Origin of the sequence: Adhaeretor mobilis (genome assembly GCF_007741515.1) — a bacterium.
Classification (GTDB): domain Bacteria; phylum Planctomycetota; class Planctomycetia; order Pirellulales; family Lacipirellulaceae; genus Adhaeretor; species Adhaeretor mobilis.
In genome coordinates, this window is record NZ_CP036263.1 from 2,105,172 (window position 1) to 2,162,842 (window position 57,671).

Genomic DNA, 57,671 nt, shown 5'->3' on the forward strand with positions numbered 1-57,671 from the left:
CATGATTGGTCCCAAAGCGTCGTTGGTTCGGACAGCTCGGTACAGGCCGACACCGCGGAGAATGGGACCACAAATAATAATGTCACTGCTTCCGAGCAAGAGCCTCAGTCGCAACAAACGGTTCGCGATGAGTTCGACCCGGCGATCTTCAATCGCCGGCATGCCGCCGATAGCCGCTAGAAACTGCCAGCGCCACTCTCCTCCTTCACATGCTGCTGCAACTCCGTCAGGAACGCAGCGATTTCTTCGTGGACTGCTTGCGTCTGAGAAATGGCCAGCAAGTTGCTGTTGAGTTGCGAGATCACCCCTTCGCCGGTGCCGTTTTTTTGCCAAGCATCGGAACGTACGGTTTCTTGCAGGGTTGTGCTGAGGGCCTCCACATCTATCTTGAACTCACCCGTATTGTAGATGCGTGTTTCGAGATGTGCATTGGCTTCATCCTTACTAGTAATCACCAGTACATCGTCCCTGACGATGTAGGTGAGGTCTTCCACTTCTCTTAGCAACAACTTAAGCGCCGACTTCAATGGCAGACTACTCAGCCTAATGGTGATCTCTGTTTCTGGATTTATGGCGAGTGCTTCGAGTGCCTGCATATCGAAGACGATCTGAATGTCGTACTCCTCGCCAATCGCTTGAATGACTTGGTCGAGTGGAGCATCCCGGTACTCCAACGGCGAATGTTGTTCACGCGTCAGAGCTTGGTAGATTCTTGCTTCGTAAGGGCTTTTCGTCTTCGGTAAGTAGTCTGAAGAGGCAGCTGAGGCCTGCCCTTTGTGTGCTGTGAAGATCGTTGTTTCGCTGGGCGACGCGACCGCGAGCTGCACGGCAAAGTCACGCAGCGTCTTGCTCTTGGGTGACTGGTCGTTTGAAACCTCTTCAGTCAAAGGTAGTGCATCGGCATGCTGCTTGCCAGTGCCGGCTTCGTTCTTGGTAATACCGTACGCAGCACCAGCGACAAGAATCACAGTGGCTAGAACGGCAGCGGGTGCGAGCGAGAGATTCATAGCAATGACCTCGGGGCGTGAGAGTGTGAGCGCTTTTTGCGAGAGGGTACCCTGAGAAAGGGCCGCAGCTTCCTTGCCGCTAGCCAGTGAAATACTGGCCTGAACTGTGGTATCAATGAGTGCTTTCAACGGGGCTGCTTCGATCACTTTGCTTGCCGCGGACTTTGTCGCCACCGCCAACGGCAGGCTCACTTTTCGTAGTGCGAGCCGACGGCGCAGGCGTTCTTTACCCCGCCGCTGACGTCCTTCGACAGTGCGAATCGTGAGCCCCAGCTCGAAGGCGATCTCGGGGTTCTTCTTGCCCAGCAAGTACTGCAAAACCAAGGGCTCGCGATATTTCTTGGGCAGCCGGTTGAGTTCTTCGTCGAGCACCGCTCGCCAATGCTTGTCGGCCAGATGGTCGAGCATGTCGTCGCCAACGGTGAGGCTCCTCGCCATGACATCCCCCGGGAGTGAACTTTCTCTGCGACGAGTCCGCCGCTGCGCCGCACGAACTGCCACGCGATACGCAACGCCGTACAACCACGGGCCAATGGTACCGGCGACTTCCAATTGATCCGCTTTTTGAGTGAGTACCAAGAACGTTGCCTGAAAAGCCTCTTCGGCATCTTGCCGATGGCCGAGCACCCGCGTGCAAACCCCAAACACCAACCGGCTATGTCGCTCGACCAACTCTCGAAATGCCTGCTCGTCGCACGTTTGCACGAAACGCGCCAGCAAAAGCGCATCGGTTACAGCGGTAGTGTCTGAGGGCGGCAACGGGTAGTTCCCCGGGATGAGTGCGTTGGTCGTTCTACTATGATAATCCCGCGAGAAGAGAAACTCCGCCGGAAATTCTTGAGGGAATTAGCTCTTCGCAAAATAGTAGCTCGGCCATGTTGGCTGAGTAGGGGGAATCCCCTGCCATAGAGTCATTCCAGACCTTTCAGCGGCATGAAATGTAGCCCTGTTTCACTCAGGCTGAAGGCAGTGATCTGCATCGCTTTGCCCAAAAAGGGGAGCCAAAACGGGCGAACTTCATGTCGGTACTCGCCTGCTAGGTGTGTAAATTCCCGTGCCGGGTACCCTACTACTGGGCATGTTCGCCAGCAGTGCCGTGATGCTGCAGCGCAGGCGTGTACTGCGGCCCTTCGGGCAACTTAAGAGGGAGTGGCCCCTCCGACGAAACTCTCACGATCTGTTGGAATTGTGAGTGTGCCGCGGTTCTACTCAGGCCCGATGCACCGAGCTACCTAGCCACCGAGCTACTTGCTGAAAAGCGGCGGCAGCTTGGTAACGGTTGGTTCGTTAGGAATGGCCGGCTCAGCAGGAGTCACTGGCAACGGTTCAGCAGCCACTTGTGGCTTAGCCGAAATCTCTGACCGCATGGCTGCTGCATTTTTTGCGAACGTCTGGAATGTGACCGGCTCAATTTGCAAATCGTAATTGAGCGGAGTGCCTGTGACCTCAGGAACTGTTTTTTCGTGAGAAACTTCCAGTTCTTCATGAGAAGCTTCCAGCACGTGAACTTCCCCTGCATTCTGCTGAGAACCGCCAGCAAACGCCGAGCCGGCTCTGCCACGTGTTGAAGAGTAAGGCCCCGGTGCGACGGGCGAACCGTAGTCGTAGCAGTCGCTACACGCGCGGCATCCGCCACTAGCGGCCAGGATTAGCAGCAAGCAAGAAATCCGATGCGTCACGGTGTGAGCCATCCTAGAACCTTTTGACCACGGCATTCGTTGTGAAAACCAACGCCCATCATTAAAAGTAGTGATGAAAAGTAGCGACGAACCGCGAGCCAGATGCGGGTAGTCCCTACAATTATCGGCAATCTTGAGGCCCACAATTCACTGAAACCGGCTCTCAAGACGCAAGCAGTCATGCCGCCTGCTAGCATTCTCAGGTGAGCGATAGCGCCGCGAATATCCGATCGTCTGCTAGCGACTCGGCCATGAACTTCACGCCGTCGAAGGTATGCGTGCTACTATGCTCGCTCGGTACGGCAACGCAGAAAGCGTGAGCGGCAATGGCGGCTCGACAACCGATCTCGCTGTCCTCGAGAACCAGCATCTCTGTGGGTTTCACGCCGTGTCGCTCTGCTGCTAGCAAGTAAACGTCGGGTGCCGGCTTGCCGTGGGTGATGTCTTCGGCAGTCAGGATGAATTCGAACCGTTCTCGCAGGTCAGTGAGCCGGAGGATGTGCTCCACAAACACGCGGCCGCTACTAGTGGCAATGCCCTTGGGGATCTGCGCCTTCTCTAGCGAGGAAAGCAAATCGAGCAGGCCGGGCATCGGCTGGAGCTTTTCTTCGAGAAGCGAGCCGAAGACCTCTGCGGATTCTTCGGCCAGCTGGTCGGTGGTGTCTGGCAATTCGTGGTAGTCGATCATTCGCTGCAAGGCATCGGGCGCTTTGCGACCCATCATTTGGTTGCGTAATTCCTCAGTGAATTCTTTCCCCCGTCGCGCGAGGACCGTCACGCCTACCTCTTGGTAGACGTCTTCGGTGTTGAACATTAGGCCGTCGAGATCGAAGGTGACGGCTTTGATCGCTGGTTGGTTTGGTTCTTCAGACATCGCTTTGTATTCATTTCTTGCTGATGCTAACGGTCTAGTTTGTAGACCGCATAGGTTGCGTTTTCGTAGACCACGGGCAATCGAAGATTAGGCGAATTGCGTGTGATGGCGTGAGTTGCACGGTGGTCCCTCGCCAATGTCGGGATGCGGTGGCGCGCTTGGTTGGCCAGCGTGCCGACAGCGCGCTCGCTGCCGCCCGGATTGTAAACATTGCGACAGCGTGCGTACCAGTCAATAATTCCCACGGCATCTTGCGGGATGTCCTTCCAGTTTGCCACATCTCCGCGCGCTGCGTACCACTTGAAAGATTGAGCCTGGCGATCAACCAGGAAAATTGCATCGGGAGGCGTCTCTTCGCGAATCCAATCGCAGGCGTCTTGCCAATCTTCTAAGGTTGCCATCTGCCTAGCGCCAGGCGGTTTCGGGTTCTTCCAACGGTCACCAACCGAACCCACCAGATGCCACCCCGCGGTGAACATTGCCGCCAGCACAACGCAACTCGATAACCAACTCGGGGAGCTACGGGCCGGCGACTCGTCGGCGATCCTCCTCGACAATTGTCCTGCGAGCAATGCAACTCCCATGGCAGTTGCCAGCGGCACGGCAACATCTGCTTGTCGGAACCAGTAGTAACGCAAGAGGCTGGCACCTTGGTCGGGCTGATTACGCAGCAGGAGTTCCAGCCCCGCTCCTACAAGACTCATCCCGACCGAGAATGCCGCGAACACGACTAAGCATCGCAGCCCTTCTCTCTGAGTTACGCCTTCCTTTCCGTTGACTATGTCACCCTTCGTTTCGTCCTTGCCGCGATTCACAGCCAGCCACACTCCGAGCATTGCTGCGAGCAACCAAGAAAAACGCATGGCTTTCCACGAGAGTTCTTTCGGATCGAGTTCCAGCATCGCCAAGTGGTGGGGCAGTCGTTCAAACACATAGATCCGCGCCGCTTCGTGCTGCTCCGCAGTTGGCGTGCCGGAGTTGAGGAGCAGGGTCGGCACCAAACCGGGCAAGGCCAACAGTCCGCCCAAGCAGAGCCCAATGCTTGCCTCGCGGAAGCTAGGTCGCGCTGCTCGCTCAACGGTGAGCAGAACAAACAAGCTTCCCAATACGGCCCAACCGCCAACCAGCGGGTGAAAGGCCGAGGCAACTCCCAGCCAAATCCACGTGGCAGTCCAGCGGCTCTGGACCATTGCCGTCATGCCGAGCAGGAAGAATCCGTAGGCGAAGCACTTCCCTTCGATACCGCCGATGACCCACTCACCGGCGAAGTTCCCCCAGTAAATCAGTGCCGGGAACAGGGCAGCAGCAAGCGGCGCTGCCCAACGCGATGGCGCAATCTGCCAAGCCAGCCGCTGCCACCCGAAAGCAAGTAGCAGCCAGGCAGCGATACGGCCGACCCAGGCGGTGGTTTCGAGTGAGAATATCCGCGTGAGCCAGCCCACGGTCCAGTAGAAAACCAGATGGGCGTCAGCCGTATCGAGAAACGAATCGCCCGGACAATAGCTGGCGTCCCAGTAGTGTTTCGCCTTGGCCAGATACTGGGTTTCGTTCACATGAGGCGCAGGGGCACCGCCAAGGGTAAAGAAAAGGAGAAAAATCAGCGCTAGCTCGAAGTACCGTGCCCCGCGGTGAGGTTTCAAGTGATGGTGCTGCAAGTTTTGTTGCTCAATTTGCCTCATCCCTTTACATTAAGCCAACCAGCGGGGGTATGACAGCCCCGCGAACAGTTGCTTCCGGACAAAATAAATCTAACCAACGGATTGATTTCGCTATGGAACTTTTCACTCTCGACGGTGTCTTCACGATCGAAAGTCTCTTCACCCTCTTCATGCTCATCCTGCTGCAGGCGGTACTGGGTTTTGACAACTTGCTCTACATTTCGATAGAGTCCAAGCGTGCCCCAGTTGAGAGCCAGGCGAGCGTGCGTAAGTGGGGCATCCTGTTAGCAGTGGCTCTACGGCTAGTACTGCTATTCGTGGTGATGAAGGTGCTGAAACTTGTCGCGGAGCCACTTTTTGGCTTGCATTGGGAGGGCATCCTTGAATTCGAGGCTACTCTCCATGCAATCATCGAACTCATCGGGGGCATTTTTATCCTCTACACCGCCTTGCGAGAGATCATGCACATGCTGGCGGTCGAGCACTTGGAAGGGCATGGGAAGCAGAAACCCAAGTCGGTAGTCAGCGTGGTGACTACGATCGTGATCATGAACCTGATCTTCTCCTTCGACTCAATCCTCAGCGCCCTTGCTCTGACCGAAGTGTTCGTCATCATGGCAGTGGCGATCGTCATCAGCGGTATCATGATGGTATGGCTGGCCGACCATGTTTCCGACTTCCTCCGGAAGAACCGCATGTACGAAGTGCTCGGCCTGTTCATTCTATTCATCGTTGGGGTGATGCTGATCTCCGAGGGAGGGCATCTCGCGCATCTGAAGTTGTTCGGCTACGAGGTGGAAGCGATGGCCAAAACGACGTTCTACTTCGTGATCGCCATCCTCGTGGTCATCGACGTGGTGCAGGGCCGTTACCAAAAGAAGTTGCTGGCACAGCGTGAGCACGAATTGGCGCACTCGACCGATACGGCACCGGTGGCTTAATCGCGTCCTCTATGTGGAAGTTGCAATATCGGATGCTATAATGCAATCTAGCTCCCAATCTTGCGTATTGCCTGTTTGTAAGAAGGTGAAGTCATGAGCATCGTCCCCTCCAACCTCCAACATGCCCCCGACTATGCTTGGGAGGTAGCGACACTCTTTCCCCAGCAAGGTTACTGGAGTGAGGAAGAGTATCTTTCGCTTACCGATTCTACAAACGCACGTGTTGAATTTGTTGATGGCCGGTTGGAGTTCCTGGAAATGCCTACTGAGATTCACGAAGAACTCCTTGAGCTTCTTTACGAGGCACTCAAAGCCTTCGTAACCGATAGGCAACTAGGAAAAGTGCGATTTTCAGGCATTCGTGTGCGAACACTTCCCGGGAAGACTAGGCGACCCGATGTGGTGTTCCTCAGTAAAGATAACTTCAACTTACGGCATAACCGCGACTGGGACGGCATCGACTTAGCAGTGGAAATAGTGAGCGACGATCCCAAAGATCGCAAACGCGACTACGAGGAGAAGCTTGCAGAGTATGCGGCTGCAGGAATTGCTGAGTACTGGATCGTTGATTACCAAGACCGAGTTGTCACCGTCAATAAGTTAGTCGGCGACCAATACGCAGAGCAATGCCGCTTTACGTCTGGCGATCAAGCGACTTCGGTGCTGCTTGATGGATTCTCGATTGATGTTAAAGAGCTCTTTGAAGCTGCCGATAAATTGGCCGATTAGGTCTCGCACATTCACTCGAACCGATGCTTGAGATCCCCGTACAGACTTTGAAACTCGGGGAACAACTGGTCGTACTGCTTGCGGGCTTTCGCGTTCGTCTTCGTTTTCTCTGCCGTTTTGACGGTCGCCTTGCACGCCTCTTCAATCGACTTGTACTCGCCCGCACCAACGGCTGCGAGTAAGGCGACTCCGTAAGCGGGGCCTTCGTCGGCGGTCATAGTGCTCACCGGCTTGCCAAACACGTCGGCCTGCATTTGTCGCCAGAAGGGGTTCTTGCTGCCGCCACCTGAGCCGCGGATTTCCTTCACGGGTACATTCAAGTCCTGCATGATCGCCAGACTGTCCCGCAGGGCAAAGGTCACGCCTTCGAGGATAGAACGCACGATATGCCCGCGCCCATGAGCAAGGGTTAGCCCCACGAGTGCACCGCGAGCGTTCGCATCCAAGTGCGGTGTGCGTTCGCCCGCCAAGTACGGCAAGAACTGAAGCCCTTCCGCCCCGAGGGACGTCTTCTCAGCCTCACTTACGAGTTGATCGAACGACACGTTCTTACCCTTGGCCCCTAACCCCTGACATAAGGCGTCCTGAAACCAACTCAGCGCGCCGCCCGCGGTAAGCGTGACGCCCATCATGTGCCACTTGCCACGCACCGCGTGGCAAAAAGTGTGCAAGCGCCCGGCCGGATCGTACTCCGGCTGATCGCTGTGCACAAACATTACACCGCTCGTGCCTATCGAAGTACTCAGCAGGCCTGGCTTCACAATGCCGTTGCCCACGGCTCCCGCTGCGCAGTCGCCTGCGCCGCCAACCACTTTGCATGCGGTCGTCAGGCCCAGTTTCTTGGCGGCTTCTTCCGTGAGCGTGCCAGTAATTTCTTCACTCTCCACGCAAGTCGGCAGCAAGTCCGCATCGAGATCGAGCTTCCCGAGGAGCGGTTTAGACCATTTTCGCTTGACCACGTCCAACAGTAATGTGCCGCTAGCGTCGCTCACCTCGGTAGCAAATTCGCCGGTGAGTCTCAGCCGGACATAGTCTTTGGGGAGCAACACCTTGGTCACCTTCGAAAAGTTCTTCGGCTCGTTATTGCGAAGCCAGAGGATTTTTGGAGCGGTGAACCCCGTCAGTGCCGGATTGGCAACCATCTTGATGAGCTTCTTGCGCCCTCCAGCTCGTTCTTCGATTTCATCGCACTCCGCAGCAGTACGTTGATCGTTCCACAGCAGGGCAGGGCGGATGACTTGGTTCTTCTTGTCCAGAAATACCGAGCCATGCATCTGTCCCGAGAGGCCAATCGCGCCGACATCAGCCGGCTTGAGTTTGGCTTGCTTGACGACTGCTTTCACGACTTTCTGCGTCGCTTTCCACCAATGTTCAGGGTCCTGCTCGCTCCACAACGGCTTGGGGTGCTCGCATGGGTACGCGGTGCTCGCTTCGGCTAGAATCTTCCCGCTAGGGGAAACCGCCAGAGCCTTGGTGCCCGAAGTGCCGATGTCAATTCCGAGGAGGTTGCTCATATCGCTATTGCTTTTTTGCTAGATGGAGTTGTGGAAAAGTCGCAGGACAAGAATCAGCCACGCATCGCGAAGTATAATCCATACGCCCGCTGATTTCAGCTGGGACCTCCTAGGTTGAATGCTTGGACCTCCCGCGACCCCAGAGTCGTAGTCTCGTCAATCGGTATAATAAGACCTGCTATTCGAGTGCGAATGCCCACCAGTTATGCACTCAGCGGGTTGCCTAAAGGGCCCTTAATCACTACTGTTAAGCGTTCGCCCAACCTTGGCAAATCGCCCTAATAGGTCGTCGACGGCAGGCCTCCTTTGACCGCGTCTGGCAAGTTATTTAGCAATCCGTCTCTATCTATCCGTCTTCCACTTTCCGCCCTCCACTATGATTCGTAGCCTCCAGGATGATCAGCGCATCGTCATTACCGGTATTGGTTTGACGAGTCCCAACGGTAATTCGTTGGCCGATTATCGTGAAGCGCTACTGGCTGGCCGTAGCGGCGTAGACAACTATCACATTCGCTACGTGGGTGACACACTGGCCGGGGAGTGCGACTACGACGAGCTTCGCTACCAGAAACGCCGCGAAGTGCGTCGCGGCACGCGAGCCGGGAGCGTGGGCATCTACTGCGCGAACGAGACGATCGTCGACTCTGGGCTTGAGTGGGACAAGCTCGATCGCAGTCGCGTCGGTGTGTACGTCGGTGTCACGGAACACGGCAACGTCGAGACCGAGAACGAGATCAACGAGATCAAGGCGTTCGACTACGACACGAAGGTTTGGTCGCACCATCACAACCCACGCACCGTTGCCAACAATCCGGCGGGCGAGATCACGCTCAACATGGGCATCACAGGCCCGCACTACACGATCGGTGCCGCGTGTGCCGCGGGCAATGCGGGGCTCATTCAAGGTGCCCAAATGTTGTTGCTCGACGAGTGCGACGTGGCAATCGCCGGGGGAGTTTCGGAAAGCATTCGCACGTTCGGCATCTTCGCAGGATTCGCCAGCCAAGGGGCTCTCGCTGCGAATGAAGACCCAACGCGCGCTTCGCGACCATTCGATATGGATCGAAACGGAATCGTGGTGTCCGAAGGGGGATGTCTTTACACCTTGGAGCGTTTCAGCGACGCATCAAAACGCGGCGCGAAAATCTATGGCGAGCTCGTCGGCCACGCCATGAATAGCGATGCCAGCGACTTTGTCATGCCCAACCCCGTGCAGCAATCCAAGTGCATCAATCTTGCGCTCGAGCGTGCGGGGCTGAATGCGGAGGACATCGACATCGTCAGCACGCATGCCACAGCAACCACCAGTGGTGACATTCAAGAGTGTACCGCCCTGCGGAGTGTGTTCGGCAACGCAAAGAAAACGCGGATCAACAACACCAAGAGTTTCATCGGCCACGCCATGGGCGCGGCCGGTTCGCTGGAGCTTGCCGGCAACCTGCCCGCCTTCAACGACGGCGTGTGCCATGCGACAATCAACGTCGAACACCTCGACGAGCAGTGCCACCTTGATGGACTGGTCCTCAATCAGCCCCAAGAAGTTGGCGATGTCCAGTACATTCTCAACAACTCTTTTGGTATGCTGGGGATCAACTCGGTCGCTATCATCAAAAAAATATAATTTTCAAATCAACCCCAACCGCTTGCGGCTTAGCCTTCAGCGGCATCGAACGTAATTTTGGAGAACCCCCCCGGCCATGGACCGTAGTGAAATCAGAGAAGAAGTCCTCGACATCCTCAAGGACATCGCACCGGACGAAGATCTAAGCGATCTGAAGGACGAGCAAAGCTTTCGCGAGCAAATGGAGCTCGACAGCATGGACTTTCTCGACATCGTGATGGAATTGCGGAAGCGCCATCGCATTCAGATTCCTGAGGACGACTACGTGAACCTCGCGAGCATGAACTCGACGGTCGAATACCTCGAGCCGCATATGAGCGATATCGAAAGGGTCTAGTGTAGGGTCCGCTGTGCGGACCAAAACATTGTCATTGCCCATTCAATGCTAATAGTTGGGCATCGAGTGCTCTTGTTCTACACGATCGAGCTGAGCTTCACGTCCGCACAGCGGACCCTACACCATGTACGACACGATCATCATCGGTGCGGGAATGAGCGGCTTGGCGGCGGGGATTCGCCTGGCTCACTATGAGCAGAAGGTTTGCATCCTCGAGCGCCACTACACCATCGGCGGGCTGAACTCTTTCTATCGCCTGCGCGGTCGCGACTACGATGTGGGCCTGCATGCACTCACAAACGTCACGCCCAAGGGCACACGCAAGGGACCGCTCGCCCGGCTGCTGCGCCAGCTGCGCATGTCCTGGGACGATCTTGAGATCTCTCCCCAGGTCGGTTCTGAAATTGTCTTCCCAGGCAATCGTCTGAGATTTGATAACAATCTCGATCTGCTGCGTAGCGAAGTGGCTCGCGAGTTTCCCAAGCGGGTCGATCAGTTCGAACAATTGATCAGCGAAATCGTCGATTACGATGACCTGGATGATACGCATGCCGCCATGAGTGCCCGCGAGCGGCTCACCGAACTGCTCGACGAACCACTACTCATCGAAATGCTCTTCTGCCCGTTGATGTTCTACGGTTCGGCACGCGAGCACGACATGGACTGGGGGCAATTCTCGATCATGTTTCGTAGCATATTCATGGAGGGCCTTGGCCGACCACAGGCGGGTGTGCGTTTGATCCTCAAGCATTTGGTGCGCAAGTTCCGCGGCCTCGGTGGCGAATTGAAGCTTCGCTGCGGCGTGAAGCAAATGAAGGTGGCTGATGACGAAGTGAAGACCGTGGTGCTGGAAAACGGTGAGGAAATCACCGGACGGCGCATCCTTTCCTCTGCCGGTTGGTGCGAGACGATGCGACTCTGCGACGATGGACAGCCCGTGGTCAGCCGCGCCCCAGGGCGGCTCAGCTTTTGTGAAACCATCGCTGCGATTGATCTCGAACCAAAAACGCTCGGGCACGATCGCACGATCACTTTCTATAATGATAACGAACAGTTTGCCTGGACCCCGCCCGATACGCCGTGTGATCTGCGCAGCGGCGTGATTTGTAGCCCCAATAACTTTGAGTACGGCGAGCCACTCGAAGGACCCGACGGGGGCGGAACGGTGCGGATCACGGCACTGGCGAATTTCGATTATTGGAACGGCCTGGACGAAGAACAGTACAAGCTCGAGAAGCTACGCTGGTACGACGCGATCACCGACTCCGCCGTGCGATTCATTCCCGACTATCGAAATCGCGTTGTCGATACGGACATGTTCACGCCCACCACTATCGTAAGATTCACCGGCCACGACAACGGCGCCGTCTACGGTGCGCCCGACAAACAGGCTGATGGGCGAACGCATTTGAAGAACCTGTTCATCTGCGGCACCGACCAAGGGTTCGTCGGCATCATCGGCAGCATTGTAAGCGGCATCGGCATGGCGAACATGCATTGTTTGCGGGATTGATGTGTGCTCTTTGTGGTTCAAGTTTATTCCCCCGCCAACTCTTTCGCTCGACGTACCAGCGTTAGGAACTCCGCCCGATAGCCGTGCTTGTCTTCCGCGGCACCATTCTCAGCAATCTCTAGCACAGCGGCGTAGCTCGTATCGCCGCGATGCTCGGAGTTTCTTAGTACCATGCCAAAACTGGCAACTGACGCGGCAAACTTGAAGTCGTCTGAAGCTTCCGCAAACGAACCGCCCGCGTCAGTGATTGGGAATTCCAGCTTCGTGCTCGTGTCGCCATCAGGTTGTTTGTAGCGAAGCTTCAGTGTGAGCAGTTCCTCGCTTGGAACTAGGTCCTCCTTATTTTCCTCTAGTCTCTGGTCTCTAGACTCTGGGCTCTCTTGATACTTCAGGTCATCGACATCAGTCGAGGTAATGCTTTGTCCGGCAGGCACAATCTCATACAGCGCCGTCACCGTGTGCCCCGCGCCGATCTCGCCGGCGTCCTTCTTGTCGTCATTGAAGTCCTTTGCTTCAAGCATGCGATTCTCGTAGCCGAGTAGCCGATACCCGGCCACTTTCGCGGGGTTGAACTCGACTTGAATCTTGACATCCTTGGCTATCGTCATGAGTGTGCCGCTCATTTCTTCGACCAGCACTTTGCGGGCTTCGGTTTGGTTATCGACGTAATAGTAGTTGCCGTTGCCTTTGCCAGAGATCGATTCCATCATGGCATCGTTCAGGTTGCCACGACCAAAGCCAAGCACCGTCAGGAACACGCCCGTCTCTTTGGCCTGCTCTTCTGCCAAGCGTTCGAGGTCTGCGGTATTCGTGGTGCCCACGTTAAAATCGCCATCGGTCGCGAGGATCACGCGATTGGTACCCCCTTCGATGAAGTTCTCTTTGGCAACTTGGTAAGCCAGTTGAATACCGGCACCGCCGGCGGTCGATCCGCCTGCTCGTAAGTTTCCCAGGGCTGCGAGTATTGTTTTCTGCTGATCGCCGCGTGTGCTGGGGAGCGCGAGTCCTTCGCTACTCGCGTAAACAACAATCGCCACGCGATCGTTCTCGCCAAGTTGCCGCGTGAGCAACTTCATGCCGGACACCAGCAGCGGCAGCTTGGCAGAATCGTTCATCGAGCCTGACACGTCGATCAGGAACACCAGATTCGATTGCGGGCGCTTCTCTCGTTCAATCTCGCGCCCTTTAATGCCAATGCGAACCAATCGATGCTCAGGCTTCCAAGGGCACCCGGCCACTTCTACGTGGGCGGTAAATGGAGTGTCATCAGTCGGAGCGGTATAGTCGTAGTCGAAGTAGTTGATCAGCTCTTCCAGTCGCACCGCATCCGGTGGTGGAAGCTGCCGCGTGCGCATGAGAAACTGCCGCGTATTGGCGTAGCTGGCCGTATCGACATCGATGGAAAACGTACTGAGAGCTGCTTCATCTTTGGCTTCGATGAAGGGGTTTTCGTAGATGCGCGTGTAGCGGTCGCGAGATTGGGCTTTAAGTCGCTCACGTAGAGCTGCAATTCGCGCTCTCGGAACAGTGTCTATCTCAGCCAAGGCTGCTTCTTTGTTCCGTTGATTGGCGATCAGCTCATTACGAATCTTCTGGAGCTTGGGGTCCTGTACGTTTCGTCCAACACCACCTAGCTGCCTCAGTTGTTCTTCCAACGCCTGCTGCCTCATGCGGTACTCGATAAGAACTCGCTGCTTTTCATTTTTTGGGCTATCTTCAAGGGCTTTGATTTCAGCGAGGGTTGCGTCGTAAGAATCCGATCTAAGGGACTCACGATCCATTTTTTGAGCGACTGATAGAGCAATTCCTTTACTAGGTGCATAGTGAGGGCTAAAAGTCTTGCCCTGCCCAGGGGCTCGTTTGGGGGAACTATTCGATGGCAAGTTTTCCAACTCAATTTGGTAGGGATATTTAGACGATGGCTGAGCAGAGACGCCAAGTTGCTTTGTTCCTACGTAAACTTCATCGATGGTACTTTCCGAGCCCACAGTCTGCGACGGTACGGATACAGGAGCCGACTCTGTGGGTTTTTGTACGCCAGACGCATCGGCCGGCCAGAGCTTTCCATTCTTACCGGGGAAACTCCAATTGGCACGCATCTCCTCAATTGCATCAACGCCTCCATTTTCAGACTCAGATTCCAGCTTTCGAATCTCGCTCATCTTAGCTTGCGCCTGAGATAGATCTTGCTCTACTTCGTCTCCTCTGTTGAGTGCATTGATTCCATTTGCGGAAACGAATAGAAAACCACCCATCGCGATCAACAAGCAAGCTGCCGTTGCGAATGAGAACCACGCCCGCTTGCTGCGTTTTTCCACTTCAGGAGCAGACAGCGCGTACTCCACCAATGTTGACCTAGCATCAGCAGCCGCCAGAATTCGCTCCGTCAAATCGGGTGGCGTTTCGCCACCGACGATTTCGCGAAGAGCTTGGTCGATGAGTTGATCGTGATAGTCGTTGGGTTGTTTATCGTTCATGGGTATTCTCAAAGTTCGATACAAGTTTGGGAGATTGCTGCGACCCTTAGTCCTCAGAACCCCCTAGCCCCCAGCCCGAGCTGGGGGTTCAATAACCCCTCAGCTTGCGCTGAGGGCTAGGGGTGTCAACGCGACATTCCTCACTCACTCGCGTTGCTTCCGCTCGATACACTCTCGCAACGCATCGCGCGTGCGGCGTAGCAAGGTCTTCACCCCGTCGGGTTTCATGTTCAGGGCAGCGGCAACCGCTTCGCGGCCTTCGCCTTGTTGGTAAAAACGGTCAATGGCCGAGCGTGCGCGGCCTTCGATCTTCTCTAGGCATTGCTTCAGAGCGGCGAGCAGCCCAGCGAAGCCATCGGAGGCAGCGCCGTTGGGCTCGGTGATGTCCGCCCAGGCGGTTTCAGCAGCGGCTAGATCGACCGTGTTGATCTTATTCCCATGAGCCCGCCGCCACATGAGGAACTGATTCCTGGCGACCTTGCGCAGGTACGCGGCAGTTTCCGCTCGACTGCGCTCTTCGAAGGTGGCCAGCTCCAAGGCGAGGAAAGTCTCCTGCGTTAGATCCTCCGCATCGGCACTACCAGCCCCCAGGAAACGCAGGTAGCGCCAAATGTCCGCCTGGTGCTCTCCAAGGAGCCGCTCCAGATTGTGGTGTTCCAATTTGACCTCAACGGACTGGTCTGGTTGGGGGTGGGTAGCTTTGACGACGGTAGTTTCGAGCATGGCAGTCATGCCCTCTTTAGTGCAACGGAAGCTGGAAAGGGTTCAAGGAATCTTGGAAATGCTTGAATTTCCCTGGAGTAGTGCCCTCAGTGATATCACAGGCAATCGTCGCACATTTCGCCCCAGTGCTTGCACCGTGAGTTAATTGATTCGCGACACGAACTTAGAAAACGCTCTGGAGGTAAGCAGGCTATGCTGAAATCACCTACTCAATCTAGTTAGAAACTCTCTCCGCGCTACGGCGTTGAACTTATAGACTAGGCGGACCCATCTGCTGACACCGCAGAATGGACCACTCATGCACAATCGACGGACACTTCCCTGCGAACCATTTCTGGGGCTCATCGTGGTCGCCGGCCTGGCGTTCCGTCATATTCGGCAAACCTCAAACTGGCTCAAACGACATCGCTATGTCGAATAGGTCCTGACGTGAATGGTCGGATACAACTTCGATCCAGGTCCCATCTTGGCAGAATCTGAGACAGATCATGCCTCCTTCAACCTCAGGGTCTGAAATCTCAATCTGTCGGCCAGCCACTTCGACTTCTTCCCATTCCAACCCCTCGTCAGATTCAGGTTCAGGCTTCGCCCGTAAATGAAACCACACGCTATTTGATCCGTCTCCAAGGTACATGACGAACACGCTCTCGCCGGCACGCTCATTTTTGCCAGGTTCGTAGTGCAGATCCGGGTTTCCCTCGCCAACTCCTCGCTTTGGAAGTAGCACAGTAAATGGCACTTTCGCAACCGCAGTCTCTAACGTGACCCGCTGAGTCACTGGTTCTGTTGAGCGTGTTGACTGCCCTGCAAGTGGTTGGCAAACAAAAGTGCTTTCGTCGATTTGTTCGTCGAACGCAATGTCAACTACCTCAATGTGTTCAATGGTCTGGCCAGACAAGAATCCTGTAATAGTTAGTAACGATGGGAAGCCTAGATCGGCGGCAAACTCGAACTCGTCTGCCTCAGACGGAAGCCAATGTGGCCAAATGCTATCGCCCGGTACAGGCACCGCACGTATTCGCACGCAATCTCGCCCAGCAACCTGGCACGCACCAGCATCCTCAAGAACAAGCGAAGCAAAGAACTCCCGGATCAGGCTGCGGTCGAAATGACGACGATAGTTTGTAGGAAGAGATCCTCCTTCCTGCGCTCGCCGCCGTGACCGCACTTTCTCAACTTCGACGGTACCGTCGGGTGTTCGCTTCAATGACTCACCGCCCCTAGTGATTTCAACAGTGGATTCAATCTTCCCGTTCTTGGTTCGGGCGGAATCCACGCGAACTTTGTCAGGTAGGACAGCCCAGAACTCTGAGTTAACAGTGGTAATGTGGGCGGCAGAAGGAGCCTTCTGCTTCCCAATTGGCCGCCGGCGAGAAGTTTCACCTTGTGTCGCAGGTCTGCATTTTTGTCGCAGCTTGCCCCGCACTGATTGGAACGTCTGACCGCTACCGTAGAACGATTCAAGAAAGTCGCCGAGAAGACCCATGCTAATGCTCCTGTACTCCAGGTGATGGTCTAACAGGCTGTCCAACCTGGCTGTCATTTCGATTATAAGCGATGTAGTAAAGTCGGCGTAGGCGGCAACCATATACCGGTAAAAAAAGGGTTCTTGGAACCTTTTCTCGGTTCCTTGACTATCCGAAAGGAACCTACGCCTACTTCCTGACAGAAAACTGGCCTGTCGTCCCGCGGTTCTACCGTGGCACACCGTCAGAAAGCTTCCGCCGCCGCGGTAGACCTCCAGGCGGCGGCCCACCGAGAAAACGGAGTGGTCCCCCAGGCGGACGCCGAGGCCCACCGCCGAGAGACGGTCGTCGGCCACCACCGCGCTAGGCCAGCTTTTCGGCTGCTGGGAGAAGAGGCTCCGATTGATTGTTCTCTATTGCATCGTCGGTTAGAATAGTGCTTGTAACCGACGTTATTCTATTCGATGACTCTTCGCAGCAGACTATTGGGATGCCCCATGGCTTGGAGCAGTTTCTGGCGAGTTACTACGCTCACGTTGTCAGGCCTGTTGATCGTGAGAATGGTCTTGCTCACAGCAATGGCCACTGCGCAGTTCGATGCGATCTACAACCTGCCGGGTGACACACTGCCGGCAATCGTGGGGAGCAACTCTCAAGTCAACGTTGGCGAGGGTAGTGGCACGGGCGTGATCCAATTTGGTGAGACCAACTCCACCAGCACGAATATTGAGCTGAACGTCCAAGGAGGAACCGTTACCAGCGTTTCGAATTCCTATGGTGGGGTCACTGTCAATCTTTACGGATCGAACAATGGCAACTTAAGGGCGTATGAGGGAGTTGTCGCGAATTACCTTACAGGCGTCAATGAACTCGTGATCATCTCTTACGAAGGCTCGGAAGTGAATGTGCTGGGTGGTCAAAACGAGAGAGTTTCGCTAGTCGGTGGTACTGTGAAAATCAGTGGCGGAACGACTGGATATATGAACCTGGGAAATGCTGCGACGCTTGGCGAACTCTATGTCACCGGTGGCTATCTTAATGATCTGTATGCCGACGAGCCTTCATTAGTCCACCAGACGGGCGGAGCGATTAACCGTCTCGTGAGTACCGATGACAACCAATCTACGATATTTGGTGGCCGTATCGGGTCGATTTGGAATACGACCTATGGCGGGGATGTCACAATTATAGGTAGTCAGTTTGAGCTGGACGGCGTACCCATAGCAGGGCTGGAAACTGTTGGTAATGAGATTAGCTTCGTACAGCCTACAATCGGTGGCGTGCTGTCAGCAGTCTTGGAGGATGGCAGCACGATCGCAATTGGAGTGAGCAACTACGATGGCGAGGTTGCTCACGACCCGCTGGTCCTGAGACGATCAACAAGTCCCGCAGCATCACCCTCTCCCATCAACTTGCCTGCCGATCCAACTCCCGCTGGCTTGCGGGCAGGGCAAGTATTGACCGTCGGTGCAGGAGCGACACTCCCACCGATATTCGCCGCTCATCGCGGGAGCGTTGTCAACCTGCAGGCGGGTGGGGAAATCGGACACGGCTTTCGTGCCACAGCTGCTACGGTGAACGTGAGCGGCGGCACACTCGGCCCGCAGTCTCAAGTCCAGCCGGGTACCGTGGTCTACCAATCAGGCGGGCGGATTGGTAGCGAATTCACAGTCCTGCCTGGGGGCACATTTGCCATGTCGGGCGGCACGATCGCCGATGGTCTTCAGTCGTTTACTACCTATGGCGCTGTCCGTGGGCAAGGTAACGTGGAACTCTACGGCGGCGATTTCGAGATCAATGGCGTGCCTGTGGCTGGGCTCGATCAGCCGGGCGCTTCTGTAGAATTACGCTTGACCATCAACGAGTGGTTGACAGGCGTGCTCGCCGACGGAACACCTATTGCGCTATCAGACATGGATTCCTCCGGATTCGGCGTTTCGTCTCATGGAATAGTCACACTCGTTTCGCAACAGCCCGCTGCTCCGGTCGCTAGCAATACCATTTTGAATCACTACGCGCCTGAGTTGGTAGGCATTCGTGGTGATCAGACCATTCAGGTTTTATCTGGGGGCTCGCTTGGCGAAGACTTCAATGCGGGTGTCGGTAGCATGATCAGAGTGGACGCGGGCGGTAGTGTGGGTAACAACTTGGAAGTCACCGGTGGGTATGTCCATCTGAACGGCGGTTCAATTGGTCACGAGGCCGACCTGCTCAACGGAAGTCACCTGCAACTGGACAGTGGTTCGATCGAGTACAATCTTCATGCTTACAGCGGCAGTTCTATCGAAATTCAAGATGGCAGTACTCAGTCAATTCAGCTCGGCAACGAAACGACCGCCAGCGTCTACGGTGGCTCTGTAGCTGTACTAAGTGCCACAGCTGGAAGCCTAGCGACGATCAAGGCAGGAGCATTTGGTTCAGTAAGCGCGGACAGCGACAACATGACCGAAGACGTACCGGCTGAGGTGAACCTAGTGGGTGCGACCTCAGGCCGCTTAACTTCTTCTGATGGCAGTATCGTTCGCATGATGGGAGGGCTAGTCGATGGCCACGTTGGTGGTAGCAAGAGTGAGATAAGTCTTTCCGGTGGGGTGTGGATAGACGATACCTTCGACATTCGGGACACGGAAATTCGCGTATCCGGTGGCATAATACTCGGGCGGCTCTACCTTCGCGATTTTATTTCTGCGCCCATCCCGAAGCTCTTGCTGTTTGGCACAGAGTTTTACATTGACGGCCAGCCCGTTAACTTGGCAGAAGGGGAGTCGCAGAGCATTACCGAGCGTGGTATAGAGCTTTCCGGCGTGCTTTCAGACGGTTCGACCTTCGAGTTCGATCTTAGTTCACAGCTCTTTGTGGACGACTACCTTAGCCAGACCGGTGAACTCACAATTACACGTGTATCGCGCAGGCAGGGCGATTTCAGCGACGATGCGGCAGTCGATGGAGAGGATTTTCTGAGTTGGCAAAAGGCGATGTCCACCGGTTCGCTCGATGCAGATGCAGATCACGACGGCCTGGTCACCGAGCACGATGGCACAATATGGGGAGTTCGCTACGGCACGGACTATTCTCGTCCAGGTGATCAGAACCATGACGGAACGGTCGACGGTGGCGACTTCCTAAGCTGGCAAGCAGACTCGCAGGCCATCGCCAAGTACGACCGCACTTTCCTTTGGCATGAGAATTTCGGTGGTACCTATGTAGCCGAAAGCGCTGCGCATAGCGTTCCTGAGCCGTCCGCAATGGTTGCGGCACTGTTGGGGGGCATGACGCTTGGTACTACTCGGAGAATGAGGCGTGGCGTGTCGCGTTGATCACCACGTAGCAACATACGGCAGTCGCTGCTAGAATCGCACGTTGTGAGCTGTTATTCGCAAAGCCCGCGTAGCTCAGGGGATAGAGCACGGCTTTCCTAAAGCTGGTGTCGCAGGTTCGAATCCTGCCGTGGGTGCTTCTTTCAGCGAAGAATGATTTGTGTAGGGAACGCCTTGCTTGGCGTTCCCTACGGATCATCATCCTGCAACTCCCAGACGCTGTGGTACGCCTCCTGAGTTTGGAAGTAATCGAGCAGCTGAGCATAAAACGGATTTCCGCAAAGCGTGGCGCTATCGCCAATGATGCGCAGCGCACGTTTCGCGCGCGTGAGGGCTACGTTCGTTCGCCGCGTGTCTGACAGAAAGCCGATTTCTCCGGTCGTATTACTGCGTACGAAGGTGATGATCACCACTTCTTTCTCGCGTCCCTGGAAGCCATCGACGGTATCGACTTCCAGTCCTTCAAGTTGTAACCGGTTCCGCAGTAACCGTACCTGAGCGGCGTAGGGTGCGATCACAGCAATTTGGCTTGGCTCGACTCCCGCTTCGACAAACTGCTGCACTTGCTTCACAACCCAGTTGGCTTCTTTCGCATTGAACTTGCTCATGCCGTCGGTCTCGATTTGCTCGTCCCAACTGGCCCCCGCGGTGTCCCAGAATTCGATGATTGGCGTGTCTGTGAGTTCTTCGGTCACAATGGGCAGGTCAGCTAATCGATGCGATTTCACCGAAGCGTCGGCGATGAGCTGGCCGTCATAAAACTGGTCACTAGAGAACCGCATGATTGACTCGTGCATGCGATACTGCACCGTAAGCCGTCGGAATACTTGATCTCCAGCCTGATTGATAAGCCGCTCCATCGGGCTAGTGGCAAATCCTTCGCGGGCGGCTGCTTTCGAGATGATCGTGGGCGGTAGCTGGCAGTGATCGCCAGCTAGTACCAACCGCTTGCCTCGTAGCATGGCCTGCCACAGGGCCGGCTCGGTGGATTGGCACGCTTCGTCGATTACCACGAGATCAAACTCCCGGTCGCCGAGCAGCTCTTCATCGAGCGTGAGCGTCGTGCAAATGACATCCCCGCGATCGAGCACCTGCTGAACGAGATGCCGCTCCAGGAGTCGTGCTTGTTGGCGCAGGCTTTTTGCTTCTGCGTAGAGCTCACCCTTTCGAGTGTACGCGTTGCGTGAACGCGACGATTTTGAGGCACTACGCATGAGCATTTCCGCTTCGCGATACATTTCTTGCACGATAGCCGTCGACTCGTCTGCTTCGACCAGTTCATCGAGCGTGTGCCCACGAAGCCATTCAAGCACGCGGGCTGGGTGTCCCACGCGGATGACCGACGGCAACTGGGTAACGAGCCGTTCTAGCAAGTTATCAACTGCAGTGTTGCTAGGCGCACAGGCGAGAATTCTTTCGCCATTGCGAACCGCCTGCAAGATCACCTCCGCAAGCGTGGTCGTCTTGCCCGTGCCAGGCGGACCATGCAAGATGGCGAAGTCGCGAGCGGACAGAGCAAATCTCACCGCTTCTTCCTGCGGCGGATTCAAGTGCGTGGAGAACTCTACCTTTGGCGGCTCATGAAATCGCAGTTCCTGAAGGCCGAGCAACCGGTCTCGTAGCCGCGCTTGGCTGCCATTGAGTTGGCGAGCTCGACCGATCGCGGATAGCTGCCTCCGCCGAGTTCGTTCATCGGGGGAAAGATCCAAGCGAAAATGCCGAGCTTGGGGCCATTCTTCGAGGGCGACTTGCACCGACGTTGCGGTTCGCTTGCTCACCACGCCGGGGATGCCGCTGCTGTCGGGCTGGTCTTCATCGGAAACCACCACCGGCGCGCCGACTTTCAGCCGGTTCATGGGCAGCCGCTCTGCCGCGGGCTTTGCGAAGTCAATCAGAAATCGCCCGGCTAGGCCCGACCGATGATCCACAAGCCGCAGATTCACAATCGTCTCGCCAGAGCGTTCGGGATTGCCCGTGCGCTTCTGCTGCCGACGCTCGACCATGCGTTGCCGCTCAGCCTCGCCCTCCATGTCTAACCAGTGTTCGAGCTGGTCGAAATACTTGTCGGCCGTGGCCCAATTCATGAAGTGCTCTCTGTAGGAATCGAACAACTGCCGGAAATCCCTAATGATACACTCATCGCTGCCGATGGCGGCGCAAAATGCGGCGCCTGGCGCACAATTGGCCCCGTTGGACGCGGACCTAGCCGCCATTGGCGAAGGTTGGGGCTTGATACCCGATGCCGTGAAGGTGGGGATCTGCCCCCCACGTGTGGAACATAAGGGAAGCAGTCCTTTCGGGCCAGCCCCGCTCGCTTGCTAAGACTTAGCCGAAGCGAGGTGCGCTACGTTCCCTTCGCGGCAGCCATAATCACTCATACTGCCACATGCCCGATGAAATGAAAGAGACAAGGTCAACTATCTATCGGGTCGGATTGACTACCTGCGGGGCGACCTGTTCTTCGCTGGCGAGGTATGCCAAAAGGTCGCGGAACTGTTCATCAGTCAACGTATTTAACATTCCATCAGGCATCATCGAAACGTTGGATGTGAAGACTTCGTCAACGTCTTTCATGTCGAGTTTTACTGTCGTGTCCTGCGTGCGAACGGTAATCCTGTGATCGTCCTGCTGGACGATGAATCCGCTAAAGAGGCGGCCGTCAACGGTAACGACGATTGTCTGCCGGTAGGTCGCATCGATCTCCTCGCTGGGGTCGATCAGGTTCCGGATGACATAGTCGGCACTTTTCCGACCGGAGCCCGTCAGATCGGGAGCAATCGTGCCTCCCTCACCGAACAGTGTATGGCACTTGGAGCAGGTTCGATCGAAAAGTGTACGACCCGCAGCAACGTCGCCTGATCGGAGATAATCGGCTGACATGACCTCTTTGAGTCGAATGATTTCGTCTGCCTTGAGGACTGAGGTGTCATCGTCGGCCCAGATTCCGACAACGCGCTGCTGAATATCTGAGTCACTGAAATTTCGTAGCTGCTGAAGGGCGAACGCAGAGACATCCGACCGTGACACCACACCATTGCTGATGGCCCTCAGGAGAGCTGCCGCGAATTGTCTACGCGTCACGAGTACTGCAACCGCGCTCCGTTTCTCTTCTGCGGACAACGTTGAAAACTGCTGCAGAAGGATTTGTGCCGTTGTCCTGTCGCTGTTTGCGAGCAGTGCCTCCAGGGCATACTTGCGAAGGTCGGAATCCGTTTTGACGAGGTCATGAAGCAGATCTATCGAGAGGCCGTTATCAATTTTCAGAAGTGAGCGAAAAGCACTGCAACGCTCAGCAACGTTTCCGCTTTTATCGATGACAACCTGCCGCATGTTGCTGATGACGTCTTGGTCTCCAAATAGGACGGCCAACTGTACTCCCACGGATCGAAGTTCATCTGAATCGGCTTTTGTTAGTTGGGCGTAAAGTTTTTTCCACGATTTGGGTTCCTGCTGGCTGCCGCGAGATGCCAGCGATTCATTCATGCCCTTCAGCAAATCGGCAGCGATCTGCTCGTCGTCGGTACTGAGAGTTGCCCTGACGATGTCTTCAAGAGGAGGTGGCTGAATGTCAGCGATTCGCCGCGCGATGTACTTTCGAACCAGAGGGATCCGGGAGTCCAATGCAACCTTAAGTGCCTCAGCGAGGTGCTTCTCAACGGCCGGTTCGAGGCCGTACCAGATCATCAGAGGAAGGTAGGGGTCGGTGGCGTCCTCGGCGTGATTCAGTAACCGAGATGCCAAGTCAAGACGGTGAGCTGGGTCCAGGCGTTGAAGAGCAGACGCCAGTTCGAGACGAACTTTGGCAGATGGGTCTGAATCGGCGGACGAAGACAATTGTTCCAGATAGTGTGAGGGGATCCAGTTTCTTGTTACTCCGTCGGAGAAGCTCGTGTCGCAATTGCTTCTGTCCGTGACAAGTCTCAGCGCCCATCGCCGGATGTGTTCGCTGTCGTCACCCTTGCGGAGCAACACCTCGCACAACTGTTGCTGGTCGAGCGGGTGCAGTGCCCACAATGCCCTGAGGCGATGGAGTTCGTCTGCATCGCTCTGAACAACCGAAATCAATTGATCTCGTGCGTCGGCGACGTCCACACCACGGATATGTCGTTCGTGGAGAATTCTTCGTGCGCGGCGTACAAACCATTCGTTGGGATGGCTAACAAGTTCAGCCAGTTCAAGGTTCGATTTCTTCTGCAGATTGATCGTTTTGCGCTGCGGGTCTCCATACGTCACTTTATAGATGCGTCCGGTGGTGCGATGACTGCCGTCGCTGTCATGGCATTCGCCGTAGTCGTGCCAGTCAGAGACGTAGACACCGCCGTCTGGGCCATACTTGATGGACATCCCTCGAAACCACGGATCGTTCCCAAACAGGAAGTCGTCGTCATGTTCCCCGACGTACGTTGATCGCTTCGGAATCAGCCGGTCATTGTTGACGCGATTTCCGTGGAGGTTGTTAGTAAAGAATGTCCCGTGATATTTCTCTGGCCAGTTATCCCCAAGGTAAATCATTGCGCCGCAGTGGGCGTGTCCTCCACCACTGACAGAGTGCGAGTGATACCCTTCGTCATGGTCGTGATTCACAACTGCGGCTGCTTCGACGGTCGCACTATTTGCTTGCTTCTTAATCTTGTGACTGCTGAGATTTCGAGAACTTTGCCAGGTTCCGCCGCCCCAGTGCAGGTGATTCGTCACAGACTGAATGCGACTATAAGCGAAAGGGTTGTCGCGCTCAGCAGCGCGGCGTTCACAGTACATACCGGGCACGATGTGCCACAGATGAGCGATGACCGTATTGGCGGTGAAGAGGTCCCCGAATTCGTTGAAGTCAGCGCCCCAGGGGTTTACCATTCCCTCCGCAACCTTCTCGAAGCGGTGCGAAATGGGATGAAACCGCCAGATTCCCCTTGTGATCGGTGTTCGTTGCTCTTTGGGTGTATTTGGTTCTCCAACTAGTGACTGAGTCGACAGACCTATCGCTCCGTAAAGCCAGCCGTCGGGGCCCCAATGGAAATTGTTCAGGACGTTATTTGTAGAAATTTGAAACCCGTCTAGCATGACCACGGGATCGCCATCCGGAATGTCGTCCTTATCTCTGTCCGGGATAAATAGGAGTTCCGGTGTGTTCGCCAGCCACACGCCGCCGTGTCCCAGTGCAATCCCAGTTAAGTAGCGCCCTTGATCCCAGAACACTTTCCGTTTGTCAAATTCGCCATCATGATCGGTGTCTTCCAATATGATGACTCGGTCGGTGGCGTTCTCTTCCTTCCAGTGCGGGTGAGAATAGTTCTCCACGACCCATAGCCGGCCTCGGTCGTCGAAGTCAAAGGCAATCGGGCGGCGGATATCCGGCTCACCAGCGAACAGTGTTACGTGAAACCCCTCGGGAACCGTAATGCGGCTGAGCGAATCCTGTGGCGAGAGCGAAACGTCATTGGGATTCTGGCTGTTTTCGACACCCTTGGGCAGATCATCAGCCATAACCGTACTGGCCAGCAGTAGAAACGCAATTAGTCGCATACCGAATTTCATCGATCACTACCTGAATGGCAAGCTCCGGGACGATCACTTACGTAGACGTGTCAGAACGGATTCGTAGAGCTCGTGACCCTCCAACTCGTTTTCGTTCTGCAGTGCCTCAAGATGTGTAAACTTAAGTAAGATGGTGTCTTCCACCCCCTCAAGACGCCCACGTTTGACTGCCACAACATCGTCTCCTTTGCCCTCCAGGACTTCTTCGAGGTCGGCCAATGTCGCGTCTAAGTGAGGAGTGAGTAGGCTGGTCACTTCGCTTTGTGATTGAACTGATTTGAGTTGCTGTCGATAATTCTCCAGGCGTGCCTTGGTAACCCGAGCGCCAGTCCCGAGGATGATAGAGTAGCTAATGTTCGGATTTCTTGGTCGAGCGTTCAGTCTACGCAAAAAATGTGAGCCAGGTGTCAAGTCGACTGCAGCCTCGTTCATTCCATCTGCGACTGCGGCGTACCATCGGGAGACATCGCCTCGCTGCGGGTCTGGCGACGCATGGTCGAGGACATCGATTCCGAAAGAGTAATTCGCAAGTAGCGAGCCGTGGGTTGGCGGAGCGATCATAATCAGTTTAGTGACATTGCCAGGATCAAGCTCAGGGTCCTCGACGGTAGCGCGCGCAACAAGTCCGCCCATTGAATGGGTCACTAACGCGATAGCCCGCTTGGGATGTTTTGCAGCAATCGCTTTCAACTCGTTCGATAGCAGCAGCGCAGAGTCGACGATTGGTTGGTCATCTGGATAGCTAAAAATCCCGCTGTTGAATTCCGCTCTCTGAAAGGTATCCACAAGTTTTCGAAATCGCAACGGTGACGAATTGAATCCGTGGATGACAATGACCAATGCCTTGTTATCGTCGGTCTGCTGCCATCCCTCTGAGAGTTGTAGTCCGAAAAGCTCACCTGCGGGGTCTCTTAGCTTTTCGCGAATTTGCCGATTGAGATTTCGCCGCTTTTCTCGAATCGCCGCTTGATCGATCTTCACAAGCAAATGCGCATTGTCTTGGCCTGCATCTCCGGGAACGATACGCATATTAATGTCAGGGCTTAAGAAGGCGTTGATGCCAATCAGAACGAATCGGCTGGAATCAAGATTCAAATCAAGCGTGCCAGAAGGCAATTTATCCTTCAATGCGCCGTCATTAAACTGCCCGGTTCGCACCATGGCTCGCAAAATATCGCCCCAGGCAACTTGCCCCTTCTTCGCTGCTATTCGGATCTGCAGGATCTCGCTAACTTCGGCAACCTCCATACTTACATTGTCCGCCGGAGCAGCTGGTTCTTGACCGTTAGCTTGAGGGACAAGCAGCGCTAGGCCAATCACTACTGTTGCGACCCAATTTCTGACTCGGACGATTGTCTTCATAGTCATTGCTACTTTCTTGGTCACGCCGACCCTTTTCTAGATGCCTATGCGGCAAGTTTCAGCGGTTAGTTTCTCAAACCCTAGTGTAGCAGAGGAATTCGTGTCACTCCGATTAGAAATCTCACCAAATGTAGTTAGAGTCCAGTGCAAGGAACGAAACGTGGAGTCGCCCGTCTAAATTTGGGCGCACCAATGCAACCTCTTCTGGCTCATGCCTGCGACATCGTTCGACGTCACCGCTAACTCCCTTCGGTCGTAAACTGCTAGTACGTTGGTTCCGAAGAGATCTCCGTCTGAGGTCACATCGGGACACCGTGCATAGTGGAGAGTGTCTTAGGAATCTGAGACGTAGGTTTGGTGTTCATCTCTCGAGGGACGTCTCGAACTCTCGAACCCGCATAGAAGGGCGTCACCTCATGCAAGTCAGAAATTGCCGTTTCCAACCCGCAGCCAAGTCGTAGTTACCTCTCCTCGCGTCGAGTTTCAACTGCTGGTGAGCTTCTATTTACTGATGAAAGCAATTCTTCGGAATTACGCCCTAAACGTTCGCAAATCGCCGCCGTCTCATTGAAGTCGGTGTCGAGTTTTTGAATCCGATTGGGCTCTACAAGCGCTACCGAACCAATCCATGGATCGGGTGATCCCGGTAAGTAAACAATGACAAGCTCGCTCTCAGTGCGACCCGATTCGTACCCGATTCGGGTCATGTCGTCGAGTCGGACCGTGACGGGGATAAGGGAGGGAGTCAGCGTCTCGCCACCGATGTTGCCAGCAACAATGTCTTTATAGATGGCGTACTTGGGGAAGACCATCACAAGCTGTTTCTCGATAGCTTGAGAAAACTTCCGACCAAAAGCACGCCGCGCTGCTAGACCGAACAGAAAGCAGAGGATGAGTAGAATAGCTACAGCGATCAAAAATAAGAGTGTCAGGCCATAGGCGGTGTGCACCGGCATGTACTCTTTGAGTGGATCGTAGATCACCGCCACAATATTATAGACGTATCCTAGCAACGCTCCGATTACTGCAACGGGCAACAGAAAGATCAGTCCGCCGACTGCGGTTGTCTTGAGGAAACCATAGGTCTTGGATGGTTAGTATTTCATTCGGAAACTCCAGAGTCAATTACCTTCACCACAATGCCCAATCGGAGAAAATTTACGAGCCAACTCGACCAGAACCGCTGAGGCGGCATCGTTGGTGATCTCGATCAGGATACAGCAAAAAAAAGGTGATTCCATCCGCTGCCGAACAGGCTACCTGGACCCACGTCGAAAACCGCCTGTCCCGTTTTGCCGGCTAGGGCACAAAAACAATTGTCGTTATCGCGGCGGCGTGAACATGTGCCGCTGCAATTTCTTGTTAGCAAAGTGCCGTTGGTGTTCCTGTACCGAATGCTTGAACCTTAGAAAGCGAAATCGGCTTTCGAGCGTGATGTCATGGATGCCGTCTGTGTAAACAAACGATTGAGCAAGGCACAGAAATCGTTTCTTCAGACTAGTGAAATGACTAGTCGCATTCGGATTCAGTGATCTGCCTCATAAGATTCCAACGAGTCGATGACAGGCAATTCGAGCTTCTCCGATTGTTGGACTACAAAAAACCAGGCATCAGAAGCGTCGAAGTTTCGGTCCGATTCGTACGGCGCGCAAATACGACGACGTAATTTGGCATGTTGTCGTTTCTGCTGTCGGAGGTGAACGCTGCGGAAGGATGCGTAGCCACGTCTTGATGGCATGCCTCAATCCCTGAAGCCGATCAGCCAGGTGTGGAGAGTTATCAATTGGACCGTGAAATTTCCTGCCCCGCCGGCCGGGCACATTTTCGCCAGTCAAGTTGGGACCGCGGCTTTTTCAGCAGCAGTGAACGGGGGGACGCTAGAGCGTTAGGTGGCACTACGGAAACGGGTAACCAGCCATTCAGGTTTGTTTCATGCTACTTCGAGCCGCATTCGAGCTCTAAAGCCAAGATTTCATTATCCTCCCACCCCAGGAAATCAGTGGGATTTAGAAAAAATCGTATTTCCCCCCTGAGAAAATGTTGCAAACCGCAATTTATTTGCTTAGAACTAGTCAATGGTCGCCATGATCTGTATGGCGGTGTTTCGGTAACCTCTTTCATATTGGGGACTGGATTATGCGATCGACAGCTCTTCTGAAGTTGACTGGTGCGGCGACTCTCGTTGCGTTGATGGTCACAAGTAACGCCTGGGCTACGATTCCTTACGGATCGGTAACCCCGGGACTTCCAGCACTCGGGCCGGGAATTGCGCCTCCAAGCACTGTGCCAGGAAAAGAATACTCTCACGACATTGATGAGGAAGTAACCGCCGTCGGCGTTGCACCGGATCCGAAGCAAGTGATCGCTTGGGATGGCTCTGGTGGCGTGGCCAATGGGCTGGATTTCTCGCCGCCTGTCTTTCCGACTGTGCTAATAGACTTTGAGATCGACGCTATTGCGAATCACGATGACTTCCTCTTCAACCAGTTGCTCTCCGACGATGCTCACTTACTATTCTCGCTAGACAAAGATTTTGTTTTGTACACGCCAGGAGGGCCAGTACCTTCGATGCTGCCACCGGGCACCCCACCCGGAGTAACGTTGGCTAACGGCAATGTCGTTGGGGGCTCAGGTGAAATTTCTTATGAACTGGGTGTCTTTGGCGGCGCAAATGCACCCGACACGCAGGGCCTTTGGGCAAGCCAGGCCGCGATTAATGGTATGCCGTTTCCCGATGACCTGGACGGACTGGAAATTTGGGGGCCCGAGCCCGCACTCACTGCCGATACCGATAAGCTTTCGTTACGGCTCGACGCTGCGACCGGGTTTGCTGGACCTCCGGTATCAGTTTTCAATGGCGACGGCACACCCTACATCGATCTTCCCACAATCACTGCTGCGGTGACTTCACTGCTAGGCCCCCTCCCCACCAGCATTGAGCCAGATCGCCTTAACCTCGACGCGTTGATGGTGAAAGATGTTTTGGGCGAAGACAGCAGTTTTGATGGCGACCCTACGGGCGGCGGTGCTGACCCCGACCGTATCATCTTTAGTATCGACCAGATCCCCGATCCGGCCGACCCTGATGGCTACTATGCTACGGGTAGCGAGCTTTTTGTCCTCGATGCCGCGGGGGGCGCGTTCTTCCTGGCTCACGGAGGACACCTCTGGGACCACGGCTACGCGCTAAGTACTTTTAGTATCGGCATGCCCGGCCCTGATCAAAACTTTGGCGTGTTCGACATCGATGCCATCGAAGCAGTTACCGCGGGCGTTGTACCTGAGCCTACTACTTTAGTTCTCGCGTTCAGTGTCGTTATGGGCGCTATGCTGTTCACCCGGCGACAAACCGCATAGCAACCTGCTAGATCAGAAGGCTAGAGGCGGCATTCGAGAATCAAGCTTCGTGGGGCTACCGCAGTGCTTCGGACTTCAAGCCGAAGAGCGCACGCTCGCGGCTTGATTTTTATCGTTCGAATTATCAAGGCCACCCACTCTTCCTGCCAGTAGTTTTGCCGTAGGTTTCTATTCTGCACTAGGTGTTAGTCCCAACGCATCAGGACTTGAATTGGCGGGCCTTGTTTCCGCCCCATGCTAAGCACACCCGACTGAAGAATAAGACGGGACAACACAGTAGCGCACGTGAGGGTGCAAATACCCGTGTTTGCGAAACGAAGCCGAGAAAGGTTTTCAGGATCGACAGTTACCGATCACTCCAGATTTTACTGAGTGGCTACTTCTCACTCCCTCAGAGCGGAGGATGGGGAGTGTCTTTGTTGTTGCTGAGCAGCAAAAGAGGCTTGATACTGTTAGTAAGACGATTACTAAGATAGGCAAGGAATCGCGTGTCGTTGTAAATAAAGAGCAAAGTAAGTTTGCTTCTGCCCATGACCTGAGGAGAGCTTTTGGTACGCGTTGGGCGGCGAGAGTGCAGCCCGCTACTTTAAGAGAAATCATGCGGCACTCGTCTATCGATACGACAATGAAATTCTACGTTGATCTGAACGGAGAATCGGTAGCGAGTGAGCTGTGGGGAAAAGAAACGCCTTCTCAGGGTGGTGTGAATTCAAAGCTTTTCCTTGGGCGCTTGCATACCTAGGGAAGGCAATCTGCTGGAATTTTGTTTGTCGAGCGACTACTCCTGAACAACTGGATTTTTCGGCAAGGAAGCCTATGCATGGTGGTGGCGTTCTAGTTGCATCGAATGCCACATGCTAGTATGCATGGATATTCAAGCAGCCCTGCATTCGAACCGCTGAAACACGCAATACGCACGACGAGAACAAGGACGAGATTGATGATAGCAAGTTTAGACGAGGTGTTTGACTTCGCCAAAGAACAGTACAAGCAGGCAAAGGAAGGGGCTGACAAGATTGTCTTTCCAGTTGAGAAGTATTCACGCGAATTTAGCATGAGCGAAGGCAAGGAGAGGGGAGGTGTTACTATTAATGCTTCTGGACATAGCATCACCGATTTGCCTCAATATGACATCCTTAAGAATGCAACAGGTCTCTCAGCTTGGGCTGCCATACTCAACGTTGACCTTCGCTATTCGTCTCAGATAGCAATGGAATACGGGGCCGAGAAAACGTTTCTGCTGATGCATACCTATTTACCAACCATGGCTTTCCTGGTGGAAAAAGGCGGTGGCAATACGGTTGGCTTGCGCGGAGATGGTCTATTTGCTGCTTATGGAGTAACTGAGCTGGATGGGGAGAAGGAAGTTGTTGATGGTCAGGCGGCGGCAAAGGCAGTTCAAGAAGCCACGGATAGCGGCAAGGCAATGATCGAAGCGGTCGAGGATGTCCTATCTGCAGTTCTGAAAGATGAGCGGCTGGGGGATCTGAAGATCGGTGTGGGCGTTGACGTCGGCAGTGTTGTGATTACAAGAATAGGTCTCAAGAGCGCAAGTGAAGTGACAGCTTATGGCCCGACGGTCAATCGTGCTTGTAAAAAACTTGCAGCAAAGGCAGTAAATAAAATTCATGTATCACAGGCTGCGGAACGCATGTTTCCGCAGTCAAAAGGGGGAAAGGTCAAGTTCACCAAATTTGATGGTTATTTTGAGATGCACTATCCCTCAGATGTGCGTATGCTCGACGGAGAATCAGACAGAAGATCGGGGAGTCGAAGATGAGCGAAAATACAGACGGTTTTTTGTGGAGCGTTCACGGATACTTGAATGAATACATTCGGTTTGCAGACACGAAGGCATCAGCTGTCATTGCCTGGTCAGGAGCTTTCCTTGGGACGCTCGTTGCAACGGATTGCCATGGGCAGATTTGGGGCGAAAAGTTCTTTAGCTATTGGGTGACATGTATGACGCTCGGCGCATTCGTGCTACTAGGACTTGCGTTCATATTTGCAATAGTCGTTGTTGCCCCTAGCTTAAGTTTCGACAAGCAGGCCAAGCAAGGCTTCATCTACTGGGAATCGATACGGCAGTTCGAGTCCGGTATAACCTACTCAGGAGCAGTTAGCAGTTGCAACGACCTTGGTGAGCGTGTCGCACAGCATAATTACGAGCTAGCGGACATTGCGAGGAAAAAGTTTCGCTTGGTCAATTGGAGCATTCGGCTAGCAGCTGCGGGCTCGGTTTTGGGCGTCTTAACTATTTTCTGTGCATAGCTACGAGGCCTGCCAGGGTAATTCAAGTGAGCTTGGGTCTAGCCTGTGAGATGTGGCACAGGGTGACCTGTGCGGTGACTCTCCCCACTGGGAGAAGAAGCATGACACTCAAGAGCGTAGCGTAAGTGTCCTAGCTGCAACATGTTACAAAGTGCTCCCTGTAGGAATCGAACAACATCAAGGATTACCGGAAGAAACGGCAGTTTCCGATTCAGGCGGCGCAGAATGCGGCGCAGTTGGCGCACAATCGGCCAAAGTGGATGCCGATTTGGCCGAGCTAATCGACCACTGGGCAGACCTCCCCAATGCAGTGAAAGCGGGCATTCTGGCAATGGTGCGGGCTGGGGAATACATAGATAGCTCCCCATTATAGGTCCTCCGCAGGGGTACACCGTGGGGGCTACGCAGAGAGCCGAGCATGCGTGATATCGATCTAGAAATTTGTCGGTCGTTTCCCAACTTCATCTCTGTTCGTGAGTGCCAATCCTGGGTAGACGACCCCGAATTTCGCTATCGGTGAAAGATCATCGTTACTGCGATGCTTCCGTGTGAAGTCTCGGCTACCGATCTGGCCGGCCCGTACTGTATGACGTGAAACAATCACACGACTTCTCGTCATTGAAAGTAACCCAGCAAATGGACATCTGGCGGTGCAAGACTCTATAGATTGTTCGCGAAGCGATCTGGACGCGTTTGCGTACAACCTAACCCTCACCATCACGAGCCGCTCGAGTCACCGAGCAGGTATGCTTCCCACGGAGATCGGCTTTGAAGCAACGGCACAAACTCTGAAGTTTTTCAGACGTTCATTGATACACCGAACTGTCGCAGTCATGACGATCGGCTAATGCTGTGTGAACAACGCATTTGTAAAGTGCCAAGCGTTGTTGCAGCTGCTAGCAGGAAGGCACTGTACAAACTTCAGGAGGTCAGCTTTTCCAACTGACGAGATGAAATCCAGAACTGGATCAAGGAATGTTCCTTTCGAGCCAAGTCCATCTCACCAAGGCGAGTTTTGATTCAATTCTGTGTGAGATGAGCGAGGTCAAGCGTTCAGTTAGTTGTCACTGTCAAAATGGCTTTCGGCTTGGGATAGTCCGGTCGAGTCAAACTGATACCAATGTTGGAGTAGCGATTGAATTACCGACGATCCCAGCGCAGGAAGTTATCACCGACGCGGGAATCGTCGTTGGATGACTTGCTGTAGATCATGCACCCTCGCTGACCGCGAGAACTCGCCATGTCTCGATTCCTCAGGAGATTGCATCCTGACATATCTTGGAAATGGGCTTTGCGATAGCCCACGACTTACGGACAGCTACTGGTCAGATGCTCCAAGTAGGTACCTCTACTCATGACATAGATTGACTACTGCTATAAGAACATTGTTCTTGGCAACTGTAACTTCCGTGCCTGTCAATTCGTTTTTGAGGTTACTGGTTGTACAGCAGCTTGCTGATCGAGACTAACGCAGAGGCTGAATGCCCATGGACCTTGTCCGTTTTCGACGCGGTACAAGATCTTATTTAATCCTGCTTGGAATCTTACTCGCCGCATCCCCTCATCGATTCGCCATACTTTCAGCGTGTCGGAACTGGACCAAACGCGGATGTCGTTGATCCAAAGGTCGGACCGGTCGTCGCTTCCGACAGCGATCCAGGCATCTGTCGCCGACTCGAAATGTAGCTCCGTCCAGGCGTAGTAGATGACGTAATCGCTCTGGAGATGTCGTGGTGCAATTTTGGCTTTTGTACTTTGATAGAATTCCCATCCGATGAGAGCATCGCTGGCCGAGGAGCGATACTTGGCATCCAGATCAACAAGGCTCTCGGGCGGAAATTGCTTATGGATATTGGCTCGACCGGCATTGTCAAACGGTCCCAAGATGTACCACGTATCCACATACGTCCAACCGGAGCTTGGCACGCCACCCTCGCCGCTGAACCGTCGCGCGGGCACCGCTCGCGCCATGTCTCGCGGTGACGGGGGTGCCTCCTGTTGAGCGGCGCCGATAGTCGTGGATTTGATCTTCGCTGGAGAGTCAGCCCCGCCTGCCCCCGCCAGTTGCGCGGGTGGCGACGGAGACTCTGCGCCCTGCCGCCCGCTGCGTTTTGCCATCACGGCTGTCATGTCGCTGACCGCACCGCCTTGCTCTTCGGCAGATTGGTTATTCTCTCGCGCTGCGTCCTGCTGTCTATCGGCCAATGAGATCTCAAGTCCTTCTTGCTGCACACCGAGAGCTTGGGCCAGCAAAGACTTGGCAAAGTCGTCCATTGTCTGTGCCTGCTGGTTCGCCTGGGTCAAAGCATCGAGATTGCGCTGCATCGCCGCTTGTGTGCGAGCATTTTGATCCAGAGATGCCTCATCCAAATCAGCACGTTCAGGAAGTGCAACACTGACCATCTGACGCGCCTCGCTGGGTGTCATTTGTTGCACCAAAGCCAATTCCGCCGCTCGAATATCCTTGAACCGCTCTGCAACTTTGCGTTCGAGATCACGTGCGAGTTGGAATGCTTCCTGCGTGGTTGCCAGGTTCGTGGTCGCGGCAGTGCTGGCGGGGGGGGCCGTCAACTCGAAGGCTTGACTCGCTGCAATCGCTTGTTGCTGAGCCGCGATTGCGTCCGCCAACTTTTTTTTGCTTTGTTCCCCTGCCGTAGAAATCAACGCTCGCTGTCGATGGATCTCCGACTCTTGGGGCACCGCCTTTCGTTGCTCATTAGCTAGCGCGGTCTCTGTTTCTTTTAACCGCTTTTCGCTGAGACTGATCCGTCGGCGTGCCACTTCGGCTCGGTGCTCCGCGGTCTTTATTGCGTTCTCAGCGACTTTGGCTTGATGCTGCTGCTTCGCGATGTTTGTACGACCGTTTTGTTGCTGGCGCAACTTGGTCTTTTCGTTTTGAAGTGCGGCAGACAAGGCGTGCTGGGCAGCAACCTGCTGTGACTTCACGCCCCCCTGACGAGCCTCTTGCAACTTTGCTTGGGCCGCTTGAACATTCTCGCGAGTCTGCTCGACGGCCTGACCAGCCGCCTGGTGTGCGGCGTTTGCGTCGGCGAGTTTCTCGGTCTGTGACTCCTGAGCTTTCTTAACCGTCTCGATTCTGGTCTCTGCGGCTAAAAGCTCTTGACGTCGTTGCTCTAACTCTTTCGCGATCGATTGCAATTGCTCCTGGCGTCGTTCGATTGATTGCTGGCGATGTGTCACTTGACCTTCAGTTTGACGAATCCCCTCGCGCGCCGCGGCCACTTCTTGGGCGTTCAGACGAGCTGCGGCCAACTGCTGACTGGCGTTCACTTGAAGTTCAATTAGTTGCTCGATTGCTTCAGTCGGGCCACCAGCTAGAACCTGGGCCGTTGCCATCTCAGCTAGGGCCTTTTCTGCGGTCAGCTGTTCCTCGATTGCCTCATCGCGTGACTCGGTGAGTTGCTGGGAATCGTCAGCCTCAGCGGCTGCTATCGCTTTCTCTAGCTTTTCATTCGCGTCCTGTTGAGCCTGCAATGCCCGTTGATGTTCTGCTGTGAGGTCGTCTGCAGCGGACTCAGTCTGTTCAGGATACGCCTCACGCAACTCTTGGGTTTTGGCCGACGCCAGCTCTTCAATCTCGACGAGCGTATCTTCCAGTGACTCAACCGTTCTATTTAGCTCCCGTGCCTTCAGCTCACGTACCTTGTTGCTGAGCTGTTCCATCCGCTCCACGCTGGTCACACTGGGCGAATTTGCTTTAGTGATTTGCCGTTCGCTCCTAGGCCGCAATAGGAACAAAATGACCAACAGCAAGCAAACATGGAGGGCGATCGATCCAACGAGCCAACGAGGCGACGAGGTGCCGCAATAGTGGCTACGCGATGGCTCCTTCGCATTCATGGTTTCCTCCGGGATAGGAGAGAGCGTCAGTTTGGGTCTGCAACATGAACCGCGACATTGGGAATCGAGCGCATTTTCAATGCCTCCAGCACTTTAACCACATGCTCAAACGGTGTTTTCCGGTCTGCGTCGATACGCACCGGTCGTTCCCGCTCGTTCGCAGCGAGCTCGTCAAGTTGGCGCATCAAGACACCCGGCGTCGCTGCGTTTCCGTCGAGATACGTGCGACCCGTGATGTCGACCGCAACCACTAGGGTTCGAGGATCTGTAGCGACTTCAGCTGCTTGCATTGCGGGCGGCAAATCGAGGGGCAACTGTCGCTCCAACTTTTTCAGTGTCGTGGCTACAAGAAAGAAGATCAACAAGAGGAATACACAGTCGATCAGTGGTGCCATTTGCGGTTCGACCGATTCTTCTTCGGCAAGTTCGGTTCTCATGGTACGTCCTCGTTGGGAGAGGTCGTAGCCTTGGCAATCGATTCTTTGGGGGTTGGAGATGGCTCGGCAGGGCTCAGTAACATCCAATCGCTAATCAAGCCGCTGGCTGCTTGGTCCAAGGTCGCGCTGCCAAAGCCGATTTGGCTCTTGAGCGTCTGGTAGATGAACACGGCTGGAATCGCGATGATCAGTCCCACTGCTGTCGTGACCAAGGCCTTGGCAATGTCATCAGCAAGAATCGACGCATCGCCCATGGAGCCGGCGACCGCGACGGTTTCAAACGCACCAATCATCCCTAGCATCGTTCCGAGCAAGCCGAGCAACGGCTCCAGCGTAGCTACGAGCGCGATCGGAAATAGCCGCTGCATGTGCCGGCGAATTTCACGAGCCGCCACATCTCCAGCCAACTGCGACACAACTTGGTAGCCGGCAGTTCGGTGACGGACGACCTCTTCGATGACGAGCCCAAAGAGACTGCCGTCCTTTCTTGCCGTTTCGATGAGCTCGTCGTATTTTCCTGCCTTCCATAGTCGATCCGCTTGAGCGACCAAGGCGGGCGGAACCAACGACTTGCCCCGCAGATGCACGAACCGTTCCATCGCCACCGAAAGTCCAACGATCGAAAGTGCGATTTGCAAGAAGACGGTCACGCCACCCTGGCGGAGCTTGTGAACCAGCTCATCGAGTGTGCTGGCCTCCCGTTCGCTCTCCTCTTCAAGAGAGGAATCTGCCGTCTCGTCAGCCGCAACAGACTGAGACCATGCTAGGGGCGCTGACAAGCTCCCAATCAGTATAAAAGCAGCCAGTAAGCCAACGAAACGCATCAGGATCTTCCAGGAATGGTGAACTAAAACGATAGGCAATGGTGTAGCGTCAGCGATCATGTGGAGCGATCCGCATGAGGTCAGATCGCCGAGCCGAAGCCTAAAACCATAGAAAACAGCTAATACCCGAGGGGCTTCCCTTGCTCATACAAGGCTTCTATTTCTTCGTCTGCGAGCGCTGCATTGTAAATCGCTAGCTCATCCACCATGCCCTGTAAATTACGTACCGAAAACCAAGGCGTCTTGCGAAAAGGTTGCCCCCAGTTGCCGATTTCGGCGGGACCAATTCGGAGTTTTTTGATGTAGTATTCGTCGGTAATCTCCTGGCTACTCACCTGCTCACCATTCAAATAGTGCGAGACTTCCCTGCGGGCTGGGTCATAGACCGAGGCCAAGTGAATCCACTGCCCACTCATAGTGACATCCCAAATAGGCTCGCTGTAATAGACCTCATGCAACCCGGCATCCTTGACTTTGGGTCGTTGGATTTCTTGCGTGTCGTCGACCATGACAGAGAACATCAGCCGACCGTCATCCAGAACTTGCCAATGCGGCTCGCCATTTTCATAGCCGTCGGTCAAGAACAACGCATTGTAGCGATGCTCTAGGCTATCGATTTTGGCCCAGCATGTGAAGGTGAAGGCCGAATACTCGCCATCGATCATGACTCGCACCCGAGAGCCTGGCCGATGAAAACCAAGGCAGGGCGAGCTGGAACCGAAACGACCAGCAGACTGGCTGACCATGCCAACCAACGCTCCATCGCGTTGCTCGTTGTCGGACGCAGCATTGCGGATCATACGCCCCTCGGAGAGCTCAGGGATTGGGTAGTAGGCGATCAATCGCTCGTCCAAACGGCGTTTCTCGGAATAAGATTTCCATTGCTTGAAACGTCTTTGCTTGGCGGCCTCGCTGAGCAACCGAAAATCTTTGACCGTACTAAAGGCTTCGAGTGACTTTTCGTCGCCCTCGCCCTTGAGCCAACTCGACTGACCTGTGACAAGATGGTTGCCATGGTGCTCACCACCGCGAAGTTCCACTTCACCGTTAAGTACTTCCACGCGAGCATGCTCGCTATCAACGTTTAATGAAAACTCTGTTCCCAGGTCGAAGATTTCCGAATCAGCAGTTTTCACAGTAAAACCGCGGGCTGCCGGTGGAACATTGGCAAGCAAACGGCCTTTCAAAAATCTCACCGACCAGTCCGATTCCAGTTTCATCTTTGCGGGGCCTTCCACCAGCAGTCGTGCGCCGCAGAAGAAGTCAATCTCGACAATTCCTTTCTCAAACTCCAGAATCCCAGCCGACAAGACATCTCCGTCGCGATAGGAAGTCGCGCCGGCGGACCATTCGATATCTACGGAATTGCGGAGGGTAGCGTAGCCAGCGATTGTTCGTTCTTGGTCTATCAGCTGATAGTCGTCGTTAGGAGTGAGCTGAGCTGTGTGCTGCGAACCCGAACCGTGACCAAGCGTGAAGGCAATGCCACCAACCAACAAGAGGAGAGAGGCGGCTAGGGTAAGCCAGAGAGCCGAAACAGGCAGCGACCACGCATTCTTACTTGGCATCAGCACGGATCGGTCCTGCTGCCCCTCACCGCTAAGAAGCTGACCACGTTCTTCGGTCGCGAGTTCTCCAAGGATCTCACTCAGATTCAATGCCCTAAGATACTCATTGCGAACGAGGTCATCCTTTTCAATGGCGTCTTGCAGGCGATCAAAGTCAGCAGGCGAGATCGACTGGTCGATTGCCGAAAAAATAAGATCGTTTAGGTCTTTGTTCATCCTTGGTCCCTCGCAGACATTTGTTGCTGCACACACTGGAGTAAGGATTTTCGCAGGGCAACTAGTTTGCTGTACAATCGCCGAGCTTTCTTGTTATTCTCTCTGGCGATTTTAGCAATGGAATCGCCTGGTAGGTAAACGCTCATAATCAGCCGTCTGTTCTCACTGCTCAATTCCTCAAGGCAATGTTCGAGCGAAGCCTTCTCCGCTTCATAGTTGCCAAGCTTGCTCATCGCGGCATCGGCCAATTCATTGACAGCACTTTCTCGAAACACAAGCCGGTCTCGCGAATAGTCTCGCTGTCGACTGAGGACTTTGTACCTAGCGATGACGCAAGCCCAACGAACAAACTCCGTGGAGGCGCTCTCTGAATCTTGGGGCTTGAAATCATCAAACTTCTTCCAGCATTCCAGTGCAGTATCTTGCAGCACATCGTCCACCTCGTCCCAGCCAGGCATGAGTGATCGCACGAAACGCCGGATTGAGTGATCGTTTCGGGCAAGCAAGCCGACCAATTCGTTGTACTGCTCGTCCTTATCTCGAGGTGTGTCCATTTGTCATGTCAGCCTGCCAGTTTGGGTCGCTCCAGCCAATGCGGATTGGCAATCGTCTAGTGCCGTGCAAACGCACTGAATCCCTCCGCTAACTATATTCCAGAAATTGCGGGATTTACCAAGGAATTCTACGCTCTAGGCTGCTGAATAAAAGAGTGTTGTAAGAAACACGCTCTAACGAGTACGTTCTCGCCGGACTTCTCGTATATCCCTTGCTACCCGATTGGGTTCAGTTCGAGCTATCTGCTCCTTCGCACCGCCCCAGACAGACAAACCAAAAGTGCAAGCGAGGACATACCCAATGTGGATGGTTCAGGTACATTCGCGGCACTGGCGACGGACGGTCCGCCGTCGCCGTATTCAGCTTGCCAAGCGCTCAGAGCAGTCGGCGTTCCGATGGAACGTTGCCATTCGAGGAAGTCGGCGCCGTCCACGTCGCCATCGTTGTCGAAGTCGCCCGTCGGATCTCCGGTTGAGGCTGCGGTCACGCTAACGTTGTCGATATAGGTTCCCGGGTGGGACTGTGAGAGAACGAAGAAGTGGAGGCCAACATAGTCATATTTCGAAATATCATTGCCATCTGTGCTAAGCCCGCTAATATCGAACGTCGTGGTAGAGTGTACAGCAGAACCATCTGCAACCCCGAGAACACTAGGATCATCGAGATCCCACTGGTTGAAGAATCCTGCTGGGGATTCAAAACCGTTCGTGAAATCGACCAAGCTTGCGTTACCTTCTAGGTTGCCAAACTTTCCCCCAGTCGTACCGGAGAAATTAAGTGCCGAGGTGGAGATTCTATCGGTTGCTGCTCCTCCAGCGTCACTGTGGTAGCCGAAAACATTGTACGAGAGCGTTAAATCATCGCCCGTTGCTCCGATGGCCGTCCAGTCGAAGGAAACTGTTATTTGGTTGCCTGATTCTCCGTCTCCTACAGCTTTTACGATTGCGACTCCCTTCTGCTGGTTGCCGGTAAGGGCTTCTAAACGGCCGTCCTGAATTGCCCAATCCGCAGCGGCTCCACCGTCCCGGGCTGTCCAGTTGCCGATGTCCTGACGTTCATATCGATTCGAGTCCAGAACTCCAATAGCTCCGCTTGTGAAGTCATCGTCAATCAATACGCCAAACGATGTTGCAGGCATCGATGTAAGTGCCACGGCAGTTATTAATAGTGCTTTTGCAGCCAGGGCAAATTTGAAGTATCTCATTTTCATAGTTCCTCATTTAAAAAGGATGTACGATCAGAACCGCGGCGCCCAAAAAGCAAGGCAACCACTACCAAAAAACCTGGCCGATGATGAACTGGATCAATAGACCACAAGCGTCACACTTGGATATTCCTATTCCAAACCAACTTCTCTCAATAAACTTTAATTTCCTCGCTTCACGGTCGGCAATGTAATCAACAATCAGCTGCACTACGTCGCATGGCACTCTTCTGCAAGAACGTAATGCTACGCTGGAGACTGCTAGATAACCCCCACCGGGCCAACCTCAGGGGAGGAGTTCGTTGGCTTGGGAAACTACTGAGACACGCAACCAGCGACAACTTGAATGCTCAGCAAAATACATCGGGCGCTCGTTCTTCCATTAGGATTTTCCCCAAATGCTTCCTAATCGGAATACGAAGCTCACGCCAGAAGGCTTTGCCTCAAATTGTACTTCTCTCCAGCGGCTCCTTTCCTCGAAGTTTCCCCTTAGCACGCTTTGGGGGTTTCTGTAGTCTCAGGGGCATGCCGACGCTCTAAGCTGCCTGCTGCTTCGCCCAGCCCCAGACAGACAAACCAAAAGTGCAAGCGAGGACATACCCAATGTGGATGGTTCAGGTACATTCGCGGCACTGGCGACGGACGGTCCGCCGTCGCCGTATTCAGCTTGCCAAGCGCTCAGAGCAGTCGGCGTTCCGATGGAACGTTGCCATTCGAGGAAGTCGGCGCCGTCCACGTCGCCATCGTTGTCGAAGTCGCCCGTTACCGGGAGTGGAGTCAAGGTGTCGTAGAGAATGAAATCATCGATCACCGCGCCGGATGCCGAGTTCGCACTCCAAAACCCAAAGGCGCCCGCCGCGTCTCCCAGACTTACTTGCCCAGCAGACGCGGTAAACCCTGAATGGACATTTGTCGCATCCCCATCGACGATCCAGAAGTATCGATTGCCAGCGACGTTGCCACTCCAGCCGCTCGGCGTCTCAAAGTCTTCGGCTGTCCCACTATTGTTCCAAATGAGCTCGTAGGTTCCTGCCCCTTCGTCAGCTAGACTGAATCGTGCGATCGCATGGGCGGAATCACTAAACTTCGTATTGCCGATTTGAAAGTTCCCACCGATCGGAGTCGAACCATCGGCTGCTACGGTGAACGAGGCATAGCCAACCTTACTGTTAAGTATGCCCGCGTTATCGCCCCCGGCTCCCCAGCCTGAACCGTTGGTGCTCAAGGTCACGTTCTCGTTAGTGTTGTCGAGTGAGAATCCCTGGCCCGTATTCCATACTAAGTCAATCGTTGGTTCGCTGAAGTCGTCTTCGAAAACAGCCCCACTGAGATTCGGGCTCGTCGGAGAATGGTGCCACACTCGGATGTAGTCGATTTCGAAATCTTTGGGCAAGTCAGCTTCTGCAGGTACTCCGTGCCAGGGAAAGGTTGCCGAAGAGGTCCATATCTGTAGAGGGTCGTCGATCGCCCAGCCTCCTGGGTAGGCTGTTTCGATCTCTGCCTTCGTGAAGCTATCAAGGAGCTGGCCATTGACATGAAACTTCAGATAATTTGCGTCCCATTCAACGCCATAGACGTTGAAATCGTCGGCAACCCGGAAAGGCAGTTGTCGGCGTGTTGTCCAGGTCGAGACGCCTCCAGCCCCAGGCGACCAATCATGGATTGAGGACCACATCTCTGTCTCAAGATGGTCGATGTTCGGCAACGAAGGATTACCCAGGTGTTCAAACACATCAAGTTCTGACTCATTGCCCAACATCCAGAACGCACTGGAAACCGAGGCGTCTGCCGCCTTGGCTCTGATTTCCATATAGCCGTGGTGAAACTGGCGTTTGCCAATCACAGCGGCGGTTGTGAATTTCTCGTAAGGATTGCCATTAGGATCAACACCTGAGTAGGGGAAGTTGGGATCCCATCTGGTTTCTAACTTGAGGTTCCCGCCTTCCACACGCACGTTATCCGTAGAGAACGCAGAGGGCGCAAGGCCCCGCCAATTTGAGTAGTAGTGACCATTGGTACCTTGGATATGCCACTTCGAGGTGTCGAGCTGAGTCCCGGCGAATTCATCGCTAACCGACCCGTTGAGGAACCAATTACCACTATTCGAGGGATCATAGGCGGGCAGTTGGGCGTGCGCATTTTGGCCATGCTGAAAGAATGCAAACTGGCCTAAGCAGCCCACAATGACGACCGATGTAATCCGTGCAAGTAGCGGTTTCCAAGTTCGACACATAAAGTAGATCCACCTGCACTGTTAAGAACGCCTGGGGCTAACACCAAACGATGCCAATATCATCCTCGGTCTTCTGCCGCATTGTGAATGCGGTTGCCAGTGAAGAACAGGCGGCATCAGCAACCGGGTCTGCCCCGCCCGGTCACTGAAGCTGCCTACACACCTGGTGGAACTTCGAGGATAATCCTTACCGTCGACGTCTGCGGGCCAATGCCCCCAGTACAGCTGGAAGCGCCAAGTACAGCGCCGCTGGTTCCGGTACTGCCGAAATCGCTGGCAACGAAGCACTGGTGCCATAGTTGTTTGCCCAAGCGGTCAATCCAGCGGGCGTTTCGTCATCAAGTTGCCATTTGAGGAAATCGGCACCATCCACGAAGCCATTGCCATCGAAATCTCCTGGAAGGCCCGCTTCGGCCTCGAGCGTATCCCAGATGACTACATCATCAATCACAGCATTCTGGTCGTTACTGTTAATCCAGAATCCAAACCGATTGGCTGGATCTCCTGTGTCGATATTTAAAAACGCAGTTGGCGTACCCCAACTAGGGTTGCCGACGTCTCCGTCTTTGACGACTGCCCATGCATCTCCGCCGATCATTCCGGTCCAGCCAGGTATGGCGAAGCTCTGAGAGACGCCGCTGTTATTCCAGATGACCTGATAACTTCCAGCGCCAGAACTGGCTAGATTAACCCGTGCGATGTTGTCGGCCGTATTGTTGTAGGTGCCGTTCCCGATTTGAAACCATCCTCCAATCGGATTCTCGCCATTATCGGTAGCCGTAAATGAAGCATATCCAACCGTGCTGTTGAGCCCTCCGACCCCAGTCTGGTCCCCTTTTGATCCGAAACCTCCGCCAAAGGTACTCAGTAAGACGTTTTCATTGGCGGCACTGTAGAAAAAACCTCCCCCATGGCTCCACACCGCAGTATCAAGTGAGCCACCACTAAAATCGTCGTCAACAACGACAGCAGCCGTCGCCGTTGTGGCGACCCAGCCCAAGAAAATTGATGCTAACAGTAGCTTCTTCATTGTTCCACTCCCTCGTAGTAATAAGGCTTCAGGATGGCGTGGCGGCTTGGCAATGCACAACCAAAACCGCCACGCTCAATCAAGGCGGATTAGCTCCAGAGTTTAAACACGTCGACGGCCCACCAGCAAACCAACCATCCCGAGCCCGAACAGGGCGATACTCGCTGGCTCTGGGACAGGATCGAATACAAACGCTTCGTCACGGTATTGAGCGTTATCAATGAAAAATGCATCAACAGGAGCATCGACCGTCCCACCATTGTTTACCCATATATAGAATCCGTCGAAATTACCGGAGCTTAATAGGTTCCCTCCATCTACGTCTTTGACGCCATCAATCCAGACGTCAAACTGGCCGTCGGCAAGGCTGCCTCCATTGTAGTTGACCGCACTGCCAGAGACATTGCCGACAATGTCAAAGTGGACAACGGCATCGTTGCCGACAGTGCTAGGCAGGATGTCATAGAAGATGGCGTCCCCGCTCCGACTCAGACCGGCCCGCAGAAAACCGTCTGAAGCGGCTGTAGTGTCGGCATAGAAATCAAACGACATCGTCGCGATGGTTGAAGGCGTCTGCGCGGGTCCATTTCCGAAAGTCCACGGATTCCCAAAGCCATTCATCCTCAAATACTGATTGCTCGCACCGAACGGGTCCCCTGCATCCTGTACCGAATGAGAACTCGCGGCACCGCCAGTCCATGCTGGGGTAAGAGACCCCGCATTGTCCCCGACGCTAGCGCCTTCGAAGTCTTCGTCATAGATGAGTGCCGCCTGTGAAGTAAGTGCGTTTAGTGATAGTGCAGCAACTACAGCTGCAGCCAAGCTAAACTTGACGTATCTAATTTTCATTACTCCCTCTCTTGATAAGAATGCATGGTCAGAGCACAGTGCCCAAAACAGGACAACGACGCCCAAGATCCGGTCCGAATGACGAGGCTATCCAAGGGACTATTGGCCTCTCACCTGTATATTCCGACTCCTATCGAATTTCCCAAAAAATCTTGGGATGCTTTCGACAACCTGCTGGCAGCGTAACATCTAAAAAGCCCAGTCGTAGCCGTAAGGGCTTATCCGAAAACAACTTACAGGTGACAGTGAGCTGCTGGGAAACTTCTAGCTGGGGGTGTAATCTGCCTGGATAGGTGAATTCCTAGATGTGCTTCCAGCACCTACCTGTATACCGCTTCCATGAATCGGTGTAAAATCAAAAGAGCTTGGAAGCTCTTGGTAGAGCGCTATCAATCACTCTCGATGTCAACTAGGAGATCGGAAGTGTTCGGCGTGTCACATAGGCGGCATGCACGGCTAAACTCGTAGGTAATGCACCTATGAAAAACACCGCTGAAGGAAGCACAAGTTCCTGGGCTTAGCTCTCTCACCTTCTGGCCTTTGCACTTTATCGCACGATTGCTTGGTAAATCTCAATTCTTCAGGAATATCATTGGGAGCTGCATTCATGGCAAGCACCTACCAATAAGTAGCAGCTGGTGAAGAACCAAGAACAGTCGAGGACCTATGATTCTGAGCATGAACAACCCATGGCAGGCAATCTTTCTCCCCTTGCTGGTAATTCTGGCGTCAGTGGGTAATGCCGTTGCGGATCGAACTCAGCCTAATGTCGTCATCATCTATGGAGATGATGTTGGGTATGCTGACGTAGGAGTCAATGGGGCAACAAAAATTGCGACTCCCAACATTGATGCGTTGGCTGCCCAGAGCTTGAATTTTACTGATGGGCACTGTTCCGCTTCGACTTGCACTCCCTCGCGGTTTTCTTTGCTAACGGGTGTTCATGCTTTTCGCCAAGGAGTGCGAATTGCTCCCCCCAATGCATCGCTCTTGATCTCAACAGAGGCATTTACCCTTCCCCGGTTGTTTGAGCAGGCAGGTTATGAAACAGGTATCGTGGGAAAATGGCACTTGGGATTGGGAGAAAAGGGACAAGGCCCAAAGTGGAACGGTGAACTCAAACCTGGTCCTCTGGAATTGGGCTTTGACTCTGCTTTCCTGTTGCCAACAACCAACGATCGTGTCCCCTGCGTTTATGTCGATGGGCACCGTGTCGTCAATCTTGACTCCAACGATCCTATTCATGTAGGCGGTAAAGCAAATGACGTGAACAAGCCAGGAAGCACGCAATATCCCACAGCAAAAAAGGATGCCTTTTATAGCAGCATCGTCAATGGCATTGGACGAATTGGCTACATGTCTGGAGGGAAGTCGGCGCTGTGGGATGACTACACGATGGCCGATGTATTTGCAGAGAAGGCGGTAGAGTTTATCGCAGAGAACAGCGACAAACCCTTCTTTCTGTTTTTCTCGTCACAAGATATTCACATTCCCAATGCCCCAAATCCGCGTTTCCAAGGCAGCACGAATCTCGGAGCTCGAGGCGACGCAATGGTACAACTCGATTGGACAGTAGGAGCGATCATCGCCGAGCTCGACAAGCAGGGCTTGACCGACAATACCATCGTGATCTTTACCAGCGACAACGGACCGACCCATCACGATGATACTTGCGAATCGACCAAAGAGGTTCGAAGGTACTCTCCCAAGAGCGGTGATGGTCACGATGCGTCAGGGATATGGCGCGGAGGAAAATATGAAATTTACGAAGGGGGTACCCGTGTGCCCTTGATGATACGCTGGCCGCACCAGATCGAACCCAGCACATCGGCAGCGATGGTCAATCAGATCGACTTCATCGCTTCCTTTGCAGAATTGCTAAATGTTGACCTTGCACCTCACCAGGCGAGCGATAGTCGAAATACGCTCGCTTCCTTCCTGGGAGAAGACCGTAGAGGCCTAGCGTTCATGCTAGAGGAGTCCCTTGGGGCAGCGCTACGAGTAGGGGACTGGAAGTACATCCCAGGTTCGGTTTCAATCCGACCTGAAGGATTTTTTCCAGTTGAAGACTGCCTGTACAACCTAAGCGACGACCCGAGCGAGCAAAACAATGTGGTTGCACAACATCCAGAAAGAGCCACTGCCATGGCTGCCCAACTGAAAAAGTTAGTTAATTCCAAAGGCATACGAAACCAAGAAATAGAAAAGGAATCGGTGTTTTCTGGACTTCAATAGCTTTGAACTGAATCGTGAAAAATGGCCTACCACTACGACCGCTAGAAGAGAGAATCTGGCCCCAGTAACCGTTGGTGAGATCAATACCTTGAGTTTGGTCGGTTAGGCACCTGTGATTTAATTTCTGAAACTCAAACAAGCACGAAGCTATATTCATAGTTTCGCGACGCTCACTTTCTTATCAGTAGCCTCAAGAAGAGAAGGAAACCGACCATGGTCAGTCGAACGCCGAGATTTAGCCGCCCAAGCATACGATGCGGTTTTACGCTTGTTGAACTATTAGTGGTGATTGCCATCATCGGCGTCCTAGTTGGTTTATTACTGCCAGCCGTGCAAGCAGCAAGGGAGGCGGCACGCCGAGCACAGTGCATTAGCCAAATGAAGCAAGTCGCACTGGCCATGCTCAACTACGAAAGTGCGTTTGGTAATTTCCCAGAAGGAACACGGACGAACCTCATTTCCCAGCCAGAATATGGCGAACCGTTCCCTGGATTCAAGCCCGGCAACAAACACGACCAGTGCAGCAATGGCCCACCCTGGACCGTGCTGATCCTACCCTATATTGAGCAACAGTCACTTTTCGATCAGTTTGAGATCGCAGTTAATGAACCGCTCAAAGCGTTTCCATCCCTTTACGACAATTGCACTACGAGTGTGAATCAGCCACAAGGAGCGAATCTTGGCGTCCAAACTCCGTTGAATATATGGCACTGTCCCAGTGATCCTATTGCTCAGTCCGGTACGCTGCACAATTGCTACTTCGCTTGCACGGGAGGAGGTGATTGGGAGAATGCTGCCACCGTTACTCCAGAACTAGGCTTTGCTACGACTTCCTTTAGTGGAAATCCAAACTATCGGATCTTTGTAAACGGGATCACCAGCTACGATTCGAAGACAAAGTTTGGTCAGATTGAAGACGGTTCCTCGAATACTTTTCTAATAGGTGAAAGTCGCGTGCACTACCTGCCAGGCTCTCATCCGATGGGCCCTCAGCGCTATGCTGGTTGGTCTAGTAGCTTCAACTCCAAGACCGACTTCGCCATTCCAAACAATGCTGCGGCAGCTTCTCGCCCGATCAATTTCGATCCGAACCCTGGAGCAGGGGACGAGATCGTGTGGAACAGCCCTGGCTATATGGCAGCAACCTTCGGAAGCAACCATCCCGGAGGCGCTCATTTTGCGTTTGCTGACGGCTCAGTCGCAAATATCTCCGAGGATATCGACGAGGAAACTTATTGGCAGATGGGCCGAATGGCTGATGGATTGCCCTTAGGAGGTAGCGAACGATGAATCGACGTAGCTCTTTGGCAATCACATTGCTGTGCACCATACTGGCATTGGGGTGCAATGACGGTGGCCTGGAACGCCACGACCTCTATGGGAAGGTTACTTTTAAGGGAGAAGCAGTCCCATTCGGAACGATTTCCTTTCGCCCCGACCGCAGCAAGGGAGGCACTGGCCCTGCCGGATTCGCACGAATTCTAGATGGCGAATATAGCACGAGCAGCTCTGGGAAAGGTTCCGTTGCTGGTCCCGTCGTAGTGCTGATTGAAGGATCGGCTGAGAACAAGCCGCTGTCTCCCTCACTGTTCCCCAACTACAAAACCAACATTGAAGTTTCGGGCGACAGCTATGAGTTCGATTTCAACGTCCCCGAGACCGCGCCTCAGAAGGTCCCCAGGAGTAGGGGCAAAAGATAAGACGCGGCACTTGCCCGCACCTTTCAACATTTTTCGTCAAGGTTAGAAGGTTGATCGGTGAAAACGTCCCTATGCGCCTTGAAGGTCGCCACGATAGGCATTGGTACTTCCTTGCTTCAGAAAAATTTACACAAATAGCCCGAAGCTTCAGCGGGATCGTCACCGGCGGCTAGCATAACCGAATTGGCAACGAAGTCTCAAGAAAACAATAACGAGAAGTCTAGACGAGGCTTCGCTCCGAAAAATACGCCGAAAGACGAGCCTGCGCTGCTGAACAAACAGCAAGCCGAGAGTGCATACGAATAGACGACGTACAGCGGACTCTCTTCTACTTATTTCAATCTGACCTCCGATATCCCATGGCCTAGTTGCGAACTCGCTGGATTTGAATATGCTTGGTCGTATTACCGTGGACTCAAACCCGCTGAGGAAGATTTCTTCGATGCTGGAACGTGAACTTTACAAACACTGATTTAGTTCACGACTACCCGGTGTTGCGTCCAGTAGAGTCTTTTAGATCAGTAGCATCTCTGATACCGCGCCGATCGAAAGCTATCCTGAGCGCAAATCGTCTTGAGAACGGCTTACAACTAAGGCTGGATCTCGCTTAGAATTGACAGATCCTACAACCAGCGGTGATCACCGCTGGGAGAATCGTCTTTACGTGAAATGCTGTGGATCACTCACCCTCGCTAACTGTGAGTAATCGTCATACATCGACTCCTCTCAGTGAGAATCCCGACATATTCTGGAAGTGGACCTAGGGGCCAAGAATGAGCAAGGCCCCACGCAATGCATATGTGCATTACAATGCGCTGCGGTAATTTGGACCAACAATGATTGCTGCTCTTTCGTGTTCCTTAAGTGGCAAGAAAACAGCAATAAGGTCCAGAATTGCCTTAACCTCACGCAGGAGGATGCGCAACAAAGCATTCGGCTACACCATGACTTCCTTCACGACCTGTCCGTGGACATTCGTCAGCCGACGTTCCAGACCGTTGTGATAGAAGGTCAGCCGCTGGTGGTCGAGGCCCATGAGGTGGAGGATTGTTGCATTGAAGTCGTAGACCGTGGTCTTATTCGTAGCTGCTTTGAAGCCGAACTCGTCGCTTTCGCCGTAGCTGATGCCGCGTTTCACGCCAGCGCCGGTGAGGAAGCACGTGAAAGCCGACGGGTTGTGATCGCGACCGGTGCCGTTGGCTTGTAGGAACGGCATCCGCCCGAATTCAGTGGTCCACACGACCAGTGTCTGTTCGAGCATGCCTCTTTGCTTGAGGTCGGCAATGAGAGCGGCGGTTGGCTGGTCCATGATCTCCGCTTGCATGGCATGTGTCTTCCGGATGTTCGCGTGCGAATCCCAGTTAGTGATGCCGTTGCCGCCCGAGGGGTCGCTGCCGTTGAAGAGTTGGACCACGCGTACTCCTTGTTCAAGAAGTCGCCTGGCAAGGAGGCAATTCCTGGCGTAGTGGCCACGCAACTCGCTTCCACCTTCGACGCCATAAGCTCGCAGGGTGGATTGACTTTCGCGCGACAAGTCCATCACACTCGGCACGGAGGTTTGCATCTTGCCGGCCAGCTCGTAACTGGCAATGCGACCGGCGAGGTTGGCGTCTTCGGGGTACTGCCGAAGATGTTCCGCGTTGAGACGCTGGAGAAGCTCAACCGTTCTGCGGTCTTCTAGCTGAGAGAGTTCCGCGGGCCGCTGTAGATTGTTTGGGGGATGTTTCGCGCTGAAATCAGTTCCCTGAAACGCAGCCGGTAAGAAGCCGTTCCCAAAATTATTCTTGCCGCTTCTGGCCATGCCTCGGGGGTCGTTAATGGCAACGAAGGCGGGTAGTTCCTGGTTTTCCGTACCTAAGGCATAGGTAACCCAAGCACCGAAGGAAGGAAAGCCTTCCATGGTGAAACCGGTATTCATGAAGTTCTCACCCTGAGGATGAGCGCTGGTCTCCGAAGTCAGGGCATGAAAGAAGCAGAAGTCGTCCACTTGCTCAGCGAGGTTTGGCAGCAGGTCGGAAACCATCTTGCCGGTCTCGCCGCGGGGAGCGAAGTTCCAAAATGGTTTGGCAATGTTTCCCGAAGGACCTTCGAAGGTAACTGCAGGGAGGCCGGGCGGTTTTTGCCCGTGGAATTTGGCGAGAGCCGGCTTGTAGTCGAAGGTATCAATGTGGCTGACGGCACCTGGGCAGTAGATCACAAGCACCTGCTTGGCAGGCATCTCGAAGTGTGCGTCGCGTCTCGCGTAAGGATTGCTTGGGTCGATGCGGGGTCGAATCGGTTGCTTGCCACTGACCGTTCGCGTTTCGTCCGCCAGCAGTCCATCCGCTTGCAGCATGCTGGCCAACGCGAGGCCAGCCGTCGACAGGCCAGCCGTGCCGAGGAAGTTGCGACGATCAAGCAGTCGCCTGCCTAGCGGTGTGAGACGTTCAGCATTCATTGTGGAAACTATGGAAGAAAAGCGAACTCGTTGGAATTGATTAACGCACGGCAGACTAACGACAAACTGTTCTCTTTCACCACGCGTAACGCATCACGTCGCTCGACCTCCGAGGGATTTCGGCCGAGTATCAGCTCGAAGCAACGGTCGAGTGCCAGCGATTCTTCGCCGTCAGACTCTCTCATGGCTCGTTCCGCAATGCGTTGCGACTGATCGAGCACGAACTTGCTATTCAGCAGGTTGAGTGCCTGTAAGGGCGTGGTGGAAACAGGGCGCTTGGCACGGACTTGGCCGCAGTCGGGGAAGTCAAACGCTGTGAACATTTCGTCATCGACACGCCGCATGCGCTCTTGGTAGATCATGCGTCTCCACGTGTGAGGGCCGTAATTATCCGTGACCTCCCACTGCGAGTATTTTTCTTTCACGTTGTGAATTCGGTAGCTCGGGCCACCGATCTCAGAATCGAGAACGCCCGACGCTTGCAGGATCGAGTCGCGTATCACTTCGGCTTCCACCCGCTTTGGAGGAAATCGCCACAGCAGGGCAGAGTCAGAATCCTTTGAGAGACCCTCCTCTCTAGGCAAGCTCGATTGACGGAACGCTCTCGACATCACCATTGTTCGTATTAGGTGTTTCATGCTCCAGGGCTGCGGCTTCAATGAAATGGTTGAAGTCGTGGGGAGGACAAGCTCCGCTGCTAGCCAATCGAGGAGTTCAGGGTGGGTAGGCGAAATTCCTGCTGCGCCGAAATCGCTTGGCGTTGAGACAATCCCTTGCCCGAAGATGTGATGCCACAGTCGATTGACTGCCACGCGAGCCGTCAGAGGATGTTCTGGTTGGGTGAGCCATGCAGCAAACGCTTGACGGCGTTTCGGCCCAGGCGCGTAGGGCTCGACGGCAAGTTCTCCGTCAAGTTCAGCGAGCCCTGAGGGGAAGACTTCATTGCGTGGATTTTCAGGGCTGCCTCTACCGAGGACGTAGGTCTTCGTCGGCTGGACGAATTTAGCCAAGAAGCTAGGCCTTGGTCCCTGGTCCCTTAGCTGTTGAATTAGCTCGTGTAATTCGAGGAGTAGGTCGGAACGGCGGGAGGGTTCCTGGTCGAGTTGCTCGCGTCCTTGGTAGGTAGCTACCTTCTGCCAATTTCCTTCTCCATCGCGGGCTTCGACTTGGAACTCGCCGAAGCCCATATCGTTCAGCTTTTTGAGGTAGTCAGTTTGGAAAAAGTCTTCGCGGTTGGTGCTCAGGCGAATGCGATTGACCTGCTGCGGTTGTTCGAATGTGAACTGCACAAAAGGTTTCGTTTGGCTATTTCCGGGAGGCCGGGCAATCCAGGCATCGCTGCCGAAGACTCCATCATTAACGTTCTCCACAGGGAATCTTGAGATCGATCCTTCTTGAGAGCTTGCGACTGTTGTTCCCTGAGAGGCGAGAGCGATATTCTTGTCGGCCTCCTCAGCAGCAAAGATTTCTAACTCGTCGATCCGAATGGTCTGCCGCTCGAAGGTAAGGCGGACTGCATCGGTTTCGACGGGTGTGAAATGAACCTCTTTGAAACCAATCCAGTCTTCCTCCCACGGGCCTAGCTCCTGAAGTTGTTCCCTCTTCTGACGTATCCTACGCTGAAGTTCTTTGCCGCGGAGGTTCCGAGGGTGGGCGGCTGGCAGTTCGGGGAATCGACTGCCGAATTCGATGCCTTGGAAGACCGCAGACACGGAGTAATAGTCTGTGATCGAAATTGGGTCGAATTTGTGGTTGTGACATCGGGCACAGCCGATCGTCAAACCGAGTGCGGAAGCGCCGACGGTCTGAAGTATCTCATCCATTCGATCAGCTCGCGCCTGTCGGCGGGCGGAAGGTTCCTGACCAACGGTCGCGAGCGGAACATGCGGACCGGAAACCAAGTAGCCGGTCGCTTCCCCCTGCTCCATGACATCGCCTGCGATTTGTTCTCTAAGAAACTGATCGTAGGGCTTGTCTTCGTTGAAGGCCCGGATGACATAGTCGCGATAGACCCAGGCGTTCTTGCGGTACATGTTGCTTTCGCTACCGTTGGTCTCCGCCCAGCGAATCACGTCCAGCCAATGTTGAGCCCAGCGTTCGCCGAAGTGCGGGGAAGCGAGAAGTCGCTCGACGAGTTCAGCGTAAGCCCGCTCAGGGTTCTCCGAGCACTTGTGGGCGAATGTCTCGATCTGTTCAGGCGTCGGTGCGATGCCGATTAATACGATCGATGCGCGAAGGATCAGTGAGCGCGGGTCTGCTGGTGTCGAGAAACTTAGGCCTTCCTCTGCTAAGCGTTGGGCCAAGAAGGCGTCGACAGGATTTGAGTTGAGATCGTTCTCCGCAGTTTCGGGGATCTCAGGAAGCTGCACCGGCTGAAAGGACCAGTGGTCGGACTTCTCACGAGTAGCTTCCTCCATCTGGCCCGGCCACTTGGCGCCTTCTTTTATCCAATGGGTCAGTAAATCAATTTCGGACTGAGGAAGCTTCTCGTCATCGGGCGGCATCGCCATGTCTTCGTCGACATGGTTGACCACTTCAATTAGGTAGCTTTTCGCTGGTTCGGCCGGTACAACCGCAGCCAATCCCGAGTCACCCCCCAACAACATGTTCACGCGGCGATCTAGCCTTAGTCCAGACTCCTGCTCGTCTTCGCCGTGGCAATGCCAGCAACGAGTTTGTAGAATCGGGGCGATGTCCGTGAAGAAATCGACCTCGTCGGCTAAGCAATTCGTGCCAACACTGACGAAAACTGTGACAAGTATTGCCGCTAGTCTCAGAGGTGTGCCGGTAATGAATCGCATGATCAAATACTCGAATTCCAGCACTACTCAGGTGACTCGCCAGCTATCTTCACCAATCGGTTTAGCTTGGAGACGGTTTGCTGAACCGTTTCGCCGATCGTCCATTCGACTTTGATATCAACTGGGCCTGTGTTCTCACCTAAGCCAAAATGGATCAGCGTGTTGCGGCCGAGCGAGTAGGCGGCTGAGGTTGAGCCAACTCTTTTTGTTTGCGTAATACCGTCCGCCGTGACCTCAACCACAGCCCCAAGGCTGGTGGCATGATTCGCCTTGGAATTGGTGATCTCGATCAAGAGATAATTCGAGTCGCTACCTGATGTGAGCTTGTTCTTGAACAAGTGCCATTTGCCTCGTTCGTTTCCAATTAGAATGTCGAGCTTGCCATCTCGATTGTAGTCGAGGACTTCAGTACCCAAGCCAATGGCACCTAACTCGGGAGAAACAATGTTATGGTCGTCCACCAGTTCAAACGTCTTGTCCCCTTGATTGAGATAGAGAAGTGACTGGTTAGTATGAATCAAGTCGCCACGACGGATGACCAATAGATCTTGGTATCCGTTGTTGTCGAAGTCGCCGACGGCAACACCTGTTGTGTGATCCTCGTGGCGTATTCCCGAGGGTAAAGTCACTTCGGCGTACTGTCCGTTTTGATTCTCAAGAAGAACGTCACTCAAACCCTTCGGGTGATCGTATGCGGGGTACGAGCGTATGCCGTGCATCACCCCCGTGGTTGGCGAGAAGATATCGCCCGCGAACCGCCATGCCTCATTGCCCACGTAGCCAAGATAAGCCGACTTGGCTTCGACCTTCTCAGGCCAGCCGAGCGCATCGCTGTTGACAAGTCGGATGTCTCGGCCTGAATGCGTTTCACCAGGAAACTCGTATTCGTATGCGGATTCGCCAATGCAGAGCTTCTTGTTGGGCCACTGTGCCTGGTAATTTTCAATCTTGAGAATGTCGCCAACGACAAGGTCTTCAAATTGAAAAGCTCCCCGGGTTGTGTAGAAGCCCCAAGTCTGGGTTTCTGAGTCGTAGAAAGTTTCCCCGGCTGTGAATTCCTTGCCTCGCGTACAATAGAGATCGACATCGCCGTCGTTGTCGTAGTCGATTTCTACAATGCTTGTGACGTCGTTGATGTGACTACGTAAGACAGTGTCTGTAACCTCGTCGAAGGTGAGGTCGCCCTTCCCTTGATTAGCTTTGACGTGGCCATGTCCATAGAGCAACAAATCGAGAATCGAATCGTTGTTGAAGTCGGTGACGAGCGTCTTTTGGCCATTCATTTCGATTTTTGGCAATACTCCCACAAGCTCAAGGTGGCCTGTGCCGGTATTCTCGTAGATATAGTTTTCGCTCTGTTTTCTCTTTTCGCGGGAAGGAAAAGCGAAATTGAGGAGATCCAAATCACCGTCATTGTCGCCATCCATGAGCTTCACGGTCCGACCTCGCATTAACTTCAACGGGACTTTGAATCCTGGCAGCTTCGTGAACTTCCGCTGGCGATCAACGCGGTAGAGCGTGGCATTCCGGGCGTTGCTCCCCGAGCCACCCCCCGGCGAGATCACAAGTTCAAGGTTGCCGTCTTGGTCGAGATCGCCCACAGTGATGCCGTGTAAATCCCCCATGACGAGGTCGTAAGGCTTAGCAAAGCGTCCTTTGTTATTCCAGCAGATCCTGACTCCGAAGCCGTGATCGTTAAGGATCAAGTCGAGGAAACCATCCTGATCTAGATCAGCCACAATGGGCGCGTCCCATTTGCGTAGGTTTTTCTCTTCGCGTGGGAAATCCTTTTCTGCTTCAACAAAATGAGGTTGGGCCTTCGATGGCTTATCGTCCGCGATGGCATCGTCGCGCTGTGCAAGGATGAACGCCAGCAAACTGCCAACAAAGATCACGAAATATTTCATAGCAAGCCACATCAATTGGCCTCTTGGTCAGAATTGGATGGATGTGGTTTTCCAGCCCCCTTGCGCATTAGCGTTTGAAGCTCAGCAAGATGATTCTTGTAGACGTCCCGCGGTGTGCAATCGCGTGTTTTGCAAACAGACGCGGCCATGCCGACGATTTCACCCATCATTCCGCAGGTTCTCATCACACGAACGGCTCCCAGGCCATCGTGAGAGACGCTAATATCTCGGCCAGCCATGAAGAGGTTGTCGATATTCCGGCTGTATAAACAGCGGTAGGGAGCCCAATAAGGTCCCTCATACTGGTACTCTTTGCCTCGCGTAAAGGTGGAAAAGAATGCGTCTTCATCGCCTTGCTCAAAGTAGTCGGGATGGGGCGAATGGATGTCGATATGCCAAGTGCAAGGGACGGCAGCATCCTCGAATTCAGTTCCGTCCCGAAAGTCTTCTGCTGTGACCACGACATCCCCCATCAAACGGCGCGATTCCCGCTTACCGCCGATAAAGGCGGCCCACTTCAGACGGTGGTTGGGAAACTTGCCGTCAATATTTTTGAGGACGTCCCAAGCACCGTACATAGCTCGTAAGTTGAGATCGCGAATCCATTCCCCATCTGCAATTGGATCCTTGTTGAATCCTGATTCCCAGAACCAAGTCCCTAACTGCTTCGTTCCCGTTAGATTGAAGGTCTTTTCTCGATGTCGACCAGGGAAATCAACGTCACTAAGGTCAACGGCCCACGAGCATCGTGGAAAGGGTTGGGGCTGTGTGGCAGCTGTGAAATTCAACGACAGTTGTTCCTCGAAGTCCTCACAAAGACACTTTAACTCGTGCTCGGTTTCGTTAGTTTCCCCGAAGTCCCAGAGATTCGTCGTGCCCATGTGCCCTTCTTCGGTGTATTCATAGTTGGCACCGACAAGTGCGCCGAGCACGCCATCACCGGTGGAGTCGAGGAACCAGCGTCCAGTGAGTCTGACCCTACGACCGGAACGTGTATGCTGCGCGACGACAGATTGGACTGCGTCATTCTTGGCTTCTGCAGCGTTGACACGATACTCAAGCAGCAAGGTGATGTTGGGTTCGGACTCCACTAAGTCGAGTTTGCGCTGGTCATTGAATGCCTTGTACCCCTTCGGGTTGGGGTGGTCTTTGAGTTTGCTGTACGGTTGAAACTCTTCAACAACATCACCGATGCGAGGGTATGGGGCGTGATTGGTGAAACCTTCCGGCCAAACTCGTACTTCGCTACTGCCGTTGCCGCCGAGCACCGGGCGGTCTTGAATCAGGGCCACCGTTAGCCCCATTCGTGCGGCTGTGATCGCAGCACATGAACCGGCGAACCCCCCGCCAACGACCACGAGGTCGTATTCGCCGCCATCCTTTGGCTGGTTGTCCCAGCCCAGGAGTTTCCCTCTCAGAACAGCCAACTCTTTTCC

42 protein-coding genes and 1 tRNA gene (2 of these 43 cut by a window edge) are annotated in these 57,671 nt (G+C 54.1%); 17 read left to right on the forward strand and 26 right to left on the reverse strand.

Features of this window, described 5'->3' with window-relative positions:
- Window positions 1-180, forward strand: partial view of a hypothetical protein gene (locus HG15A2_RS08235; protein ID WP_145059605.1) — the 3' portion only. The gene continues 897 nt to the left of window position 1, outside the view; 180 of the gene's 1,077 nt are visible here — the last part of the coding sequence; its start codon lies beyond the left edge, outside the window; it ends in the stop codon at window positions 178-180.
- Here HG15A2_RS08235 and HG15A2_RS08240 read toward each other — a convergent pair.
- The 4 genes from HG15A2_RS08240 to HG15A2_RS08255 all read right to left on the reverse strand — a co-directional run bounded on the left by HG15A2_RS08240 (window position 177) and on the right by HG15A2_RS08255 (window position 5,200).
- On the reverse strand, window positions 177-1,766 hold the full coding sequence (locus tag HG15A2_RS08240; RefSeq protein ID WP_218932413.1) for a sigma-70 family RNA polymerase sigma factor: 1,590 nt from the start codon (window positions 1,764-1,766) through the stop codon (window positions 177-179). The two genes, HG15A2_RS08235 and HG15A2_RS08240, sit on opposite strands and share 4 nt — an antisense overlap.
- A 485-nt stretch (window positions 1,767-2,251) precedes the next feature.
- A complete protein-coding gene (locus HG15A2_RS08245; protein ID WP_145059609.1) occupies window positions 2,252-2,698 on the reverse strand; it encodes a hypothetical protein in 447 nt (148 codons plus the stop codon).
- A gap of 187 nt (window positions 2,699-2,885) precedes the next feature.
- The gene (locus HG15A2_RS08250) at window positions 2,886-3,560 is read right to left on the reverse strand and encodes an HAD family hydrolase (RefSeq protein ID WP_145059611.1); all 675 of its coding nucleotides are present in this window, start codon (window positions 3,558-3,560) and stop codon (window positions 2,886-2,888) included.
- Window positions 3,561-3,586: 26 nt separating this feature from the next.
- Entirely contained in the window at window positions 3,587-5,200 is a 1,614-nt protein-coding gene (locus HG15A2_RS08255; RefSeq protein ID WP_145059613.1) for a DUF6798 domain-containing protein, read from the reverse strand.
- A gap of 131 nt (window positions 5,201-5,331) precedes the next feature.
- Between HG15A2_RS08255 and HG15A2_RS08260 the strand changes: the two genes are divergently transcribed.
- Window positions 5,332-6,159: a TerC family protein gene (locus tag HG15A2_RS08260; RefSeq protein WP_145059615.1), complete on the forward strand. Its 828-nt coding sequence runs from the start codon at window positions 5,332-5,334 to the stop codon at window positions 6,157-6,159.
- Window positions 6,160-6,252: 93 nt separating this feature from the next.
- A complete protein-coding gene (locus HG15A2_RS08265) occupies window positions 6,253-6,888 on the forward strand; it encodes a Uma2 family endonuclease (protein WP_145059617.1) in 636 nt (211 codons plus the stop codon).
- Between the two features lie 11 nt (window positions 6,889-6,899).
- On the opposite strand, the gene xylB is transcribed toward HG15A2_RS08265, so the two are convergent.
- Entirely contained in the window at window positions 6,900-8,402 is a 1,503-nt protein-coding gene (xylB, locus tag HG15A2_RS08270; RefSeq protein ID WP_145059619.1) for a xylulokinase, read from the reverse strand.
- Between the two features lie 376 nt (window positions 8,403-8,778).
- Here xylB and HG15A2_RS08275 point away from each other — a divergent pair, with 376 nt between their 5' ends.
- The 3 genes from HG15A2_RS08275 to HG15A2_RS08285 all read left to right on the forward strand — a co-directional run bounded on the left by HG15A2_RS08275 (window position 8,779) and on the right by HG15A2_RS08285 (window position 11,873).
- Window positions 8,779-10,023, forward strand: coding sequence for a beta-ketoacyl-[acyl-carrier-protein] synthase family protein (locus HG15A2_RS08275; RefSeq protein ID WP_145059621.1), 1,245 nt, complete (start codon window positions 8,779-8,781; stop codon window positions 10,021-10,023).
- Between the two features lie 76 nt (window positions 10,024-10,099).
- On the forward strand, window positions 10,100-10,360 hold the full coding sequence (locus HG15A2_RS08280; protein WP_145059623.1) for an acyl carrier protein: 261 nt from the start codon (window positions 10,100-10,102) through the stop codon (window positions 10,358-10,360).
- Between the two features lie 124 nt (window positions 10,361-10,484).
- On the forward strand, window positions 10,485-11,873 hold the full coding sequence (locus tag HG15A2_RS08285) for a phytoene desaturase family protein (RefSeq protein ID WP_145059625.1): 1,389 nt from the start codon (window positions 10,485-10,487) through the stop codon (window positions 11,871-11,873).
- A gap of 23 nt (window positions 11,874-11,896) precedes the next feature.
- Here HG15A2_RS08285 and HG15A2_RS08290 read toward each other — a convergent pair whose 3' ends face one another.
- From HG15A2_RS08290 to HG15A2_RS08300, 3 genes are all read right to left on the reverse strand, one after another.
- A complete protein-coding gene (locus tag HG15A2_RS08290) occupies window positions 11,897-14,350 on the reverse strand; it encodes a vWA domain-containing protein (protein ID WP_145059627.1) in 2,454 nt (817 codons plus the stop codon).
- Window positions 14,351-14,494: 144 nt separating this feature from the next.
- The gene (locus HG15A2_RS08295) at window positions 14,495-15,073 is read right to left on the reverse strand and encodes an RNA polymerase sigma factor (protein WP_218932414.1); all 579 of its coding nucleotides are present in this window, start codon (window positions 15,071-15,073) and stop codon (window positions 14,495-14,497) included.
- Between the two features lie 385 nt (window positions 15,074-15,458).
- Window positions 15,459-16,559, reverse strand: coding sequence for a hypothetical protein (locus tag HG15A2_RS08300; protein WP_145059631.1), 1,101 nt, complete (start codon window positions 16,557-16,559; stop codon window positions 15,459-15,461).
- A 477-nt stretch (window positions 16,560-17,036) separates the two neighbouring features.
- Here HG15A2_RS08300 and HG15A2_RS08305 point away from each other — a divergent pair, with 477 nt between their 5' ends.
- Together HG15A2_RS08305 and HG15A2_RS08310 are read left to right on the forward strand one after the other, a co-directional pair.
- Window positions 17,037-19,856 carry a hypothetical protein gene (locus tag HG15A2_RS08305; RefSeq protein WP_145059632.1) on the forward strand — a complete coding sequence of 940 codons (2,820 nt, stop codon included), beginning with the start codon at window positions 17,037-17,039 and terminating at the stop codon, window positions 19,854-19,856.
- Window positions 19,857-19,920: 64 nt separating this feature from the next.
- Window positions 19,921-19,993: transfer RNA gene (locus HG15A2_RS08310), tRNA-Arg, on the forward strand.
- A gap of 51 nt (window positions 19,994-20,044) precedes the next feature.
- Here the strand turns inward: HG15A2_RS08310 and HG15A2_RS08315 are convergent.
- Window positions 20,045-21,940: an AAA domain-containing protein gene (locus HG15A2_RS08315; protein WP_246117910.1), complete on the reverse strand. Its 1,896-nt coding sequence runs from the start codon at window positions 21,938-21,940 to the stop codon at window positions 20,045-20,047.
- 43 nt (window positions 21,941-21,983) lie between these two features.
- Between HG15A2_RS08315 and HG15A2_RS23875 the strand changes: the two genes are divergently transcribed.
- Window positions 21,984-22,178: a hypothetical protein gene (locus HG15A2_RS23875; RefSeq protein ID WP_218932595.1), complete on the forward strand. Its 195-nt coding sequence runs from the start codon at window positions 21,984-21,986 to the stop codon at window positions 22,176-22,178.
- A gap of 99 nt (window positions 22,179-22,277) precedes the next feature.
- On the opposite strand, the gene HG15A2_RS08320 is transcribed toward HG15A2_RS23875, so the two are convergent.
- The 4 genes from HG15A2_RS08320 to HG15A2_RS08335 all read right to left on the reverse strand — a co-directional run bounded on the left by HG15A2_RS08320 (window position 22,278) and on the right by HG15A2_RS08335 (window position 28,488).
- The gene (locus tag HG15A2_RS08320; RefSeq protein WP_145059634.1) at window positions 22,278-25,388 is read right to left on the reverse strand and encodes a PVC-type heme-binding CxxCH protein; all 3,111 of its coding nucleotides are present in this window, start codon (window positions 25,386-25,388) and stop codon (window positions 22,278-22,280) included.
- A 33-nt stretch (window positions 25,389-25,421) separates the two neighbouring features.
- The gene (locus HG15A2_RS08325; RefSeq protein WP_145059635.1) at window positions 25,422-26,756 is read right to left on the reverse strand and encodes an esterase/lipase family protein; all 1,335 of its coding nucleotides are present in this window, start codon (window positions 26,754-26,756) and stop codon (window positions 25,422-25,424) included.
- Window positions 26,757-27,211: 455 nt separating this feature from the next.
- Entirely contained in the window at window positions 27,212-27,787 is a 576-nt protein-coding gene (locus tag HG15A2_RS08330) for a DUF502 domain-containing protein (protein ID WP_218932415.1), read from the reverse strand.
- 488 nt (window positions 27,788-28,275) lie between these two features.
- Window positions 28,276-28,488 (reverse strand): hypothetical protein, encoded by a 213-nt coding sequence (locus HG15A2_RS08335; protein WP_145059637.1) that lies wholly within the window; start codon window positions 28,486-28,488, stop codon window positions 28,276-28,278.
- A 398-nt stretch (window positions 28,489-28,886) separates the two neighbouring features.
- On the opposite strand from HG15A2_RS08335, the gene HG15A2_RS08340 reads away from it, so the two are divergent.
- From HG15A2_RS08340 to HG15A2_RS08360, 5 genes are all read left to right on the forward strand, one after another.
- The gene (locus HG15A2_RS08340; RefSeq protein ID WP_145059638.1) at window positions 28,887-30,107 is read left to right on the forward strand and encodes a hypothetical protein; all 1,221 of its coding nucleotides are present in this window, start codon (window positions 28,887-28,889) and stop codon (window positions 30,105-30,107) included.
- Between the two features lie 307 nt (window positions 30,108-30,414).
- Window positions 30,415-30,849 carry a tyrosine-type recombinase/integrase gene (locus HG15A2_RS08345; RefSeq protein ID WP_145059639.1) on the forward strand — a complete coding sequence of 145 codons (435 nt, stop codon included), beginning with the start codon at window positions 30,415-30,417 and terminating at the stop codon, window positions 30,847-30,849.
- 198 nt (window positions 30,850-31,047) lie between these two features.
- A complete protein-coding gene (locus HG15A2_RS08350) occupies window positions 31,048-31,887 on the forward strand; it encodes an adenylate/guanylate cyclase domain-containing protein (RefSeq protein WP_218932416.1) in 840 nt (279 codons plus the stop codon).
- Window positions 31,884-32,378 (forward strand): Pycsar system effector family protein, encoded by a 495-nt coding sequence (locus HG15A2_RS08355; protein WP_145059641.1) that lies wholly within the window; start codon window positions 31,884-31,886, stop codon window positions 32,376-32,378. The genes HG15A2_RS08350 and HG15A2_RS08355 overlap by 4 nt, the downstream gene beginning before the upstream one ends.
- Window positions 32,379-32,529: 151 nt before the next feature.
- Window positions 32,530-32,751 (forward strand): hypothetical protein, encoded by a 222-nt coding sequence (locus HG15A2_RS08360; RefSeq protein WP_145059642.1) that lies wholly within the window; start codon window positions 32,530-32,532, stop codon window positions 32,749-32,751.
- A gap of 1,043 nt (window positions 32,752-33,794) precedes the next feature.
- On the opposite strand, the gene HG15A2_RS08365 is transcribed toward HG15A2_RS08360, so the two are convergent.
- The 9 genes from HG15A2_RS08365 to HG15A2_RS08405 all read right to left on the reverse strand — a co-directional run bounded on the left by HG15A2_RS08365 (window position 33,795) and on the right by HG15A2_RS08405 (window position 45,155).
- Window positions 33,795-36,239: a coiled-coil domain-containing protein gene (locus HG15A2_RS08365; protein WP_145059643.1), complete on the reverse strand. Its 2,445-nt coding sequence runs from the start codon at window positions 36,237-36,239 to the stop codon at window positions 33,795-33,797.
- A gap of 26 nt (window positions 36,240-36,265) precedes the next feature.
- Complete coding sequence (locus HG15A2_RS08370) at window positions 36,266-36,676, reverse strand: ExbD/TolR family protein (protein ID WP_145059645.1); 411 nt, start codon at window positions 36,674-36,676, stop codon at window positions 36,266-36,268.
- The gene (locus tag HG15A2_RS08375) at window positions 36,673-37,560 is read right to left on the reverse strand and encodes a MotA/TolQ/ExbB proton channel family protein (RefSeq protein WP_246117911.1); all 888 of its coding nucleotides are present in this window, start codon (window positions 37,558-37,560) and stop codon (window positions 36,673-36,675) included. The genes HG15A2_RS08370 and HG15A2_RS08375 overlap by 4 nt, the downstream gene beginning before the upstream one ends.
- Window positions 37,561-37,619: 59 nt before the next feature.
- Window positions 37,620-39,284 (reverse strand): LamG-like jellyroll fold domain-containing protein, encoded by a 1,665-nt coding sequence (locus tag HG15A2_RS08380; protein WP_145059646.1) that lies wholly within the window; start codon window positions 39,282-39,284, stop codon window positions 37,620-37,622.
- The gene (locus HG15A2_RS08385) at window positions 39,281-39,838 is read right to left on the reverse strand and encodes a sigma-70 family RNA polymerase sigma factor (RefSeq protein WP_145059648.1); all 558 of its coding nucleotides are present in this window, start codon (window positions 39,836-39,838) and stop codon (window positions 39,281-39,283) included. Before HG15A2_RS08385 ends, HG15A2_RS08380 begins: the two co-directional genes overlap by 4 nt.
- 239 nt (window positions 39,839-40,077) lie before the next feature.
- Entirely contained in the window at window positions 40,078-41,043 is a 966-nt protein-coding gene (locus HG15A2_RS08390) for a hypothetical protein (protein WP_145059649.1), read from the reverse strand.
- 517 nt (window positions 41,044-41,560) lie between these two features.
- Window positions 41,561-43,276: a family 16 glycosylhydrolase gene (locus HG15A2_RS08395; protein WP_145059650.1), complete on the reverse strand. Its 1,716-nt coding sequence runs from the start codon at window positions 43,274-43,276 to the stop codon at window positions 41,561-41,563.
- Window positions 43,277-43,463: 187 nt separating this feature from the next.
- Window positions 43,464-44,306, reverse strand: coding sequence for a hypothetical protein (locus HG15A2_RS08400; RefSeq protein WP_145059652.1), 843 nt, complete (start codon window positions 44,304-44,306; stop codon window positions 43,464-43,466).
- A gap of 102 nt (window positions 44,307-44,408) precedes the next feature.
- Window positions 44,409-45,155, reverse strand: a complete 747-nt coding sequence (locus tag HG15A2_RS08405) for a PEP-CTERM sorting domain-containing protein (protein WP_145059653.1) — start codon at window positions 45,153-45,155, stop codon at window positions 44,409-44,411.
- A gap of 678 nt (window positions 45,156-45,833) precedes the next feature.
- Between HG15A2_RS08405 and HG15A2_RS08410 the strand changes: the two genes are divergently transcribed.
- The 3 genes from HG15A2_RS08410 (at window position 45,834) to HG15A2_RS08420 (ending at window position 49,090) form a co-directional block, all read left to right on the forward strand.
- On the forward strand, window positions 45,834-47,390 hold the full coding sequence (locus tag HG15A2_RS08410; protein WP_246117912.1) for a sulfatase family protein: 1,557 nt from the start codon (window positions 45,834-45,836) through the stop codon (window positions 47,388-47,390).
- 213 nt (window positions 47,391-47,603) lie between these two features.
- Window positions 47,604-48,680, forward strand: coding sequence for a DUF1559 domain-containing protein (locus HG15A2_RS08415; protein WP_145063973.1), 1,077 nt, complete (start codon window positions 47,604-47,606; stop codon window positions 48,678-48,680).
- Entirely contained in the window at window positions 48,677-49,090 is a 414-nt protein-coding gene (locus tag HG15A2_RS08420) for a hypothetical protein (RefSeq protein ID WP_145059655.1), read from the forward strand. Before HG15A2_RS08415 ends, HG15A2_RS08420 begins: the two co-directional genes overlap by 4 nt.
- Before the next feature lie 937 nt (window positions 49,091-50,027).
- Here HG15A2_RS08420 and HG15A2_RS08425 read toward each other — a convergent pair.
- The 4 genes in view from HG15A2_RS08425 to HG15A2_RS08440 are tightly spaced (at most 23 nt apart) and all read right to left on the reverse strand, a layout consistent with a single transcriptional unit that may run on beyond the window.
- Window positions 50,028-51,527 carry a DUF1501 domain-containing protein gene (locus tag HG15A2_RS08425; RefSeq protein ID WP_145059656.1) on the reverse strand — a complete coding sequence of 500 codons (1,500 nt, stop codon included), beginning with the start codon at window positions 51,525-51,527 and terminating at the stop codon, window positions 50,028-50,030.
- 8 nt (window positions 51,528-51,535) lie between these two features.
- On the reverse strand, window positions 51,536-54,328 hold the full coding sequence (locus HG15A2_RS08430; protein WP_145059658.1) for a PSD1 and planctomycete cytochrome C domain-containing protein: 2,793 nt from the start codon (window positions 54,326-54,328) through the stop codon (window positions 51,536-51,538).
- A gap of 23 nt (window positions 54,329-54,351) precedes the next feature.
- The gene (locus HG15A2_RS08435; RefSeq protein WP_218932417.1) at window positions 54,352-56,235 is read right to left on the reverse strand and encodes a CRTAC1 family protein; all 1,884 of its coding nucleotides are present in this window, start codon (window positions 56,233-56,235) and stop codon (window positions 54,352-54,354) included.
- 11 nt (window positions 56,236-56,246) lie between these two features.
- Window positions 56,247-57,671 carry the 3' portion of an FAD-dependent oxidoreductase gene (locus HG15A2_RS08440; protein WP_315851220.1) on the reverse strand. 507 nt of this gene lie beyond the right edge of the window, so only the last 1,425 of its 1,932 coding nucleotides appear in the window; the start codon falls outside the window, past its right edge — the gene reads right to left on this strand; its stop codon occupies window positions 56,247-56,249.

Bases quoted from the DNA above. Each gene is read 5' to 3' on its own strand.
- HG15A2_RS08245 (WP_145059609.1), bottom strand. From the start codon at position 2,698: ATGGCTCACACCGTGACGCATCGGATTTCTTGCTTGCTGCTAATCCTG.
- HG15A2_RS08250 (WP_145059611.1), bottom strand. From the start codon at position 3,560: ATGTCTGAAGAACCAAACCAACCAGCGATCAAAGCCGTCACCTTCGAT.
- HG15A2_RS08260 (WP_145059615.1), top strand. From the start codon at position 5,332: ATGGAACTTTTCACTCTCGACGGTGTCTTCACGATCGAAAGTCTCTTC.
- HG15A2_RS08265 (WP_145059617.1), top strand. From the start codon at position 6,253: ATGAGCATCGTCCCCTCCAACCTCCAACATGCCCCCGACTATGCTTGG.
- xylB (WP_145059619.1), bottom strand. From the start codon at position 8,402: ATGAGCAACCTCCTCGGAATTGACATCGGCACTTCGGGCACCAAGGCT.
- HG15A2_RS08275 (WP_145059621.1), top strand. From the start codon at position 8,779: ATGATTCGTAGCCTCCAGGATGATCAGCGCATCGTCATTACCGGTATT.
- HG15A2_RS08280 (WP_145059623.1), top strand. From the start codon at position 10,100: ATGGACCGTAGTGAAATCAGAGAAGAAGTCCTCGACATCCTCAAGGAC.
- HG15A2_RS08285 (WP_145059625.1), top strand. From the start codon at position 10,485: ATGTACGACACGATCATCATCGGTGCGGGAATGAGCGGCTTGGCGGCG.
- HG15A2_RS08290 (WP_145059627.1), bottom strand. From the start codon at position 14,350: ATGAACGATAAACAACCCAACGACTATCACGATCAACTCATCGACCAA.
- HG15A2_RS08295 (WP_218932414.1), bottom strand. From the start codon at position 15,073: ATGCTCGAAACTACCGTCGTCAAAGCTACCCACCCCCAACCAGACCAG.
- HG15A2_RS08300 (WP_145059631.1), bottom strand. From the start codon at position 16,559: ATGGGTCTTCTCGGCGACTTTCTTGAATCGTTCTACGGTAGCGGTCAG.
- HG15A2_RS08305 (WP_145059632.1), top strand. From the start codon at position 17,037: ATGGCTTGGAGCAGTTTCTGGCGAGTTACTACGCTCACGTTGTCAGGC.
- HG15A2_RS08315 (WP_246117910.1), bottom strand. From the start codon at position 21,940: ATGAATTGGGCCACGGCCGACAAGTATTTCGACCAGCTCGAACACTGG.
- HG15A2_RS23875 (WP_218932595.1), top strand. From the start codon at position 21,984: ATGATACACTCATCGCTGCCGATGGCGGCGCAAAATGCGGCGCCTGGC.
- HG15A2_RS08320 (WP_145059634.1), bottom strand. From the start codon at position 25,388: ATGAAATTCGGTATGCGACTAATTGCGTTTCTACTGCTGGCCAGTACG.
- HG15A2_RS08325 (WP_145059635.1), bottom strand. From the start codon at position 26,756: ATGACTATGAAGACAATCGTCCGAGTCAGAAATTGGGTCGCAACAGTA.
- HG15A2_RS08335 (WP_145059637.1), bottom strand. From the start codon at position 28,488: ATGCCATCAAGACGTGGCTACGCATCCTTCCGCAGCGTTCACCTCCGA.
- HG15A2_RS08340 (WP_145059638.1), top strand. From the start codon at position 28,887: ATGCGATCGACAGCTCTTCTGAAGTTGACTGGTGCGGCGACTCTCGTT.
- HG15A2_RS08350 (WP_218932416.1), top strand. From the start codon at position 31,048: ATGATAGCAAGTTTAGACGAGGTGTTTGACTTCGCCAAAGAACAGTAC.
- HG15A2_RS08355 (WP_145059641.1), top strand. From the start codon at position 31,884: ATGAGCGAAAATACAGACGGTTTTTTGTGGAGCGTTCACGGATACTTG.
- HG15A2_RS08365 (WP_145059643.1), bottom strand. From the start codon at position 36,239: ATGAATGCGAAGGAGCCATCGCGTAGCCACTATTGCGGCACCTCGTCG.
- HG15A2_RS08370 (WP_145059645.1), bottom strand. From the start codon at position 36,676: ATGAGAACCGAACTTGCCGAAGAAGAATCGGTCGAACCGCAAATGGCA.
- HG15A2_RS08375 (WP_246117911.1), bottom strand. From the start codon at position 37,560: ATGATCGCTGACGCTACACCATTGCCTATCGTTTTAGTTCACCATTCC.
- HG15A2_RS08380 (WP_145059646.1), bottom strand. From the start codon at position 39,284: ATGAACAAAGACCTAAACGATCTTATTTTTTCGGCAATCGACCAGTCG.
- HG15A2_RS08385 (WP_145059648.1), bottom strand. From the start codon at position 39,838: ATGGACACACCTCGAGATAAGGACGAGCAGTACAACGAATTGGTCGGC.
- HG15A2_RS08390 (WP_145059649.1), bottom strand. From the start codon at position 41,043: ATGAGATACTTCAAATTTGCCCTGGCTGCAAAAGCACTATTAATAACT.
- HG15A2_RS08395 (WP_145059650.1), bottom strand. From the start codon at position 43,276: ATGTGTCGAACTTGGAAACCGCTACTTGCACGGATTACATCGGTCGTC.
- HG15A2_RS08400 (WP_145059652.1), bottom strand. From the start codon at position 44,306: ATGAAGAAGCTACTGTTAGCATCAATTTTCTTGGGCTGGGTCGCCACA.
- HG15A2_RS08405 (WP_145059653.1), bottom strand. From the start codon at position 45,155: ATGAAAATTAGATACGTCAAGTTTAGCTTGGCTGCAGCTGTAGTTGCT.
- HG15A2_RS08410 (WP_246117912.1), top strand. From the start codon at position 45,834: ATGAACAACCCATGGCAGGCAATCTTTCTCCCCTTGCTGGTAATTCTG.
- HG15A2_RS08415 (WP_145063973.1), top strand. From the start codon at position 47,604: ATGGTCAGTCGAACGCCGAGATTTAGCCGCCCAAGCATACGATGCGGT.
- HG15A2_RS08420 (WP_145059655.1), top strand. From the start codon at position 48,677: ATGAATCGACGTAGCTCTTTGGCAATCACATTGCTGTGCACCATACTG.
- HG15A2_RS08425 (WP_145059656.1), bottom strand. From the start codon at position 51,527: ATGAATGCTGAACGTCTCACACCGCTAGGCAGGCGACTGCTTGATCGT.
- HG15A2_RS08430 (WP_145059658.1), bottom strand. From the start codon at position 54,328: ATGCGATTCATTACCGGCACACCTCTGAGACTAGCGGCAATACTTGTC.
- HG15A2_RS08435 (WP_218932417.1), bottom strand. From the start codon at position 56,235: ATGAAATATTTCGTGATCTTTGTTGGCAGTTTGCTGGCGTTCATCCTT.